The sequence below is a fragment of the Qipengyuania citrea genome, from assembly GCF_009828015.1.
GTDB lineage: Bacteria > Pseudomonadota > Alphaproteobacteria > Sphingomonadales > Sphingomonadaceae > Qipengyuania > Qipengyuania citrea.
Map to the genome: position 1 here is coordinate 571,054 of NZ_WTYG01000001.1, position 56,912 is coordinate 627,965.

Here is a 56,912-nt window from a genome sequence, read left to right on the forward strand (position 1 = left end):
TTGGAATCGGGCAGCTCCTCCCATGCCGCGGCCGAACGCGTCGTGGCAGGCACGCGAAGGACCTGCAGCGGCAGCCGAATCGGGCGCGCGGGGTGAGACCCCCACGCCCGAACCGGAGTTCCGGTCCGCTGGCGCTATTCCGCAGCCGAACGGGCGTGGGTGGCCACCGCATCGGCGATGTCGTCGACGAGTTCGACCGGGAGGTCGTGGCCCCATCCGGGAATCGTCCTGATCCGGGCACCGGGGATGGTGGCGGCCGTGTCGCGCCCGCCTTCGCACGGAACCAGCGGATCGTCTTCGCCATGCAGCACCAGCGTGGGCACTGCGATCTGCTTGAGCATTTCGCGCCGGTCGCCATCGGCGACGATCGCCGAGAGATGCCGCGTTGGCCCTTCGGGATAGAAGCTGCGCTGAACGCTGGCGCGGGTGCGCTCGCGCAAGTGGTCTTCGGCAGTGGGATAGCCCGGCGAGCCGATCGTGCGCGCGAGCATCATCCCGTGGTCGACCAATGCGTCCTCGTCGCTGCTGGCGGGCCGCGTGATCAGCGCCTTCATCGCCTCGGGCTTGGCAGCGGGCAGCTTGGGATTGCCCGTGGTCGAGAAGATCGAGGTGAGCGAGAGGCATTTGTCCGCATGGCGCGCGGCGAAATGCTGCGCGATCATCCCGCCCATGCTGGCACCGACGATATGCGCTTTGTCGATCCCCAGTGCGTCGAGCAGCCCGGCACCATCATCCGCCATGTCGGCCAGCGTGTAAGGCACTTTGGGCTTCAGGCCGATCTTCGACAGCAACGTCATCTTGACGATCCCGGGCGCTTTGACCCCGTCGAATTTCTGGCTCAGCCCGACATCGCGATTGTCGTAGCGGATGACGCGAAATCCGCGTTCGACCAAGGCATCGACCAGTTCTTCGGGCCACAGTGTCAATTGCGCGCCGAAGCCCATGATCAAAAGCATCGGCGGATTGGCCGCATCGCCCCGCTCTTCGTAGTGAATTTCGATCCCGTTCGCCGTCGCTTTAGGCAATGCCGTCTCCCCGTCCGATGGTTGCAGGGCCGACCTCACCGCATTGACCCACGCTTGTCCAGCGCAATCGGGCGGCGCGGCTAGCCGCGCGAAGGCACCGGCAATGGCGTGTGCATACAATCGGAAACCGCCGGAAAGTGGCATCCCTCCCTGCAGGCCGGGAAAGCGCGCGAGGCCGCCGGTGCAGCAGACCGTGCAGGCCTCGCGCTCGATCGGGTGCCGCGCGGGCGGCGTGAGGATGGAGGGCCTGCGGGATGAGTGAGAGGACGATGGAGCGACGCGGAGAGGATCGCAGCGGCACGCTGGACGACCTGCGCATCACCATCGGCGGCCACGGGCTGCGCTGCGCCATGCGCAATCTGTCCCCCTCCGGCTGCATGGTCGAATGCCAGGATATCGTGGCCGAAGTGGGCACCCGGGTCGAAGTCGTGCTGCTGCCCGGCCAGGTGGCGGCGGGGGAAGTCGCCTGGCAGCTGGGCGAGAGCATCGGGATCTTCTTCCTCGAACCCGTCAGCCAGCGAGTCGTGCGCCACTATGCCATGGACGACTGGATGCTGCGCAGCGACTGGTCGATGGCGACCTGGCGATCGGCGTCCGACTGACGCGGCGCGGCGCGCGCTTACGCGCCGGCCATGCGCTCTTCCCGCTTGCGGCTGTACATTTCGCGGTCGGCTTCCTTCACCGCGGCCTCGATCGCTTCCGCCGACATCGCAGATATTTCCGCATAGCCCGCGCTGAAAGTGACCGGTATCCCGTCTAGCCGGGCGATCGGGCGGCGGCGGAGCGATAGCTGGACGCGTTTCAGCACCCGCCGCGCTTCTTCGATCGACATGTCCTTGAGGAACACCACGAATTCATCGCCGCCCCAGCGGGCAGCGACATCCTGGGACCGTGTGCGGTCCTTGAGCCGATCGGCGATCGAGCGCAGCAAGCGGTCACCCTCGGCATGGCCCAACTGGTCGTTGACCTGCTTGAACCGGTCGCCGTCGAGCAGCGCGAGCGTGCCGCGCGCCGAGGGGTCCTGTTCGAGCAGTTCGGCGAAACCGCGCCGGTTGAACAGGCCTGTAAGCGGGTCGGTTACCGCCATATCCTTGAGTTCATCGAACCGCTCGCTGGTCGAGCGCAGCGCGTGCGCCACGGATTCGAGCAATTCGCCCGCCATGTCGGGCCCGCCCGCGGGAATGTCCTGCACCGGGGTTCCGTCACGCAGCGCGCGCATGCCGCGGGTCGCGACGGAAACCGGGCGAAGCAGCCCGGCCAGTCCGGCGATGGCAAAGCCGCTGCCGATCACCGTCGCAATCAGCAGCACGGTGAAGGTCGGCCAGTCCCAATGCCCCCGGATCGCTTCGAGTACGAGATAGGTGATCAGCGGGATATGCACCGCCCCGAAGCTGATGGTGAAGATACGGGCAGTGTAGTGGCGGGGGAAGATAAAGGAGGTCGCTCGGTAGAAACGCATGAAGCTTCTGGCCCTCGTGCCGTATGTTTGTCGTTGTTCCAGCACGGTAATCCGTACCGGCGAGCGCGGTTCCGTGCCGTGCCGGGATCGCGGCGCAGCGCGCGTGCTAGGGGATGAGCACGGTGTCGCGGGCCACCGGATCGGTCACGGGGTAATCGGTGATGAAATGCAGCCCGCGGCTTTCCTTCCGGCTAAGCGCGCTCTGCACGATCAGATTGGCGCATTCGAGCAGGTTGCGCAGCTCGATCAGGTCGGTGGTGACGCGGAAGTGGCCGTAATAATCCTCGACCTCCTCGCGCAGCAGGCGGATGCGGTGCGCCGCGCGCTCCAGCCGCTTGGTGGTCCGCACGATGCCGACGTAATTCCACATGAAGCGGCGGATCTCGGTCCAGTTCTGCTTGATCACCACCTCCTCGTCCGAATCGGTCACCCGGCTTTCGTCCCAGGCAAGGATTGCGGGCGGATCATCGAGCGTGTCCCAGCATTCGAGGATGTCCTTTGCCGCCGCCTCGCCGAAGACAAAGCACTCGAGCAGGCTGTTCGACGCGAGCCGGTTGGCGCCGTGCAGGCCGCTTTCGGTGCATTCGCCCGCCGCCCACAGGCCCGGCAGGTCGGTCTTCGCATCGAGCCCGATCTTGATCCCGCCGCAGGTGTAATGCTGCGCCGGGACGACCGGGATCGGGCCCTTGGTCATGTCGATGCCCAGCCCGAGCAGTTTCTCGTGGATCGTCGGGAAGTGCTGGCGCACGAATTCGGGCGGCTGGTGACTGATGTCGAGATGGACGTAATCGAGCCCGAAGCGCTTGATCTGGTCGTCATTGGCGCGTGCGACGATGTCGCGCGGCGCCAGTTCCATCCGCTCGGGATCGTATTTTTCCATATACCGCTCGCCGGTATCGGGATTGACCAGCCGACCGCCCTCGCCGCGCACCGCCTCGGTGATGAGGAAATTCTTGACCTCGAGATTGTAGAGGCAGGTCGGGTGGAACTGCATCATTTCCATGTTCGACACCCGCGCCCCCGCCCGCCAGGCCATCGCGATCCCGTCGCCCGTGGCACCGCGCGGCGCGGTGGAAAAGAGATAGACGCGCCCTGCGCCGCCCGCTGCCATGACCGTGGCGCGCGCGACATGCGCGACGACCTTGCCGCTGCCTTCGTCCAGCGCATAGGCGCCCCAGACCCGGCCCGATCCCGAATAGGCGACCTGGTTGCGGCCGGTGATCAGATCGACGCAGCTTTGCCCCGGCAGCAGCGTGATATTGGGGTTTTCCTCCGCCGCCTTGAGCAGCGCGGCCTGCACCGCCCAGCCGGTCGCATCGTTCACATGGACGATCCGGCGATGCGAATGCCCGCCTTCACGGGTGAGGTGCAGGTCATCCTCTTCGCGGTTGAACGGGACCCCCAGTTCGCACAGGCGGTCGATCGAGGCGGGGGCGCGCTCGATCACGAATTCGACCGTTTCGCGGTCGTTGAGCCCCGCGCCGGCAACCATCGTGTCGCGGATGTGGTTGTCGAACGTATCGCCCGCATCGAGCACCGCGGCGATGCCGCCCTGCGCCCATGCGGTGGAGCCACTGTCGAGCCGGCCCTTGGCGAGGACCAGGACCTTCTTGGTTTCGGCCAGCGCGAGCGCGGCGGTGAGACCGGCGGCGCCCGAACCGATCACGAGGACGTCGTGCGGGGTGTCTGTCATGCGCGCGTCATGCCGATCCAATCACTACGCGGCAAGCAAGGAACGATTCGGCGCAGCAAGCTTATTGTCGGCCGATCTTCGGCCTAGGGGGCGCGGCAACAGGGGACATACATAACGGGACTGGAGGGTCGCGACATCATGACTATGGGACGTATCGGCTGTGCCCTGGGCCGGCACAGCATCGACCGCGAGAAGATCACGCGCGTAAGCGGGCAGCAGGTCGGGCGCTGCCGCAATTGCAAGGCACCGATGGAAGAAGTCGAACCGCATTCGTGGGCGGTACAGAAGGTCCGCGATGCGGGCCTGGGCCCACGCGCGTTCATGTAATCGGGGCAATCACCCCGCGCCGGTCAGCTGGACGAAGACATCTTCCAGGTCGGCTTCGCGCGTGGTGACATCCTCGATCGCATAGCCGTGCGACTGGACGAGCGCGAGCACCTGCCCCGCGCTCGTCCGGTCGCGATCATAGGTAATCTCCAGCCGCCGCGGTTCGATCACTTCGGCCTTGGTGAAGGCGGGCTCCATGATCGGGCCGCCCAGATCCTTGTCGACGGTGATCGAGACGATCTTTTCGCGCGCCATGTCGACCAGTTCGCGGGTCGGCTTGTCGGCGATCAGTTCGCCGTGGTTGATGATCGCGATGCGGTCGCACAGCTGCTCGGCTTCCTCGAGATAATGCGTGGTCAGCACCACGGTCACGCCCTCGCGGTTGAGTTCGGTCACCAGTTCCCACAGCTGGCGGCGCAGTTCGACATCGACCCCGGCGGTCGGCTCGTCGAGCACCAGGATCGGCGGTGAATGGACCATCGCCTTGGCAATCAGCAGGCGCCGTTTCATCCCGCCCGACAGCGTGCGCGCATAGGCATCGCGCTTGTCCCACAGATGGACCGCCTTGAGCAGTTCCTCGCTGCGCCGCTCGGCCTTGGGGATGCCGTAGAACCCGGCCTGGTTCTCCAGCACTTCGAACGGGGTGAAGAACGGATCGAAGACGATTTCCTGCGGCACGATGCCGATCGAACGCTTGGCATTGCGCGGATTGTCGTCGGTATCGAATCCCCAGATCTCGGCATTGCCGCCCGTCTTGCGCACCAGCCCCGCAAGGATGTTGATCAGCGTCGACTTGCCCGCGCCATTGGGACCGAGCAGGCCGAAGATCCCGCCCTGCGGCACGTCGAAGCTCACCCCCTTGAGCGCCAGCTTTGGCGGTTCGCCCGGGCCGGGCGAGGCGTATTCCTTGACCAGATTGTCGATACGGATGGCTGGGGGTGTCTGCATGATGGGTGACCTAGGGGTGCGGCCATGGCGCGACAAGCGGCGAATGCTTGCACCAAGGCAAAGCACATATTATCGGCCTGTCGCATGACCCTGCCTCCTCCCGAAGTCTCCAAGGTCACCACGCGGCGCGTGTGGTGCGATGGCGCGACCGATATCCGCACCGGCAAGAACTATCGTTCCGCCGCGCTGGGGCATCCCAAGATCTATCTCGAAATCGACGAGCACGGCTATGTCGACTGCGGCTATTGCGATCGCCGTTTCGTGCTCGAAGGTGGCCCGGCCGACGGGGTCGACCAGTCGCAGCTGATGGACATTTCCGAAGGCGCCGACCCGGGCCACCGGTAGCTGCCATTCCAGCCGCCGCCGGAATCCACCGCGGCGGGCGCGGCGGCGCAGGCGATCCCGGCTTTCGCTGGGACGATGCAGCCCCTACATAGCAGGGCATGACGCCAGCAAACGATCCGCACGCCCTGCTCTACACCCAGCTCGATCCCGAGGAAGCCAAGGCGCTGACCACGCGGCTGCTCGCGCCCTGCGACGATGGCGAGCTCTATCTGCAATTCATGGCGAGCGAGAGTTTCGCCTTCGATGACGGGCGCTTGAAAACCGCCGATTACAGCCGCGATTCGGGGTTCGGCCTGCGCGGCGTATCGGGCGAGACCACCGGCTTTGCGCATGCCAATGAAATCAGCGCCAGGGCAATCGCGCGCGCGGGCGAAACGCTGCGCCTGCTCGATCCCGCCACGGCCGCCAAAGCCGCCCCGCCCGAGCGCACCAACCGGCATCTCTACACCGATGCCAGCCCGCTCGATCTCGTGCCCTTTGCCGAGAAGGTCGCGCTGCTGGAGAAGATCGACGCCGTGGCCCGCGCCAAGGACCCGCGCGTGGCGCAGGTCAGCGCCAGCCTGTCGGGCAGCTGGAGCGCGATCGACATCATCCGTGCCGATGGCTTCACCGCGCGCGACATCCGCCCGCTGGTGCGGCTGAACGTCAGCATCGTAGCCCAAGCCAACGGCCGCCGCGAAACCGGCAGCTTCGGCTTCGGTGGCCGCTATCTCTACGACGATCTGTTCGACGAGGGACGCTGGATGCGTGCGGTGGACGAAGCGGTCCGCCAGGCCATGGTGAACCTGGAGAGCGTCGAGGCCCCCGCGGGCGAGACGAGCGTCCTGCTCGGCCCCGGCTGGCCCGGCATCCTGCTGCACGAAGCGGTCGGGCACGGGCTCGAGGGCGATTTCAACCGCAAGGGCACCAGCGCCTTTGCGGGCCGCATCGGCGAACGCGTGGCGGCCCCCGGCGTCACCGTGATCGACGATGGCAGCATGGCCGATCGCCGCGGTTCGCTGAGCATCGACGACGAAGGCACGCCGACCCGCGAAACCGTGCTGATCGAGGACGGCATTCTCAGGGGCTACATGCAGGACCGCCTCAATGCGCGGCTGATGGGGGTCGAGGCGACCGGCAACGGTCGCCGCCAGTCCTACCAGCACGCGCCAATGCCGCGCATGACCAACACCTTCATGCGGGGCGGCAGCGACGATCCGGCGGAACTGCTAAGCCGGATGGACGACGGCATCTATGCCACCAGCTTCGGCGGGGGGCAGGTCGATATCGTCAGCGGCAAGTTCGTGTTTGCCTGTACCGAGGCCTACAAGGTCGAGAAGGGCAAGGTCGTGGCACCGATCAAGGGCGCGACGCTGATCGGGGACGGCCCGACCGTGCTGACCAAGGTGTGCGGCATCGGCAACGACATGGCGCTCGACGAGGGCGTGGGCATGTGCGGCAAGGGCGGGCAGAGCGTGCCCGCGGGAGTCGGCCAGCCGACCCTGCTGGTCGACGGGATCACGGTGGGCGGAACCGCATGACTCAGCGCAGGTTCAGCCTGCGTGATACACTGTCCCTTTTCCTGAGGAGACCTGTCATGCTCAAGCCCCTGATTTTCGCCGCTGCCGCTGCCGGCCTGATGGCCGTTCCCGCCCAGGCGGACGAAGCCGAACCCACTCGCGGCGAAGCGAAGCTCGCCAAGCTGCTCGACGGCCGCGTTGCCGGCGAACCGCAGAACTGCATCAGCACCACCGGCAGCCGCAGCCTCAAGCAGATCGACGGCACCGCGCTGACCTATCGCTCGGGCGATACGGTCTGGGTCAACTACACGCGCAACCCGCAAAGCATCGACGACAGCGACATCATGGTGATCAAGCGGTTCAGCGGATCGCGGCTGTGCCGCAGCGACCAGGTCCATCTGGTCGACCGGACCGTGGGCTTTCTGTCCGATGTGCTGATGCTGGACGATTTCGTGCCCTATACAATGCCCGACACCGAAGGCTGAACCGCAACCGGCCCCGCTGCGCGCCGGCCGCTGAATTGGGGGCTGGCCATGGCAATGCGGGCAACGCATAGTTGGGCAGAGGAGAGGACACAGCCATGCCCAGCCACCAGGAACCGGTCAATTCGCCCTTCGGATATCGCTCGACTGCCGGGGAAGTCATCGACGGGATAGACCTGTCGGGCCGCTGCGTCGTCGTAACCGGCGGCTATTCGGGGATCGGCACCGAAACCGTCCGCGCGATTGCCGCGGCCGGTGCGCAGGTCATCGTCGGCGCGCGGCGGACCGGCCAGGCGCATGACGTGCTCGACGCGCTGGACGGCGATATCGCGATCCTTCCGCTCGACTTGGCCGATCCGGCTTCGATCGATGCCTTCGCCGAAGCGGTCGCGGGCCGCACCGACACGATCGACATCCTGATCAACAATGCCGCGATCATGGCCAGCCCGCTTGGTCGCGACGCGCGCGGCTATGAAATGCAGTTCGCCACCAATCACCTGGGCCATTTCCAGCTGACCGCACGGCTGTGGCCGCTGCTGCTGACCGGCGGCGGGGCCCGCGTCGTGGCGTTGTCCTCGATCGGGCACCGGCTCCACGGGCTCGATCTCGACGATCCCAATTTCGAGCGCCGCGACTACGACAAGTGGCTTGCTTACGGACAGGCCAAGTCGGCCAACGCCCTGTTCGCGCTGCAACTCGACAAGCTCGGCGAAAGCCGGGGCGTGCGCGCCTTCGCGGTGCACCCGGGCGGTATCGCTACGCCGCTCCAGCGGCACCTGACGATGGAAGAACAGCGCGCGATGGGCTGGTACGACGAGGACGGCAACGTCCACGAGGCCTTCAAATCGACCGAGGAAGGCGCCGCGACCACCGTGTGGTGCGCGGTTTCGCCGCTGCTCGAAGGCAAGGGCGGCGTCTATTGCGAGGATTGCGAGGTGGCGGTTGCCGCGGATCCCGAGAAACCGCGCGCGGGCGGCTATTACCCGCATATCCGCGACGAGAACCTCGCCGGGAAGCTGTGGACCAAGTCCGAAGAGATGACCGGCGTCAGCTTCCCCGCGTAGCGCGGTAGAAGAGGCACAGGTTGGCCACCGGGCACCGCTCGCATTTGGGCGCGCGGGCCGTGCAGATGCGCTTGCCCAACTGGATCAGCCAGAAGTGCCCGTCGCGCAGCGCCCATCCGGGCGAGCGTTCCTCGAGCTGCGCCGCTGTCCTGTCCGCCGCCCGTGCCTGAGCGAGGCCGATGCGGTTGCACACGCGGTGGACATGGGTGTCGACTGCGATCACGTCCCGCCCGAAGGTAAAGCTCAGCACGATGTCCGCACATTTGCGCCCGATCCCCGGCAGCGCCATCAGCCCCTCGCGCGTGTCGGGCACCGCACCGCCATGCTCGGCCAGCAGCGCGGTGCAGAAGGCGCGGATATTGCGGGTCTTCATATTGTAGAGCCCGCAGGGCTTGATCGCGCGCGCGATTGTTTCATCGTCCAGCGCGAGCATCGCTTGCGGGGTCCTGGCAAGCGCGAAGAGCGCGCGCGTGGCGGCGGCGGTGTTGCGATCGCGCGACTGGGCCGACAGCATGCAGGAAACACACGACCGGAACGCGTCGGGCTGCCCCTTGGGGCCTTTCGCGCCGGGGGTGCGCCCCGGCATGGCACGGCTGAGACGGCGATAGACTTGCGCCACCTCGTCCGGGGCCAGCATTTCCTTCACCGCATCTCGCGCCGGGTGACCGCGCGCGCGGCAAACACACCGATGACGGCGAAGGCCGGCAGGATGGTCCCCGGCGCGGGCAGGCCGAACCCGAACAGCGTGCCCGCCGCGCGGGTCAGCGCGGTCAGTCCGAGCATGGTCGCCACCCCGACGACCAGCATCCCGAAAGCATTGGCGAGCAGGCCGTTGGCATGCCCGCCCAGTGCGGCCGCGTCGTTCATCGCCGCCAGCAGGAACAACGCCACCAGCGGAAGCAGTGCGCCATTGAACGCCTGCGCCGCGAGAATCGCGGGGGCCGGGCGGATGTCGGCCAGCCCGAAACCGAGCCCCACGAGCAAGATGCCCGCCCAGACCGCGCGGAAGCGCCAGCCGTCCGCCTGCCACTGCGGATCGCCGGGCACCCCGAACAGGCCGCGCGCGGTCAGCGCCGCGGCCAGCGGCGCCGTCACCGCAGAGGATACGCCCGCGGCAAGCAAGCCGATGCCCACGCCGGTCCGCGCCCACGGGCCCAGCCGGTCGGCCAGCACGTCGCCCAGCGCAGGGAAGGAGAATTCGCCCACGAGCGCCGTGCCCACGACCAGCACGGCAGCGGTGATGAGCACCCCGATCGCCACTGCGACTGCCAGGCCGAAGCGCATGTCGCCCAGCCCCTGGCCGCGCGCGAGCGCCGCGCCCAGGAACAGGTTGTAGGGGACGACAGTCGTCCCGACGAGCGCGAGCACTGCCAGCAGCGCAGCGGAGTCGTCGGCGAAACCCGGTTCCGGCACCAGGCCGCCGACCAAGGGTCCGATGGCCGGGGCCAACGACACTGCGACGAGCAGGAAACCCGCCCCCATCAGCGCCACGAATGCGGCCATCAGGCGCGCCACGAATTGCGGCGAACCCGCCAGCAGCAGCGCGCCTGCAGCGAGCGCGAGGCCCAGCGTCACCGCGCCGCGCGGCGCGTCGAGCGCCAGCATCGCCCCCGCTGCCCCGCCGAGGATATTCCCGGCTTCATAGGCCGCGCAGCCGAGCAGGATCGCGCCGCCGACCAGCGTCACCGTCGCCACCCGCGCGAAACCGGTCGGGTAGCGGCGCTGCAACACCGTCGCCAGATCGTCGCCTGTGGTCACCGCGAGCCGTCCGGCGAATTCCTGCAGCGTGAAGGTAGCAATGCCTGAGAACAGGATGGCCCACAGCAGCGCCGGACCAAGCGAGGCGCCCGTACTGGCCGCGACGGTCACCGTGCCGGGACCGATGAACGCAGCCGCGATCGCGGACCACAGGAGGATCGAGCCAAGACGTTTCATGCGCAGCGCTTGTGGCGCAAGCGGGCGCGCGCTGCAATCAGGCGCGGTGCCGCCCGGTTTCGCACAGCGCCTGCGCCGGGCATTCGGGGCAGGCGGGCGCCGCCGGGCGGCACCAGGTCTGGCCGAGCTTCTTCATCAGCAGGTGATGCTCATCATATTCCGCCCCCGACCAATCGGCCGGCATCGCCGGCATGATCGCGGCGAAAGCCCGCGCGGTGCTCGCCTTGGGCGGCACCAGCCCCATGCGCTGGAGAATGCGCGTGTGGTGTCCGTCAAGCACGATCGCGCGGCGGTCGAGCGTGCTGGCATTCATCACTCCGGCGGCGATCTTGCGGCCCACGCCGGGCAGCTGTTCGAGCCAGTCCATCGCTGCGGCAGTGCCCATCTCGGCCAGATGCGCGAGGTCGACGCCGCCGCGAAGGTCGATGAGCGCGGCCAGGCTCGCCTGCAATCGCTCCGCAGCGACATTGGGATAGGTCTGCGTCGCCAGCTCGGCCTGCACATCGGCCAGCGGCGCGGTGGCCACCGCCTCCCAGCAGCCCCAGCGGCGAAGCAAGCGATCGGTTGCGGCGTTCGAGATTTCGGACTTGGTCCGCGCCCCGATCACGCCCTGCACCAGCACCCATTCGGGCTGGCGCCATTCGGCCGCCGCGCGCTCGATATGACCGAACCGCTGGACCAGCAGCGCCTGCAGGCGGCGGATGGTTGCCGTGCGCGTATCGGGGCCGAGCGGCAGTTCCATCGCTCAGCGGCTCACCGTTTCAGCGTCAAGGCGATGCCGGACAGGATCAACGCGCCGGCCACGAGCAATTCGCGCGTGACCAGTTCGCCGAGCAGCCTCACCCCGCCCATGGCGGCGACCAGCGGTGTCGCCAGTTGGACGGTCGCCAGCGTCGCGAGCCCGAGCGAGGGCGACACGCGGTTCCACACGACATAGCCGAGACCCGAGGTGAGCGCGCCCGAGAGGACGGCCAGCAGCGCCCCGGTGGCGCTGGGCATGCTGCCGGCAAAGGCAAGCAACGGCAGCGTCAGCACTGCGCCGATGGCGAAGCTGCGCGCGGTATGGACACCCGCACCCACGGCAACCGCGCGGCCGATCATCGTATAGGCGCCCCAGGCCATGCCCGAGATCGCCATGAATACGGTCGGCAGCACCCTGCCACTTTCGACCTGCGGGACCAGCAGCACGGCTAGCCCCCCGAGCGACAGCAGCAGCCCGGCCCAGCCCAGCAGCCGCATCGGTTCGCCGCGCAGCATGCCCGCCAGTACGACGGTCGCCTGCACCACGGTGAACAGGATCAGCGCGCCGGTGGCGGTCGGCAGATCGACATAGGCGAAGGAGAACATCGCCACGTAAACGAACAGGCTGATTCCGCCCGACAGGCTCCAGCGGCCGGTGCCGCGCAGCAAGAGCGGCGCCAGCACGATCGCGCCGGCGCCCAGCCGCACGAGTGAGAAGGTTGCGGCGTCGATCCCGCCGGCGGCGAGCGCATAGCGTGCAATTACCGAATTGCCCGCAAAGGCGAGGATCGCGATGCCGGCCAGCAGCACGATCGCGCCGGGCCCGAAACGTCGCAGCTGCGCAGGCCGGGGCCCGGCCTGCAGGGAGGCTATTCCCACTCGATCGTACCGGGGGGCTTCGACGTGTAGTCGTAGACCACGCGGTTGATGCCCTGCACTTCGTTGATGATGCGCGTGGCCACCCGGCTGAGGAAGGCGCTGTCGAAGGGATAGACATCGGCCGTCATGCCATCGGTGCTGGTCACCGCGCGCAGGCCGCAGACGCTGTCATAGGTGCGGCTATCGCCCATCACGCCAACGGTCTTGACCGGCAGCAGCACGGCGAAGGCCTGCCAGATCGCGTCGTAGAGGCCCGCATTGCGGATTTCCTCGAGATAGATCGCATCGGCCTTGCGCAGGATGTCGCAGCGCTCCTTGGTGACTTCGCCGGGAATGCGGATCGCAAGGCCCGGGCCGGGGAAGGGATGCCGCCCGACGAAAATCTCGGGCAGGCCCAGTTCGCGGCCCAGTTCGCGCACCTCGTCCTTGAACAGTTCGCGCAAGGGTTCGACCAGCTTCATGTTCATGCGTTCGGGCAGGCCGCCGACATTGTGGTGGCTCTTGATCGTGACCGAGGGCCCGCCGGTGAAGCTGACGCTTTCGATGACATCGGGATAAAGCGTGCCCTGCGCGAGGAAATCGGCCCCGCCGATCTTCTTCGCTTCCGCCTCGAACAGGTCGATGAACGCGCCGCCGATGAACTTGCGCTTCTTTTCCGGATCGGTCTGGCCCGCCAGACCGCCGAGGAACCGCTCCTCCGCATTCACATGCACAAGCGGGATATTGTAATGGTCGCGGAACAGCGTCACGACCTGTTCGGCCTCGTTCATCCGCATCAGCCCGTGATCGACGAAGACGCAGGTCAGCTGGTCGCCGATGGCTTCGTGGATGAGGACCGCGGCCACTGCCGAATCGACCCCGCCCGACAGGCCGCAGATCACCTTGCCGTCGCCGACCTGTTCGCGGATTTCCGCGATCTTGGTTTTGCGGAACTCGGCCATGGTCCAGTCGCCGGCGAGCCCGCAGACATGGCGCACGAAATTGGCCAGCAGCTTGCCGCCATCGGGCGTATGCGCCACTTCGGGGTGGAACTGGGTCCCGTAATACTTGCGCTTTTCATCGGCGATCACGGCGAAGGGCGCGCCATCGCTGGTGGCGACGATCCGGAAGCCGGGCGCGAACTGGGTGACCTTGTCGCCATGGCTCATCCACACCTGGTGGCGTTCGCCGTTCTGCCACATGCCATCGAACAATGCGCATTGTTCGGTCACGGTCAGATAGGCGCGGCCGAATTCACCGCCCTCGCCGGTCTCGTGCCCGGGACGGACCTCGCCGCCAAGCTGCTGGGTCATGACCTGCTGGCCATAGCAGATGCCGAGGATCGGCAGGCCGCTGTCGAACAGCACCTGCGGGGCGCGCGGGCTGCCCTCGTCGCACACGCTGGCGGGTGAGCCCGACAGGATGATGCCCTTGGGCTTGAGCCGCTCGAACGCCTCTTCCGCCTGGGTGAAGGGCGCGATTTCGGAATAGACCCCTGCCTCGCGCACGCGGCGCGCGATGAGCTGGGTGACCTGGCTGCCGAAATCGACGATCAGGATGGAATCGGGGAGGTGTTCTGCCTGCATGGCGTTCCCGTTAAGGCCAGCGTGCGCCGCCTGTCCAGCATTCGCCTGCGGAGCATCGCAGACGGCCACCGGCCGATGCACAGGTGCATCGCTTTCAACACTATCCTGCGTATTTTGCACTTGCGAAGAGAAATGGTGCGGCGCACAACGATACACGAGAACAAACCACAGGATGTTTGAAGAGCGACAATACCTTCAACAGGAGACGCTCGTGAAAATTATCAACCTTCTCGCCGCCGGCCTCGCTGCTACCGCCCTGCTGGGTGCCCCCGCACAGGCGCTGTCGAAGCGCACCGAAGTCAGCATCGCGGTCGATTTCAATGACCTCGACCTGCGCGACCCCTCGCAGCTCGCCGAACTGCGCGACCGCGTCGATGCCGCAGCGCAAGCCGCCTGCACGCACCCCGAAGCGCTGTCCGTGAACGCTTTCTCCTACGATCGTCGCTGCAAGGCCTCGCTGGTTGCTTCGGCACAGCAGATGATCCGCCAGAAGGCCACCGCCACGCTCGCCAGCGCACGCTGAGCGAGCCGCTGGATGAAGACCCGGTGTCGCCCGCCCGGCGGCACCGGGTTTCTCATGCCCGGAAGGCAGTGCGCATCGCACTCAGGGGCCGAGCCAGTATATTTTTGCAATGAGACAGTTGGCGAATTGCGTTGCGCAATTCGCAACATGTTTCAAAGTTTTCTCACTTTCGTTCGCGGCCGCGCACGATTATTACCAGCCTCACAGCCGGACGGTGACCCCTGACACTCCCGTCCCGGACGAGTTACAGTTGCAGCGGTCCCCCAAGCAACCGCTGCTTCTGGCCTTCCTCGCCACCCGCGGCCGGCCTTCCAGGCCCCCCGCACCGGCGAGGCGATATGGCAGCGAGTAGAGACGCGGCCGCCGACATTCCTCTCCCTCCCCCCAAGAAGTCGGTGCCGCGTCTCGAAACGCTGCGCCCCGCCGCAGCAAAAGGACCGGGCGCCGCCTAGTCGGGCGCACCGCGCCGTGCGGCTTCCTCGCGCAGATCGATCTTGAGCAGTTTGCCGATATGGCTGCGGGGCATTTCGTCGATCGCATGCAGCTGCGCCAGCCGCTGGGTCTTGCCCAGCCGCGCATTGACCGCTTCGCGAATCGCCTCGCAGCCGCGCGCCTGCGGCGTCAGCGTGACGAAGCCGACCGGCGTTTCGCCCCAGCGTTCGCTCGGCATGCCGATCACCGCGGCTTCCACCACGTCGGGTTCCTTCGCCAGTTCGTCCTCGAGATCGACGGGGAAAATATTGAACCCGCCCGAAATGATCATGTCCTTCGCGCGGCCGACCAGTTCGACGAAACCGTCGGCATCGACGCGGCCGATATCGCCCATCCGCTGCCAGGTCTCGCCGGTTTCCGGGTCGGTCCAATAGCCTTCGCGCGTCTTGTCGGGCTGGTTCTTGTACCCCGCCATCATGGTCTGGCTGCGCCCGATCAGATTGCCCGCTTCGCCCGCCGCCACCGGCCTGTCGTCATCGTCGAGCACGCGGAGCTCGCTGCCCGGCGCCGGGCGTCCGACCGTATGCAACTTGTCGGGAAACTTGTGCGCTTCGAGCAGGCAGACCACGCCGCCTTCGGTCATCGAATAGATCTCGATCAACGCGCCGGGCATCCGCGCCAGAACCTCGCGCTTGAGGTCCGCCGGGAACGGCGCCGAGGTGCAGTATTTCAACTGCAGCGCGGACAGGTCGAATTCGTCGAAGCGCGGTTCCTGCATCAGCCGGCGGTATTGCACCGGCACCAGCATGGTGACGGTGGTGCGGTCGTCCTGCGCCCATTCGAGCCAGCGCAGTACGTCGAACTTGCGCATGACGCGCACCGTCCCGCCTGCCAGCAGCGCGGGCAGGAAGACTACCATCGTGGTGTTCGAATAGAGCGGCGTCGAGGCCAGCGTCCGTGCGGGCAGGCCGTTCTCGCGCCAGCTGGCCGCGGTCGCCGCGAACTGGCGCCAGCGCATCTGGTGCGAATGGACGATGCCCTTGGGCGTACCCGTCGTGCCCGAGGAATAGATGATGTTGAACGGATCGCCGGGCTGCGGATCGCAAGCGGGAGCCTGCGTGCCGGCGGGGGCCATCCACGCGTCGAGTTCTTCGTCGAGCACGATGCGGCGCATCCCGGGGAAACTGTCTTCGCCCAGTTCGGCCAGCTTGGACCGGTCGATGAAGATATGCGCCGCGCCCGAATCGCGCGCCATCCCGGCAAGTTGCGCGGCGCTTGCGCTGGTGGTCAGCGGCGCGGCCACGCCGCCGGCGCGCACCGCGGCCAGGAACACCAGCGCATAGGGAATCGAGGAATAGCCGAGGATCGCGACCGATTGCCCGCGTTCCAGCCCGTCGGCCACCAGCCGTGCGGCCAGCCGTTCGACCCGGTCCCCCAGTGCCGCCCAGCTCAGCTCGCCGGTATCGTCGCGCAAGGCGATCTGGTCGCCCAGCGCCGCGGCATTGCTGCCGATCATTTGCGCAAAGCTGCCGAAAGGCGCGGCCAGCGCGCCATCTTGTGTCTCTCCCATGCGCGGCACCCTATCGCCGCGCGCGCGGCTGTCTAGCCGCCCGTGAGGCTGCCGAGCGAAAAGGCGAGGATGACGCCCAGCGCCGTGGCGATGCCCGCCCAGTGCCGATCCTCGCGGAAGGCCTGCGGGAAGACCTCGGTCGCAAGGCTGGCGACCACCGCGCCGGCGGCGAAGCAGCGAATGACCGCGAGGGCATCCTCGCCCACGCCTGCAAGCGCCAGATTGCCGACAATCGCGGCCAGCGACAGCAGGATCGCGGTTCCCAGCCACAGCAGCATGACCTTGCCCCGCCCATGCCCGCCCGACACCATCGCGCGCGCACCGCCGGCGGCTTCGGGCAGGTTGGACAGCAGGATGGAGCCCGCCAGCGCGGCAACTTCGGCCCCGCCCACGCCGATCAGCGCGACGCCGAGCGCGAGGTTCTCGGGGATCCCGTCGAGCGTGATCGCCGCCAGCAGGCCCCCGCCATCGTCGGGCCCCCATCTCTCGTCGATCAGATAGTCGGCGAAGGCGAATACGACGGCCCCGGCGGCAACCCCGAGCATGGCATGGAACACGCTTGCCGTCTCGATCGAGGGTTCGATCAGTTCGGTGGTGACCGACAACAGCAGCGCACCACCGGCCAGCGCGACCAGAAAGCCTTCGAGCCGTTCGGGCAGCTTGCCGTAGATGCCCCAGGCGGCGCCGGCGACCAGCGCGCCCGACACCACCAGCACCACGGCCAGCAGCATCAGCATTCGATCACATTGACCGCCAGCCCGCCCTGGCTGGTTTCCTTGTACTTGCTCGACATGTCGAGCCCGGTCTGGCGCATCGTCTCGATCACTTGGTCGAGGCTGACGCGCGCATCGGTTTCGGGCCGGTGCAGTGCCAGCCGTGCGGCGTTGACCGCCTTGACCGCACCGATGGCATTGCGCTCGATGCACGGGACCTGGACCAGCCCGCCGACGGGATCGCAGGTCAGTCCGAGATTGTGCTCCATGCCGATTTCCGCCGCACTGGCGACCTGCGCGGGCGATGCGCCCCACAGCGCGGCGAGCCCGCCCGCCGCCATCGAGCACGCCACGCCGACTTCGCCCTGGCAGCCCATTTCGGCGCCCGAAATGCTCGCGCGCTGCTTGTAGAGCAGGCCGATCGCGCCCGCGGTCAGCAGGAAGGTCCGGCGGCTTTCGCCGCAGGCATCGTCTTCCGCGGTGACGCAATAGAAGCGGATCACCGCGGGGATGATCCCCGCCGCGCCATTGGTCGGCGCAGTGACGACGCGCCCGCCCGCGGCGTTTTCCTCGTTCACTGCCATGGCGTAGCAATTGAGCCAGTCGAACAATTGCTCGCGCTCGTTCGATTGCGGATTGGCCGACAGCTTGTCCCACAGATCGGGTGCCCGCCGCGCCACCTTGAGGCCGCCGGGAAGGATGCCCCGCTGGTGCAGGCCGCGATCGACGCACTGGTCCATCGCGGCAGCGATCCGGTCGAGCCCTTCGAGAGTCCGCTCGCGCGGCCGGAAGGCATCCTCATTGGCGAGGATCAGCTCGGCGATCGAAAGATCGGTCCGCGCGCATTCGGCCAACAGCTCTTCGGCCGAACCGAAATCGTGCGGCACCCGTGTGCCCGTGTTGATCCGGTCGTCCTTCGGCTTGCGGCGGAGCTGCGCTTCGGAAGCGACGAAGCCGCCGCCGGTCGAATAATAGGTCCGCCGCGACAGTGGCGCGCCGTCGGCATCGAACGCCTCCAGCTGCATGCCGTTGGGATGCAAGTCCGGAATGACATGCCCCGCGAGATCGATATCCGTAGCGGGATCGAACGCGATGTCCTGCCTGCCGCCGAGCATCAACCGGCCGTGCGTGCGTACGCGTTCCAGCGCGGCAGCGGCCTTGTCGGGGCAGGTCGTGTCGGGCGCGAAGCCGATCAGCCCCAGGATGCTGGCATCAACGGTGCCGTGCCCCACTCCGGTAAGCGCCAGCGATCCCTGCAGTTCGACCGCAATCCGGGCAGTGCGCTCCAGCTTGCCGGCCTTGGCCAGCGCCCGCACGAAAGTGCGCGCGATGCGCATCGGCCCGACCGTGTGCGAGGAGGACGGGCCGATCCCGATCCGGAAGATGTCGAGCACCGAAAGCATGGCCGCGAGATGCGCTTTCCCCGCCGGTAAATCAACCGGTTGCAGACGAAACCGGGTGCGCGGCAAACTGTGGGTAAAATCGCCCTCGAAACTTTGGCAATCTGCCCGCTACCGCCTATATGATCACTATGGATGAAACCCCTGAAATGACGGGCGCCGAAGCGCCGAAAAAACCCGGCTACGGCGCAGATTCGATCAAGGTGCTCAAGGGCCTCGACGCGGTCCGCAAGCGGCCCGGCATGTATATCGGCGATACCGACGATGGATCGGGCCTCCACCACATGGTGTTCGAGGTGTCGGACAACGCCATCGACGAAGCGCTGGCGGGGCATTGCGACCTCGTCCTGATCGAACTCAATGCCGATGGCTCGGTCTCGGTCGAAGACAATGGTCGCGGCATCCCGGTCGACATGCACAAGGGCGAAGGCGTGTCCGCGGCCGAGGTCATCATGACCCAGCTTCACGCGGGCGGTAAGTTCGAGAACACCAGTGACGACAATGCCTACAAGGTGTCGGGCGGCCTGCACGGTGTCGGCGTATCGGTGGTCAACGCGCTGTCCGAATGGCTCGAACTGACGATCTGGCGCGACGGCAAGGAACACTGGATGCGTTTCGAGCATGGCGATGCGGTCGAAAGCCTGCGTGTCATCGGCGATGCCCCCAAGGTCGAACAGAACCCCGACGAGAACGGGTTCAAGAAGGGTACGCGTGTCACCTTCAAGGCGTCGGAAGACACTTTCAAGAACGTGATCGAGTTCGATTTCGACAAGCTCGAGCACCGTTATCGCGAACTGGCCTTCCTCAATTCGGGCGTGCGGATCCTGCTGCGCGACAAGCGCCACGAGGAAATGCTCGAGCACGACCTCTATTACGAAGGCGGGATTGCGGCCTTCGTCAAATATCTCGACCGCAACAAGCAGCCGCTGGTCGCCGAACCGATCGCGGTGAGCGCGGAAAAGGACGGCATCGGCATCGATGTCTCGCTCGAGTGGAACGACAGCTATTACGAAAACGTCCTCACCTTCACCAACAACATCCCGCAGCGCGATGGCGGCACGCACCTCGCCGCGTTCCGCACCGCGCTGACGCGCACGCTCAACAATTACGCCAGCGCCAGCGGGATGCTGAAGAAAGAGAAGGTCTCGCTGTCGGGCGAAGACATGCGCGAAGGCCTGACCGCGATCGTTTCGGTCAAGCTGCCCGATCCCAAGTTCTCCTCGCAGACCAAGGACAAGCTGGTCAGTTCCGAAGTGCGTTCGCCGCTGGAAAGCCTGATGGGCGAGAAGATGAGCGAATGGCTGGAGGAAAATCCGGCCGAAGCCAAAGCGATCATCCAGAAGGTGATCGACGCCGCCGCCGCGCGCGAAGCCGCCCGCCGCGCCCGCGAGATGAGCCGCAAGGGCGCGATGAGCATCGCCTCGCTGCCGGGCAAGCTGGCCGACTGCCAGGACCGCAACCCCGCGAACTGCGAACTCTTCCTGGTCGAGGGCGACTCGGCAGGGGGCAGCGCAAAGCAGGGCCGCGACCGCAAGACGCAGGCGATCCTGCCGCTCAAGGGCAAGATCCTCAATGTCGAGCGTGCGCGCTTCGACCGGATCATTTCCTCGAAGGAAGTCGGCACGCTGATCCAGGCGATGGGCACCGGGCTGCGCGACGAATTCGATCTCGAGAAGCTGCGCTATCACAAGATCGTGATCATGACCGACGCCGATGTCGACGGCGCGCATATCCGCACCCTGCTGCTCACCTTCTTCCACCGGCAGATGCCCGAGATCGTCAAGGCCGGGCACCTCTTCATCGCGCAGCCGCCGCTGTACAAGGTCTCGCGCGGGAAGAGCGAAGTCTATCTCAAGGACCAGCCGGCCTTCGATCGCTACCTGATCGCGCAGGGCCTCGATGCGCGCGTGCTCGAAACCCAGGGCGGCGGCGCGGTGCGCAGCGGCGGCGAGCTTGAAGCGCTGGTCGCGCATGGCCTGCGCATCCGCAACCTGCTGGCTTTCGTCCCGCGCAAGTACAATACCGACCTCATCGAGGCGATGGCGCTGGCCGGCGCGCTCGATCCGTCGGGCGATCGCGGCGCCGCGCTCGACCGTGCAGCCGCGCATCTGCAGATGGGCGACCCCGAAGCGCGCTGGCGCGCCGAAACCGGGGACGACGGCAAGGTCCGCCTGTTCCGCGTGTGGCGCGGCGTGACCGATGTCCACGAAATCGATCCGGCCTTCCTCGACAGCGCCGAAGCCCGCAAGCTCAACCGCGTCGCGCAGGAATTCGCCGATGTCTACACCGCGCCCATGCGGCTCGTCCGCAGCGGTGCGGCGGAGCCGGAAGAGGCGGACAGCGACAGCGAGAGCGACAGCGAAGAGGCCGCACCGATCTTTGCCGATGACGCGATTACTCTGCCGACGCAGCTGCTCGACGCAGTGCTGGCCGCGGGGCGCAAGGGTCAGAAGATCCAGCGCTACAAGGGTCTTGGCGAAATGAACGCCGAGCAATTGTGGGAGACCACGCTCGATCCGGACAATCGCGCGCTGTTGCAGGTCAAGGTCGAGGATGCCGACGTGACCGACGAGATCTTCACCCGCCTGATGGGCGACGTGGTCGAACCGCGCCGTGAATTCATCCAGGACAATGCCCTGAACGTCGCCAATCTGGACGTCTGATCGAGATGGGCGGGGGGCGTCCGACCGGATCGCTCGAGCAGGGGGGGTTCCTGCTCTTCCTCGCGCTCGTGTCGGCCGCACTGATCGCGATCGTGCTCCCCTTTGCCCGTTCACTGCTGTGGGCGGCGCTGGCAGCGATCATGTTCCAGCCCCTCTACCGCTGGTTCCTTGCAAAGCGGCCCGACAAGGATAGCCAGGCCGCGCTGGCGAGCCTGGTGGTGATCCTGTTCGCCGTCGTCCTGCCCGCGCTGTGGATCGGCAGCGCCGTTGTCGACGAAGCGGCGGGGCTGTTCGTCGCCCTGCGCGACGGCGATATCGATGTGGCGCTCTATTTCGAAGAGGTGTTCGACGCGCTCCCGGCCAATATTCAGGCCTCGCTGGCGCGCGCCGGACTGGGCGACCTGGGCGCTGTCCAGGCACGCGCGACCGCCTTTGTCCAGGCCAGCCTCGGCATCATCGCGGCGCAGGCCCTCGCAATCGGGGGCAGCGTGTTCGGTTTCGCGATCGGTTTCGCGATCGCGCTCTATGTTGGCTTCTTCCTGCTGCGCGACGGGCGGGCGATCGGCGACACGATCCTCGCCGCGCTGCCGATGGAACGCGGCGTCGCCGACCGGCTCGCAGAACGCTTTCTCGTCATCGTGCGCGCGACGATCAAGGGATCGGTCGTCGTCGGGCTGGTCCAGGGCGCCCTCGGCGCGCTGACATTCTGGATCGTGGGGATCCCATCGGTCCTGCTGCTCGGCGTGGTTATGGCAATCGCCTCGCTGCTTCCCGCGCTCGGCCCGGCGATCGTATGGGTGCCCGCCGCGATCTACCTGCTGGCGACCGGCGCGATCTGGCAGGGCGTGGTGGTGATCGTCTCGGGGGTCGCGCTGATCGGCATGATCGACAACATCCTGCGCCCGATCCTCGTCGGACGCGACACCGGCATTCCCGACTGGTTGATCCTTGTCACCACGCTGGGCGGTATCGCGCTGATCGGCCTGTCGGGGATCGTGGTCGGGCCGCTGGTCTGCGGGCTGTTCCTCGCCGCCTGGGGGATCTTCGCCGAACAGCGCGCTGCCCGCGGCTAGCGCCCGCGCAGCAGGTCAGGCCGCGCGAATATCCTGCGTACCGCGCGCGCCGCCATCGCGGCTGTCGAGCCCGTCGAAGATCGCGCCGACGATCAGGCCCAGTTTCTCCTCGCTCAGCCGGTCGTCGACCACCGCGATGAGATAGGGCTGCAGATAGCAGCTCACCATCTGGTTGATGATCGACATGGCAGTATCGACCTCGAGCCCTTTGAGATAGCCTTCGGCCTGCGCTTCGGCGATCAGTTCGCACAGATAGTGGTCGGCCAGGTCGATATAGCTGCGGGCATAGTCGAAATAGCGTTCGCCCATCTCGACATAGAGGTTGAACGTCGCCGGGTCGTCGCGGAAATTGCGGTGCAGCAGCCGATAGCGGCGGGCGAAGAATTCATACATCTTGCGCGGCGGCGGCAGGTCGGACGCCATCACCTCGTCCATCACTGCCAGCTTGGGGGCGAACCATTCGGCGGTCACCGCTTCGAGCAGGTCGCTTTCCTCGGGGAACACCGCGTCGATCCGCGCCCGCGCCACGCTCAGCTCGGCCGCCAGCCGCGTGCGCGAAACCTCTTCGCCCTTGCGTTCCATAAGCGCCATCGCTTCGCGCGCGAAGCGGCGACGCAATTCGTCGATTTCGTTCTCGCTCATGCCGGCGCGTTCCCTACTCCGCTCATCCCGCAAATTAGGCACGGACGTGCCGGGGTTAAACCCCCCATGCGGCTAGCCGGCGGATTTCTTCGGCGGGAGCGGGAAGAAGGCCGACGTCCGCGCCTTGTAGGCCGCATAGCCCGGCCGCGATTTCTTCATCCCGCCTTCGAGCAGCGGGGCGCCCGACCAGCGGGTGAGCGTGAAGGTCAGGAACAGCGGCCCGATCACGGTCGCCGCTGCCACCCACCAGCCCGCCGAAGCGGCCGCGATCCAGATGCCCCACCAGACGCAGGCATCGCCGAAATAATTGGGGTGGCGGGTATAGCGCCACAGCCCGCGGTCCATCACCTGGCCTGCATTGGCCGGATCCGCCTTGAACCGCGCAAGCTGCCAGTCGCCGACCCATTCGAAGAGGATCCCCACCAGCCACAGCGCGGCGCCGACCAGCGCCAGCCCGCTGAGCGGCGTGAGCGAGCCGGCTTCGAGAATGCCGTATTGCGCGGGGCTGGAGACGATGAACAGCAGTACCGACTGGCCGAGGAAGACCTTGGTCAGCGCCGCCACCGCGAACCGGCCCTGTTCGCGGTCCTTCGCCAGCATGCGCCGATAGCGCTTGTCCTCGCCCTCGCGGCGCCAGCGGATCAGCAGGTGGAGCGCGAGCCGGGCGCCCCAGATCACCGCCATCGCCATCAGCAGCGTGGCCAGTGCGCCGGGTTCGTAGAGCCGCAGCCAGCTGACCAGCGCCAACAGGGCCATCCCGCCGCCCCAGAAGGCATCGACGAAACTGACATCGCCGATCTGCACCGCGACCACCCACAGGATCAGGGCCAGACCAAGCAGGATCACGAAATTCGCGAGCAGCGATTCAACTATCACGCGTTTTCTCCTTCAGCGTAAGGGCGTGGTTTTCCAGCGCGGCGAACCGGTCGCAATCGGGGCGCTTCTCGCGGTAGAAGGCCGCCAGCCGCGCGAGGTCTGCCGCATAGTCGCCGGTCGGCACGATCGCTTCGCCGATGCCGCCGCGCATGGTGGCATTGTCGACCCAGGCGGGCACGATCGGCACGCCCGCTGCCATGGCGATATGGTAGAAACCGGTTTTCCATTCGCCCCTGAAGGTCCGCGATCCCTCGGGCGCGATGACCAGCGCCAGATCGTCTGACCGCGCGAACGCCGCTGCCACCTGTTCGACGTAATTGCCGCTTTTCGAGCGTTCGACCGGGACCCCGCCCATATCGAGCATGAACCGGGTCATCGGCCATTTGAACAGGCTCGACTTGCCGATGAAATTGGGCCGTATGCCCAGCTCGTGCGTCGCGCCGAGGAAGAAGATGAAATCCCAGTTCGACGTGTGCGGCGCGCCGAGAATGATGAATTTGTCGCAGTCCGGCCGACGGCCTTCGAGCGTCCAGCCCTTCCAGCGATACAGGGCGAGCAGAATGCGCCGCACCAGACGGCTCAGCAGCGAGGGCCGGCGGTTCGGATCGGTCGGCATGGTCTCTCCCCGCTTCCGCCTAGCACAAGCCCGGCGGATTGCGAGACTACATCCGGAACACGCCGAATTGCGGTCGTTCGGGGATCGGCGCCTCGAGCGTGGCGCCAAGGGCCAGCCCCAGTACGTCGCGCGTCTGCACGGGGTCTATCACCCCGTCGTCCCACAACCGCGCGGTGGCGTAATAGGGGTTGCCCTCGTCCTCGTATTTCTGGCGGATCGGCGCCTTGAAGGCTTCGGCCTCCTCATCGCTCCAGCTGTCGGCATCGCGGTGGACCGTCGCCAGCACCGAGGCGGCCTGTTCGCCCCCCATCACGCTGATCCGCGCATTGGGCCAGGTGAACAGGAAACGCGGGCTGTAGGCGCGGCCGCACATGCCGTAATTGCCCGCCCCGAAGCTGCCGCCGATAACCACGGTGATCTTGGGCACGCTGGCGGTGGCGACTGCGGTGACCAGCTTGGCGCCATGCTTGGCAATGCCTTCGGCCTCGTACTTGCCGCCCACCATGAAGCCGCTGATGTTCTGCAGGAACAGCAAGGGGATCCGGCGCTGGCACGCCAGTTCGATGAAATGCGCACCCTTCTGCGCGCTTTCGGAAAACAGCACGCCATTGTTGGCGAGGATCGCGACCGGCATGCCCCAGATATGGGCAAAGCCGCACACCAGCGTGCTGCCGTAATGCTGCTTGAATTCGTGGAACTCGCTGCCGTCGACCAGCCGGGCGATGACCTCGTGCACGTCGTAGGGCGCGCGGACATCGTCGGGGATCAGCGCATAGAGGTCCTCGGCATCGAATTGCGGGGCGCGGGCATCGCGCCGTTCCACGCTTTGCGCGGCGGCCGGGTTCTCGCCCAGATGGCTGACGATGTCGCGCACGATGGTCAGCGCATGCTCGTCGTTCTCGGCCAGATGGTCGACCACGCCCGACTTGCGCGCATGCAGATCGCCGCCGCCCAGGTCTTCCGCGCTGATCTCCTCGCCCGTCGCGGCCTTTACCAGCGGCGGACCGGCAAGGAAGATCGTGCCCTGTTCGCGCACGATCACCGTTTCGTCGGACATGGCTGGGACGTAGGCCCCGCCCGCGGTGCAGCTGCCCATCACGCAGGCGATCTGCGGGATGCCCAGCGCAGACATGTTCGCCTGGTTGAAGAAGATACGCCCGAAATGGTCGCGGTCGGGGAAGACCTCCGCCTGGTGCGGCAGGTTCGCCCCGCCGCTGTCGACGAGGTAGATGCACGGCAGGCGGTTTTCCTGCGCGATTTCCTGTGCGCGCAAGTGCTTCTTGACCGTGATCGGGTAATAGGTGCCGCCCTTCACGGTGGCATCGTTGCACACGATCATCACCTGCCGGCCCGCAACGCGGCCGATCCCGCAGATCAGCCCCGCGCCGTTGATTTCGTCCTTGCCGTACATCCCGTTGGCTGCAAGCTGGCCGATCTCGAGGAAGGGCGAGCCGGGATCGAGCAGCCGCTCGACCCGTTCGCGCGGGAGCAGCTTGCCCCGCCCGACATGCCGCTCGCGGCTGCCTTCGGACCCGCCGAGCGCGGCTGCGGCGACGGCGGAGCGCAATTCGGCGGCGAGCGACCTGTTGTGCGCGAACCGCGCCTTGGCGTCGGGCGCTTCGCGGTCGAGCGTCGAGGTCAGGACCGGTGCGGTCATCCCGCCGCCCCGATCAGTTCGCGGCCGATCAGCATGCGGCGGATCTCGTTGGTCCCCGCGCCGATATCGAGCAGCTTGGCATCGCGCATGTAGCGTTCGACCGGCCAGTCGAGCGTATAGCCCGCCCCGCCCAGCGCCTGGACGCTTTCGGCGGCCACGCGGAAGGCGCTCTCGCTCGAATAGAGGATCACGCCGGCGGCATCGAAGCGCGTCGTCTGGTCGGCATCGCAGGCCTTGGCGACCGCATAGGTATAGGCCCGGGCGGTTTGCAGCGCGACATACATGTCGGCCACCTTGGCCTGCATCAGCTGGAAGCTGCCGATCGGCTTGCCGAACTGCTTGCGCTCGCGCAGGTAGGGAATGACCGTGTCGAGACAGGCCTGCATGATCCCCAGCTGGATGCCCGACAGGACCACGCGTTCGTAGTCCAGCCCGCTCATCAGCACGCCGACCCCGCCGTTCAGTGGCCCCATCACGCGGTCTTCGGGCACGAAGCAATCGTCGAACACCAGTTCGGCGGTGGGCGACCCGCGCATGCCGACCTTCTCGATCTTCTGGCCGATGGAAAAACCCGCATCGTCCTTCTCGATCAGGAAGGCGGTGATCCCGCGGCTGCCCGCGCTGCCATCGGTCTTGGCATAGACCACCAGCGTATCGGCATGGGGCGCATTGGTGATCCAGAACTTGGTGCCGTTGAGGCGGTAGCCGCCATCGACCGCTTCGGCCTTGAGCTTCATCGATACCACGTCCGATCCGGCGGAGGCTTCGGACATGGCCAGGCTGCCGACATGCTCGCCCGAGATCAGCGGGGGGAGATACTTGGCCTTCTGCTCGGCATTGCCCCAGCGGCGGATCTGGTTGATGCACAGGTTCGAATGCGCGCCGTAGCTGAGGCCGAGCGAGGCCGAGGCCCGGCTGACTTCCTCGACCGCGATGACGTGTTCGAGATAGCCGAGACCCAGCCCGCCATCGGCTTCATCCACAGTCAGGCCGTGCAGGCCGAGCTCGCCCATCTGGCGCCACAGTTCCTCGCGCGGGAAATAGTCCTCACGGTCGATCTTCTCGGCCTGGGGGGCGATCTGTTCGTCGGCGAAGCGGGCCACGGTGTCGCGGATCATTTCCGCGCTTTCGCCAAGCTGGAAATCGAAATCGGGGGTCGCGCGCATGCTCTCTCCTTGGGGCTGGCGAAGATTCTCTTTAGTTGCGCGGGCCGATAGCCGAGCGCGCCAGATGGGGCAAACGCAATAGGCCTGCTTTGCCCGCACCTGCGTGGAAATGCTTTACGCCATAGACGCTTGCTTCTAACCGCCTTGGCTGACCGATGTTTCGCAAGACGAGCATTCCATGGCCCGAAGGCAAACCCCCTTCGGATGCCTATTGCGACGACGAGCGCCGGCTCGCGGTGCTTGCTGCACACGGTACCGACGGGATGATCGACGATCCCGAGCTGCAGGGTATCGTCAATCTCGCCGCGAAACTGTGCGATGTGCCGATGACCATGGTGACCATGGTCGAGCAGGAACGGCAGCTGTTCCTCACCCGCACCGGGATCGATGCACGCGAGACCCCGCGCTCGACCAGCTTCTGCGCGCATGCCATGCTCGAAGCCGAACCGATGGTGGTGCCCGACGCGCGCGAGGATCCGCGTTTCGCCGAGAATCCGCTGGTTACCGGCGAACCGCATATCCGCTTCTACGCGGGCCAACCGCTGATCTCGGCCGAAGGCGCCCCGCTGGGCGCGCTGTGCGTGATCGACGACAAGCCGCGGCCCGAAGGCCTGACCGAACTGCAGCGCGAAACGCTGGCGGTGCTGGCCAGGTCGACCATGCGCGCGATCTCGCAGCGCCGGCTGGGCGAGACCGCGCAGGAAGCGGTGCACATGCGCGAGAGCTATCTCCAGCGCATGATCGACAGCGTGCCGGGGATCGCCTGGTCGGCCGATGGCGCGGGCAATTTCGATTATGTCAGCGCGCAGTGGAGCGAACTGACCGCCACCGCCCAACCGCGCCGGCTGGCCGACTGGCAGAATGCGGTGCACCCGGAAGACTGGGCGCAGGCCTCGGGCGCGTTCCAGGCCTCGCTCGAGAGCGGCAAGCCGTTCGAATACGAATGGCGGCTCAAGCTGTCCGACGGCAATTACCGCTGGATGCTGGCGCGCGCGGTGCAGACCCCCACCACCGAAGGGCAGAACCGCTGGTTCGGGACGGTCATCGACGTCGACCGGCAGCACCGCCTGTCCGAAGCACGCGACCTGCTGGCGAACGAACTGTCGCACCGGATCAAGAACATCTTCGCGGTGGTGTCGGGGCTGATCGCGATCCGCGCCCGGGGCAAGCCCGAGATCGCCGAATTCGCTGCCGAGCTAAACGATACGATCCGCTCGCTGAGCGCTGCGCACAATTACGTCCGCCCCGGACACGGGCAGCGCGCCAGCACGCTATCGGGTCTGCTGGCCGACCTGCTCGCCCCCTATGGCACGCCCGACCACGAGCGTTTCAGCGTGACCGGGCCGGGCATCAGGATCGGCGCGCGCGCGGCCACGCCGCTGGCGCTGATCTTCCACGAACTGGCCACCAACTCGGCCAAATACGGCGCATTGTCGGCCCCCGACGGGTTCGTCACGGTGACGGTCGAGGCCGATTGCGAGGGCGACGACACGGTCTGCGTCACCTGGGACGAGAACACTCGCGGCGGCGCCGTTCCCACGCCGGGATCGCCGGAAGGCTTCGGTTCGCGGTTGCTGCGCATGGCCGTCGAAGGCCAGCTGAGCGGCACGTTCGAGCGCACCTATTCGGACGACGGGCTCGACATCCGGATCGTTTTCCCGCGCGCATCGATCCAGACCTGACCCGGGCTGCGCCTTGCGTGTGGGGCGCGGCTGTGCTTTGCCAGACCTCATGCTGAGCGATGCGAAATTCCTGCCGCGGCGACTGGCGCTGGCCGGCCTTGTGCTGTCCGCGCTCGCCGCCTGCAGCCCGACCGAACAGCAAAGCGAAACGCTCACCGCGACGCAGCAGGCCATCGCCACTCCCACCGGCGAACCCGCGCCCGAGGTGTTCGCCGCGACCGCCTGGCGGGTGCTGGCGGCCGATGGCGCGCGCTACACCACCTATCTCGACCAGGACGGCACCTACCGCGACCTGCGCAACGGCGATCCGTGGCAGACCGGCAGCTGGCGGTATTCCGAGGAAGAAGGCAGCGGCAAGCGGCTGTGCCTGCGGCCCGATGACGAAAACGGCGTCGAACGCTGCTGGGAACCGGACCGGATGCGCAATGGCGTGATGCGCGCCGAAAACGATGCGGGCACGGTGATCGAACTGGAAAGCGTCACCTACGCCCTGCCGGTCGAGACCGCCGACGAAGCCGCGTGAGCGGGGACCCGCCAGCGCTGGTCGAATTCAGCAACGTGCGCAAGAGCTATGGCCCGACGCTGGCAGTAGCCGGCGTGTCGCTGGCGGTCGGCGATGGCGAATTCGTCGCGCTGGTCGGCGCCTCGGGCTCGGGCAAGTCGACGCTGCTCAAGACCGTCAACCGCCTGATCGATCCGACCGCCGGCGCAGTGCGGTTCGCGGGCGACAATGTCGAAGGCCTGCCCTTGGCGGCGCTGCGCCGCCAGATCGGTTACGTGTTCCAGTCGGTCGGGCTGTTCCCGCACATGACGGTGGGCGAAAACATCGCCATCGGCCCGCGGCTGGTCGGCGAACGGCTGGCGGGCGAACGGATTGCCCGCCTGCTCGAACTGGTCGATCTCGAACCCGAAATGGCAGACCGGCTGCCCGACGAATTGTCGGGCGGGCAGCGCCAGCGGGTCGGTGTGGCGCGCGCACTGGCCAATGAACCGCGCTTGCTGCTGATGGACGAACCCTTCGGCGCACTCGATCCGATCACGCGCGACGCGCTCGGCGACCGGGTCCGCGCCCTGCATGGCGAATTCGGCCTGACCACGGTGATGGTCACTCACGACATGGCCGAAGCGTTGCTGCTGGCTGACCGCGTGCTGGTGATGGATGCCGGGAAAGTGGTCGCGGACGAAACCCCGCACGCGCTGCTGTCGGGGGCCGGCGGCGCCATCGCGCAGGGTCTGGTCGCGGTTCCCCGCGCGCAGGCCGACCGGCTGGCGGAGCTGGCCCGGTGAGCGCGATCTGGACCACGCTGCTCGGCCTCGGCGACAAGCTGGCCGCGCATGTGCTGCTGTCCGCTGCGGCGATCGCGCTGGGGATTGCAGTGGCCTTGCCGCTGGCGGTCTGGGCCAGCCGTTCCGAACCGGTCGCGCGCGCCACGCTGGGCTTTGCCAGCCTGGTGCAGACGATCCCCGCGCTGGCGCTGCTCGCGCTGTTCTTCCCCATATTGCTGTCGCTGCGCGCGGTGTTCGGCGAGGGCCTGCCGACGCTGGGTTTCCTGCCCGCACTGCTGGCGCTGGCGCTGTATGCGCTGCTGCCGATCCTGCGCAATGCGGTGACCGCGCAGGTCAATCTCGACCCCGGCGTGATAGAGGCCGCGCACGGCGTCGGGATGACCTTCTGGCAGCGGCTGCGGCTGGTCGAGGCCCCGCTGACCGCGCCTTACATCATGGCCGGCATCCGCACTGCGGCGGTGTGGACCATCGGTGCCGCCACGCTGGCCACCACCATCGGCCAGCCAAGCCTGGGTGATCCGATCTTCGCCGGTCTGCAGACGCAGAACTGGGTGCTGGTGCTGGCGGGCTGTATTGCCAGCGCCGGTCTGGCGCTGGTCGCCGATGCGCTGCTTGGCCTGATCGAGAAAGGGCTCGCCACGCGCCGCCGGATGCTGACGTTCGGCGGACTGGCGGCGGTCCTGCTGGGAATTCTGGCCGCGCTTACCGTCCAGTTCGGCGACCGGGGGGGCGACCGCATCGTCATCGGGGCCAAGGGCTTTTCCGAGCAATACATCCTCGCCCGCCTGATCGGGCAGCAGCTGAAGGCAGCGGGGTACGGGGTCGAATACCGCGACGGGCTGGGTTCGGCGGTCGCGCATCAGGCGGTATCGACCGGGGCGATCGACGTGCTGGTCGATTACACCGGCACCATCTGGACCAACCAGATGGAACGCAGCGACAATCCCGACCGCGAAACCATGCTTGCCGAAATTGCCGCGTGGGAAACCCGCACCAGCGGCACGCATGTACTGGGCCGGCTGGGTTTCGAAAACGCCTATGGCCTCGCCATGCCGCGCGCGGCCGCCGAGGCCGGCGGCTTTGCCAGCATCGGCGATCTCGCGGGACGCGCGCAGGCCATGACCATCGGCGGCGATCCCGAATTCTTCGAGCGGCCCGAATGGATCGCGGTGCGCGAGGCCTATGGCCTGCGCTTCGCCGCACGGCGCAATTTCTCGCCCACCTTCATGTACAATGCGCTGACCTCGGGCGAGGCCGACGTGATCGGTGCCTACACCTCCGACGGGCGGATCGCGGCGGATGACCTCGTGATCCTCGACGATCCGGAAGGCGCCTTCCCCAATTACGATGCGATCATCCTGCTCGCCCCCCAAACCGGGACGGACGACGCGCTGGTCGCCGCGCTCGAGCCGCTGATCGGTGCGATCGGCGTGGAAGCAATGCGCGAAGCCAATTATTCGGTCGACCGAACCGAAGACAAGCTGTCGTTCGAACGGGCCGCGCAGCGCCTGGCCGAACGGATCGGCCTGTAGGCTAGCGCGCGCGCTGCCAGACCTGCGTCTGGCAGAAGGGGCCGATGCAGCCCTTGACCTCGAGCCGGTCGGGACCGCGGCGGCGCACTATCGAACGATAGGTCTTGCCGTTGTTGGGATCGTAGATTTCGCCGCGCCACGAATCCTCGTCTTCGGTGAACCCGGTGAGGATCGCCATGTCGAGCAGCTTGCGGCTGCGCTTGGCAGCATCGCGGTTGTTGATGTCGCGCTGGTCGGCGCCCTGCGGCGGCGTGACGAGGAATTTGGCGATCCGCCCGCAGATACTGCGTCCGCAATCGCTTATCTGCACGATGGCGTCCTTTTCCGCGGTCACCCAGCGGCCTTCGATCGGTTCGGCGGCGGACAGCGGCGTGGCGGCCAGCACAAGCGCGGCAACAGCAAGCAGGTGTTTCATGACGGGGGCGTCCTCCGCTGGCCTTCGGGAAAGCCCGCCCCGCGCGGCCAGTCGCGGGCAGACAGGGCCATGCATTTGAACAATTCGCCCATGGCCTGCGGCTGAACGAGCCGATCGTGCGCGGCCTGGATCTCTTGCGAACGCTCGGGCGCGGCAGTCGCCAATCCCTGCGCGCGTAGGCCGATTCCCATCGCGGAGAGCCAAGCACCCTGCGTGGTCAGCGAGCTCGCCACGCCTTCGCGCCGCGCAATCGTGTCGAGCGTCGCGAAATCGACATGCGCGGTGAGGTCCATTTCACCCGGTGCGGCGAAGACATCGACCTTTTCATGCGCACGGACGGCCTGCAGCGTCGCCCCGGTGCGCGGGGCGAGATGGCCGTAATCGATCAGCAGCGCCGCGCCGCCCTGGACGTCGATCCGCCGCGCCAGCGCCTCCACCAGCGCCGCGGCGGCGGGAGAGGTTTCGATGACCGTGCCGACCGGCGCACTGCGCTGCGCTTCGGGCACTGCCGCGTCGAGCGGGCTCGGCCCCGAAACGAAGGCCAGATCGCCGTCCTCGATCCCGACCATCCGTTCGCGCCAGCCGGTTTCGGTCCGAACCAATTGCCGCACCGGCAGTGCATCGAGAAACTCGTTGGCAAGCAGCAGGATGGGGCGATCGGTCGGCAGGCTGTCGAGCGAATCGTGGAACTGCGCCCCGGCCAGCGCCGCTCCCTGAACCGCGCGCAGGGCCTCGGATCCCTCGACCAGATGCACCTGCGGGCGCAGCCCCTGGCTGGCCATCGCACGCAGCGCATCCTTCGCCAGCGTCCCCCGGCCCGGCCCGAGCTCGACATAGAGCGCGTCTTCCGGGCGCCCCGCCCGGGTCCAGATATCCGCCAGCCACAGACCCGCCATTTCGCCGAACATCTGGCTGATCTCTGGCGCGGTGGTGAAATCGCCGGCCGCGCCAAGCGGATCGCGCGTGGTGTAATAGCGGGCGTTGCTTTCGCCCATGTAACGGGTGACGGGCATCGGCCCGTGCTGGGCGATCAACCGGCGGAAGCTGTCCGCCAGCGGGGTCGAAACGGCTTCGCTCATGCGGGGCGGGTCTTGCCCGCCCCGGCGCTGCCCGTGGCCGGGCGCAGCAGCGCATAGACCAGGACCACGACACCGATCAGGATCATCGGCATGCTGAGCCACTGTCCGCGCGACAGGCCGGTTTCGACCACCACATAGGCGAGGTGCGTGTCGGGTTCGCGGAAGAATTCCATCAAAAACCGCCCCAGCCCCATGCCGATGGTGAAGACCGCCACCAGCAGGCCGGGCCGGTACCGGGCACGGGTCTGCCAGAACAATGCCAGCAGCAGCAGTCCCAGCAGCAGCCCCTCGAAACCTGCCTGGTACAGCTGGCTGGGATGGCGCGGGAGCTGGTCGGGATCGGTCGGGAAGACCATCGCCAGCGGGAAGTCGCTGGCAACCGCGCGCCCGTAGAGTTCGCCGTTGACGAAATTCGCCAGCCGCCCGAGCATGTAGGCCAGCGGCACGTTGACCGCGATATAGTCGCAGATGCGCAGCCAGTTGAGCCCGCCGCGCCAGGCGACCCAGCTGATCGCGATCAGCACGCCGATGACCCCGCCGTGGAAGCTCATCCCGCCTTCCCACAGCTTGAACACGTCCGCGCTGGCGAACAGTTCGGGTTTGTAGAACGCCGCATAGCCGATCCGCCCGCCAAGGATGACGCCGAGCGTGCAATAGAAGAACAGGTCGTCGGCATGGCGCTGCGCCATCGGCGCGCCGGGGGCCTTGATCATTTTCGACAGGTGCCAATAGGCGAACAGGATGCCGAGCAGGTAGGCGAGCGAGTAGAACCGCAGCTGGAACCCGCCGACCTCGAACAGATAGGGCCGCAGCCCCAGATTTTCCCAGTAGATCGGCTCTGCCGCGCCCGATGCAGCCAGTAGTGACAGCAAGTGGTTATCCCCTTAGAGGTGAGTCGAAGGCCGCAACCGGCGACCCATCGGGGCGGCTTTTGGCATAGCAGGGGTTTTGGGGAAAGCCTGCGTCGAGCCGCAATTACTGCGCGAGCCTCGATCACGGGGCCGCGCGCCGATTTGGAGAGGACACTACACCACCCATGCCGACACAACTCGACAAGGATATCAGCCGGATCACCCAGGCGGTTACCGCACCGGGACAGATGTTCGAACTGACCGAAACGACGCGCCGCGGCGTCACCATGCCGGCGTTCAAGAACGCGCCGCCCAGCCTGGCGCATTTCTTCGCGCATTTCTGCAACGAGAAGAAGGACGAGCTGTTCATCGTCGATGGCGACATGCGGCTGACCTTCGGCGAAGTCTGGCATGCCGCCAGCCATGTGGCGCATAGCCTGGCAAGCCAGCACGGGATCGAAAAGGGCGACCGCGTGGGTATCGCCGCGCGCAATTCGGCCAATTGGATCATCGCCTATATGGGCGTGATCATGGCGGGCGGCTGCGCGACGCTGCTCAACGGCTGGTGGACCGGCGAGGAAATGGCCTACGGAATCGGCCTGTGCGATTGCAAGCTGGTGCTGGCCGATGCGCAGCGCGCCGAGCGGCTCGAAGGCGTCGAACACGGCGCGAAGGTCGTCGTGTTCGAGCACGGCGTCCCGTCGGAAGGCCTCGCTCCCGTATGGGCGGCGGGCGACACCGCCATGACCATGCTGGGGCAGATCGGCCCCGACGATCTCGCCACCATTCTCTATACCTCGGGTTCGACCGGCCACCCCAAGGGGGCCTATTCGGATCATCTCGGCGTCGTTTCGGGCACGATGAACTACGTCTGCCAGACCGCGATGATGCTGCAGCTGCTGACCGAGCGCGGCGAAGCCCCGACCGTCCAGCCCAGCGCGCTGGTGGCGGTGCCGCTGTTCCACGTCACGGGCGAGGTCCCGCTGTTCCTGCAGAGCTTCGCCATGGGCCGCAAGCTGGTGCTGATGCCCAAGTGGGATGCGACCAATGCGCTCGAACTGCTCGACCGGGAACAGATCACCTATTTCGTCGGCGTGCCGCTGATGAGCTACGAGATCGCGGTTCACCCGGAACGCGAGAAATACGATCTGTCGCAGTGCAAGACCTTTGCCGGCGGCGGTGCCGCGCGCCCGATCGAACACGTCAAGAAGATCAAGGATGCCTTCAAGGACGGCTTCCCCGCGCTGGGGTATGGCCTGACCGAGACCAACGGCGTCGGCGCGGGCAATCTCAACGAGAACTATCTCGCCAAGCCCAACAGCACCGGCATGCCTTCGTTGCCGCTGGTCGACATGGCGATTCTCGACGACGATGGAAAGCCGCTGCCGCAGGGCCAGATCGGCGAGGTCTCGATCCGCTCGGTGTGCAACTTCCTCGGCTATTGGAAGAACGAGGATGCCACCAAGGCGGCCTATTCCGACGATGCCTATTTCCGCACTGGTGACCTCGGATACCTCGATGAAGACAATTATCTCTTCATCGTCGACCGCAAGAAGGACATCATCATCCGCGGCGGCGAGAACATCAGCTGCATCGAGGTGGAGGAAGCGATCTACGCGCATCCGAAGGTTGCCGAATGCTCGGTCTTCGGCCTGCCCGACGAACGCTTCGGCGAAATCCCGGCCGCAGTCTATTACCCGCATCCGGGACAGACGCTGTCGGTCGAGGAATTGCAGGACTTCCTGCGCGAGCACATTGCCCCCTTCAAGATCCCCTCGGTGATGTGGCAGAGCGAGGAACAACTGCCCCGCCTCGGCACGCAGAAGGTCGACAAGCGGACGGTCAAGGCCACCTACGCCAAGGAGCATCTTCCGGCTTGAGCACGACCCAGGTTCCCCGCCAGCGCGCGATCATCGACAGGCGCAGGCTTGCCTCCGAAATCGGCTCGCTGGTGGAGGAGCATGGCGAGCAGGCGCGTGGGCCGGTCGTGCAGCTGCTCAAGACCGCGCTCGACAAGGGGCGCGCCGAACTCGAGAGCCGGCTGGAGGCCAAGCCTTCGGCCGGCCACGAGAATGCGGGCGGTTTCGCCTTCCTGATCGACCAGTTGATCCGGGTGATCCACGATCACGCGACCACCCATCTCTACCCCAGCGCCAACCGTTCGCAGGCCGAACGGCTCACGGTGATAGCGGTGGGCGGCTATGGCCGCGCGGAAATGTCGCCGCATTCGGATGTCGATGTCGCCTTCCTCGTCGGCGGGAAGAAAACCGCCTGGTGCGAACAGGTGGTCGAGGCGATGCTCTACCTGTTGTGGGACCTCGGGCTGAAGGTCGGCCATTCGACCCGCACGCTGGACGAGGCGATGCGGCTGTCGAAGAACGATCTGACCATCCGCACCGCGCTGCTCGAAGGACGTTACGTCTGGGGCGACCAGGAGCTGTTCGAGGAAGGTTCGCGGCGGTTCACCGCCGAGGTCGTGCAGGGCAACCAGCGCAATTTCGTCACCGAGAAACTGGCCGAGCGCAACGCCCGCCACAAGCGCATGGGTGACAGCCGCTACGTCGTCGAACCCAATGTGAAGGACGGCAAGGGCGGGCTGCGCGACCTCCACACGCTCTACTGGATCGGCAAGTTCATCCACCGGGTACGCACCGCCTCCGAACTGGTCGATGTCGGCCTGTTCACCCCGGCCGAGTATCGCAGCTTCCGGCGCGCGGAAAACTTCCTGCTGGCGGTGCGCAGCCACATGCATGTGATCACCGGCCGCGCCGAGGACCGGCTGACCTTCGATCTGCAGCGGCGCATTGCCGAACGCATGAATTTCGCCGAGCGGCCGGGCAAGAGTTCGGTCGAACGGTTCATGCAGTTCTATTTCCTGCAGGCGAAACGCGTCGGTTCGCTGACCGGCGTGTTCCTCGCGCATATCGACGACCAGTTCGAAGCCAAGACCGCGCGGCGCGGCTTCTTCGCCGGCTGGAAGCAGAAAGCCCGCCAGCTCAAGGGCTATCGCGTGTTCGGGGGCAAGATCGCTGCGCCTTCGGACGACTGGTTCAAGAAGGACCCGGTCCGGCTGATCGAGATCTTCCAGCTGGCCGAGGCCGAAGAGCTGGAGATCCATCCCGAAACCATGCGGCAGGCCGACCGCGACAGCGGAGCGATCGACAATGCGGTGCGCGAGGATCCGCGCGCCAACACGCTGTTCCTCGACCTGCTGTGCGGCCGCAACGATCCCGAAATGGTGCTGCGCTGGATGAACGAGACAGGCGTGTTCGGCAAGTTCGTGCCCGATTTCGGCAAGGTCAACGCGCAGATGCAGTTCGACATGTACCACCATTATACGGTGGACGAGCACACCATCCGCGCGATCGGCCTGCTCAACCAGATCGAGAAGGGCGAACTGGCGGACGACCATCCGCGCGCCACGCGGCTGATCCACAAGGTCGGTTCGCGCCGCACGGCCTATGTCGCGGCGCTGTTGCACGATATCGCCAAGGGCCGCGGGGGGGATCATTCGGTGCTCGGCGCCGAAGTCGCCGAGGACCTGTGCCCGCGGTTCGGCCTCAGCCCCAGCGAGACCGAAATGGTCGCCTGGCTGGTGCGCAACCACCTGCTGATGAGCCACACCGCACAGAAGCGCGATCTGACCGACCCCAAGACGATCGAGGATTTCGTCGCGCTGGTGCAAAGTCAGGAACGGCTGCGCCATCTGGCCATCCTGACCGCGGTCGATATCCGCGCGGTCGGGCCCGGTACGTGGAACAGCTGGAAGGGGCAGTTGCTGGGCGAGCTGTACGATGTCTCAAGCGAACGGCTGCGGCTTGGCCACATGCGCCACGGGCGCGAACAGAAAATGGCCTACAAGCAGCAGGAAGTCGCCAAATTGCTGGGCGAGGACGCCGCGCTGGTCGATGAACTCGCCAAGACCATGGGCGATGCCTACTGGATCGCCGAGCCGACCGATATCATCGCGCTCAACCTGGTGCATTATGCCGCCGCCCGCGCGGCCGAACACGAGCTGTCGATCCACTGCGAATATTACGAAGCACGCGGGGCGACGCTGGTGACCGTGATCGCCGCCGACCATCCGGGGCTGTTCTACCGCATTGCAGGCGGCATCCACCTGGCGGGCGGAAACATCATCGACGCGCGCATCCACACCACGCGCAAGGGCTGGGCGCTGGACAATTTCCTCGTCCAGGACCCGCATGGCGAACCCTTCGCCGAGGCCGGCCAGCTCGACCGGCTGAAGAAAAGCATTGCCGATGCGCTGGCCAACAAGGTCGACCTCGCCCCGCGGCTGGCGCAGCGCCCGCTGCCGCACAGCCGGGCCCGCGCCTTCGACGTCGCCCCGCGGGTGTTGTTCGACAACAAGGCGTCGAACAAGTTCACCGTCATCGAAGTCAATGCGCGCGACCGGTCCGCGCTGCTCAACCGGCTGGCCCGCGCGCTGTTCGAAAGCCGGCTGGTGGTCCATTCCGCGCATGTCACCAATTACGGCGAACGCGCGGCGGATACCTTCTACGTGACCGATCTCACGGGCGGGAAACTGCAGCCGGGCGACCGGATGAACCGGATCGAAGCGCGGCTGATGGAAGCGGCCAGCGATGCCACGCAGGACCGGCTAGAGAACGCCTAGCCCTGCACCCTCCGCCTTGCCGTTCGAGGACGGTCGAGCAGCTACCCCGCAGCAGGACGGGCGCCGAACAGGGCGGTGCCCACGCGCACATGCGTCGCACCCAGCTTGATCGCGGTTTCGTAATCCCCGCTCATTCCCATGCTGCGCCCTTCCAGCCCGTGATCACGCGCCAGCTTGTCGAGAAAAGCGAAGAACGGAGCTGGCTCGATGTCCTGCGGGGGCAGGCACATCAGGCCCGCCAGCGGAATGTCCGCCTGCCGCGCCTGTTCGATCAGCGCGGGCAATTCCGCCACCGGGCAGCCTCCCTTCTGGTCCTCTTCACCGACATCGACCTGGACGAAGCACGGCACGCGCCGGCCCGATTTGTCCATCGCCTTGCCCAGCGCCTTCACCAGGCTGGGGCGATCGAGCGAGTGGATCGCGTCGAACAGGGCGACCGCGTCCTCCGCCTTGTTAGATTGCAACTGCCCGATCAGGTGCAATTGCACCGCCGGATAGGCTTCGCGCAGCGCGGGCCATTTGCCCTGCGCCTCCTGCACGCGGTTCTCGCCGAAGTGGCGCTGTCCTTCGCGCAGCAGCGGTTCGATCGCCTCTGCGGGATGCATCTTGCTGACCGCGATCAGCGTCACTTCTTCCGGTTCGCGGCGGGCGATCCGGCAGGCGGCGGCAATATTGGCCTGCACGTGTTGAAGCGGGGTCTCTGCCTTTTCCATCGCAGCGCGCTATAGCGACAATATGCGCGATAAACAGTCCCTGCCGCTGATCTGGTTGCTGAGCGATGCCCGCAACGATGCGCAGCTGGAACAGGCGCTCGCCGACCTGCCGCGAGGATCGGGTTTCGTCTTTCGCCACTACCACCTGCCCCCCGATGCGCGGCGCGCGCGATTCGATACGCTCGCCGCGTGCGCTCGCCGGCGCGGGCATGCAGTGGTCCTTGCGGGGACGCAGGACTGGGGCGCCGATGGCCGCTATGGTGCGCCCGAGCGGCTGGGGCCGGGCCTGCGCCTCGCGACTGCGCATGACCGCGCCGAGATCGAAGCCGCGCTGGCCGCGCGCGCCGACGGTATCTTCCTGTCGCCGGTGTTTCCCACCGCGTCGCATCCCGGGGCAAGCACACTGGGCAGCGCCGGGTTTCACGCGCTAGCACGCCTGTCGAGCGTACCGGTGATCGCGTTGGGGGGCATGACCGCGGCGCGCGCGCGCGACCTTGGCTGGCCGCGCTGGGGGGCGATCGACGGACTCGCTTCGACGAAGGCCGCTTGACGGGCGACTCCCCGAAGATTCATACTGCACGCTTTCTACGGATCAGGGGAACACCGATGGCCTCGCGCGCAGGCGCAGCACCCGACTGGCGCGCGGCATTTCGCCGCAGCTTCCGCCGCGCCACGCACATGGCGGGCGCAGGACTGCTGTTCGTGCTGCTGGTTTTCCTGACGCTGGCGCTGGCCAGCTACACCCAGACCGATCCCAGCCCATCGACTGCCGCGAGCGATGCCAACATCGGCAATTGGATGGGCGCCAGCGGGGCCTGGGCCAGCGAACGCGCGCTCAATTTCCTCGGCCTGCCCGCCGTCCTGCTGCTGCCATTGCTCTATATCGCAGCGCGCCGGCTGTGGAGCGGCGTCGAGCGCGACGACGAGGACGAGACGCCCGGTCGCTGGTGGCGACCGCTGGCCATGCTGCTGGCCGCAATCGCCTTGCTCGGCACGGTGCTGGCCCTGGTGTTCGAACCGGGTAGCGGCAGCCTGCCCGCAGGACCCGGCGGTCTGTTCGGGCAATTGGGCGGCCTCGGGATCGAAGCGGTTGCCGAACGCTTCGGCGGCAGTTTTGCCGGCTGGATCGTGCTGGCGCTGGCGCTGGCTGCGCTGGGCGGCGGCATCGCGCTGGTCACCCGGGTGTTCGCGCTCGACTGGGCGCAGTTCCTGACACTGCCCGAATTCGTCAAGCGCAAGGCGCAGCTCCCCGAATTCGACCTGCCGCTGGCGCCCAAGAAACAGAAGCGCGCCGCCCCCGCCGCAAACGCACCCGAAGACGCCGACCTGCCGGTTCGCGAACCGCGCCGCGCGCCTGAAATCGCCGACCCGGCGCCCACCCCCGCCCAGCCCAAGCCGGCCACGGCGAAGCAGCGCGACATGTTCGCCAATTACCAGCTGCCGAGTCAGGACCTGCTCGACGACGCGCCCGACAACACCGCGCCCAAGCTCGACAAGATGGCGCTCGAACGCAATGCGCGGCTGCTCGAGAACGTGCTCGACGACTTCAACGTGAAGGGCGAGATCACTGCGGTCCGCGCCGGTCCGGTGGTAACCATGTACGAGCTCGAGCCGGCGCCGGGCATCAAGGCCAGCCGCGTGGTCGGCCTGGCCGAGGATATCGCGCGCAACATGAGCGCGATCAGCGCGCGCGTTTCGCCCATCCCGGGACGCACGGTGATCGGCATCGAACTGCCCAATGCCGACCGCCAGATGGTCAGTTACAAGCAGCTGTCCAATTCGGCCGCCTTCGTCGACCACAAGGGCAGCCTGCCGATGATCCTGGGCAAGGACATCGCCGGCGAACCGATCGTCGCCGATCTTGCCGCCATGCCGCATCTGCTGGTCGCGGGCACCACCGGTTCGGGCAAGTCGGTCGGATTGAACGCGATCCTGCTGTCGCTGCTCTATCGCTTCACGCCCGACGAATGCCGGTTGATCCTGATCGACCCCAAGGTGCTGGAACTCAAGAGCTACGACGATATCCCGCATCTCCTCAGCCCGGTCGTCACCGAACCGCACAAGAGCGTGCGCGCGCTCAAATGGGCGGTCGAGGAAATGGAGAAACGCTATCGGATGATGTCGTCGGTCAACTCGCGCAATATCGCCGGCTTCAACGAAAAGATCCGCAAGGCAGCGGAAAAGGGCAAGCCGCTCGGCCGCCGCGTGCAGACCGGCTTTGACCCCGAAACGGGCGAGGAACTCTACGAGGAAGAGCAGCTCGATTACCAGCCGCTGCCGCTGATCGTGCTGATCGTCGACGAGCTGGCCGACCTCATGGTCACGGTGGGCAAGGAAATCGAGGTCCTGATCCAGCGCCTGTCGCAGAAAAGCCGCGCCGCCGGCATCCATCTGATCATGGCGACGCAGCGCCCCTCGGTCGACGTCATCACCGGCGTCATCAAGGCCAACCTGCCCACCCGGATCAGCTTCAAGGTCACCAGCCGCATCGACAGCCGCACGATCCTGGGCGAACAGGGCGCCGAGCAGCTGCTGGGCAAGGGTGACATGCTCTACAAGCCCAATACCGGCGCGATGATCCGCGTCCACGGTCCCTTCGTCTCCGACGAGGAGGTCGAGCGGGTGGCCGATCACTGGCGCGGACAGGGCAAGCCCGACTATGTCGATGCGGTCACCGAGGAGCCCGAGGACGGCGGCTTCAATTTCGAGGACGAGTTCACCGCCAGCGACAATCCCGACGAGCGCAAGTATCGCCAGGCCTGCCAGATCGTGATCGAGAACCAGAAGGCATCGGGTTCGTGGCTGCAGCGCCAGATGGGCGTGGGCTACAACACCGCGGCCAAGTGGATCGAGCGGATGGAAAGCGAAGGCCTGGTCGGCCCCGCCAACCATGTCGGGCGGCGCGAGATCTTCCGCGATCAGGACGGCAACCCGCTGTAGCCATGCCCCGCACCGGCCCCACCGGGCAAATTAGGCGCGACGCGAGCAGATCAACGGGTTAGATCGTCTGGCGATGAGTATTGCGAGCGAAACGACCGGACAGGTCGCCCGGGAAGAGAAGGCCGACAAGGCAGATGGCACTGCCCGCCGGCCGATCAGCCGCTGGACGATCCTGCGCGCCTTGGCCGAAATCCGTATCTGGTGGCGCGACGGCGTGGTCGCCGATCTCGATCATGTCGCCACGGTCGAACGGGTTCGCGGCGAATCGCTGCTGACCAGCCGCTATATCTTCATGACGGCGATGAGCGCGGGCATCGCCATCCTCGGCCTGCTGCTGTCCTCGCCAGCCGTGGTGATCGGCGCCATGCTGCTATCGCCGCTGATGAACCCGATCATCGGTACCGGCTTCTCGCTCGCCACCGGTGATGCGGGCTGGTTGCGCCGCTGCGGCAAGGCGCTGATCGCCGGGTCGATCTTCGCCATATTATTCTGCGCGCTGATCGTGTTCCTTTCGCCGCTGCAAACCGTGACCGAGGAAATCGCCGCGCGCACCCGGCCCAACCTGTTCGACCTGCTGGTCGCGCTGTTTTCCGCGCTGGCAGGTTCCTATGCGGTAATTCGCGGGCGCGAGGGCACGATCGTGGGCGTTGCCATTGCCACCGCCTTGATGCCGCCGCTGGCGGTGGTCGGCTTTGGCCTCGCGACGTTCAACTGGACGGTCTTCGGCGGCGCGCTGGGGCTCTACGTCACCAACCTCGTGACCATCGGGCTGACCGCGGCCGTGATGGCGCGGCTGTACGGCTTCCAGTCGGACCTCACGCACCGCCAGAGCCGGGTGCAGTCGATTGGCATCATGGCGATTTTCATCGCGCTGGCGGTGCCGCTTGCCTTCTCGCTGCGCACCATTGCCTGGGAAGCCAATGGCCAGCGGATCGTCAATCAGGAAGTGGCGGAAGCCTTTACCGACCGCGCGCGGGTGGAACAGCCGATCGTCAACTGGGCCGCCAAACCGGTGACCGTCTCGGCCAGCGTCTTCACCCCCGAGTTCAACCCGTCGGCCGACACCGATGTGGCCGAGCGCTTGGCCGAACGGCTGGGCCGGCCGGTGGTCGTCACGATCGACCAGTTCCAGGTCGGCACCGATCCGCGCGCGGCCGAACAGGCGGCGCTGGCGCAGGCGCGCGCACGCGAGGCCGCCGAAGCAAGCGAGCGCCAGATTGCCGCGCTGGGCCGCAGCCTCGCGCTGATTGCAGGGGTCGAGCGCAAGGATGTGCTGCTCGACCGGGAGAACCGCCGCGCGCGGGCCGACGCGCGGCCGCTCGAGGGGCTCACGCTCGCCGGCTACCGCGAGCTCGAACAGCGGCTTGAAAACTCCACCCCGGGCTGGGCGGTCGAACTGCGCCCGCCGCTGTCGGCATTGCCCGAGATCAGCGTTGCCGAAGACGGTCTCGACAGCGCGAATGCGGGCCGGGTCGCCCTGATCGCATGGGCGGCGCAGCGTTCGGGCGTCAGGGTATCGCTGTCGGGGAGCGAAGCCGCGTTGCAGGCGGTCACCGGCGCGCTTGGCGATGACACCCGCCTGTTCGACACGCGAACCGAAGGCGAAGGCAATACGGTCGTGGCCGACTGGAGTGTGGCGACCGAATAGCGGCGCGGGAGCAGGCCGAAACGAGCGGCACGGGCCCCGGGGGCAAGGCGAAGCGGACGGGCCGGGCTTGCCGCATCTTGGTTGCAGTTGTAACGGACGCGCGCAATCAAGGAGTCCCCCCATGCGCATCGGCAGCCCCAAGGAAATCAAGAACCACGAATACCGCGTCGGCCTGACGCCCGAGAGCGCGAAAGAGCTCGTCATGCAGGGCCACGAGGTGTGGATCGAGACCCAGGCGGGTGCCGGCATCGACGCCAATGACGACCAATATGTCGCAGCAGGGGCGAAAATCGTCGACGGTCCCGATCCGATCTTCGCCGAATGCGAAATGGTGGTGAAGGTCAAGGAACCGCAGTCAGTCGAGCGCAAGAAGCTGCGCGAGGGCCAGATCCTCTACACTTACCTGCACCTGGCACCCGATGCGGACCAGACGAAGGAACTGCTCGACAGCGGCGTCACCGCGATCGCCTATGAGACCGTGACCGGTCCGCGCGGCCAGCTGCCGCTGCTCAAGCCGATGAGCCAGGTTGCCGGACGGATGAGCGTGCAGGCCGGCGCCAGTGCGCTGGAAAAGGCGCATGGCGGACGCGGCGTGCTGCTTGGCGGTGTCCCAGGCGTAATGCCGGGCAAGGTCGTGGTGATCGGCGGCGGCGTGGTCGGCTTCAATGCCGCGCAGATGGCGGTCGGTCTCGGTGCCGACGTGACCATTCTCGACCGCGATCCCGAAGTGCTCGAAAAGGTCGGCACGCATTTCGAGGCGCGCGCCAGCACGCGCTTTTCCAACGCGGCCAATCTCTACGACGCAGTGACCAATGCCGATCTGGTGATCGGGGCAGTGCTGATCCCCGGCGCCGCGGCACCCAAGCTGGTAACGCGCGACACGCTGCGCGACATGCAGAAGGGCGCGGTGCTGGTCGACGTCGCGATCGACCAGGGCGGCTGTTTCGAAACCAGCAAGCCCACCACCCATGCCGATCCGACCTATGTCATCGACGATGTCGTCCATTACTGCGTGGCCAACATGCCCGGCGCAGTGGCGCGCACGAGCACCTATGCGCTCAACAACGTGACGCTGCCGCATGCGCTGCGCATCGCGCGGATGGGCTGGAAGGATGCGCTCGCCGCCGATCCGCATCTCGCCGAAGGGCTCAACGTCCACCGCGGCGAAGTGACCTATGAAGCGGTCGCCACCGAACTCGGCTACGACTATCGCCCGACGGCGGAACTGCTGCGCTAGGTCAGACGAACGGCGCGATCACTTCGGGGCGCACCCGCGCGGGGCGCCCCGAAGTGCGATCGAGCATGGCCCAGGTGGTCGCCGCGCTGACGATCACCCGGCCCGCAGAATCGCGAAAATCGACGCGGCGCAGCGACTTGGCTCCGCGGGCCCCGCCTTCGATCCAGGTCGTGCCTTCGACGCTCTGCCCCAGGTCGATATTGCCGCGGTAGTCGATCTCGTGGCGGACCACGAGCCAGACATATTGCTCGCGGTCCTCGGGCCGCGCCGCGGCGTCCCAATGCGCGGTCGCCATGTCCTGTATCCACTGCACCCACACCGCATTGTTGACGTGCCCCATCTCGTCGATGTGGCGCGCCTCCGCGATGAAGCTGCGGGTGAAGCTGGGTATCACTCGGCCTCGCCCATCTGCCACAGGATGAAGGCGACCTCCTCGGCGGTTTCGTAGATCGACTGGAAGCGGCCCGACTTGCCGCCGTGGCCCGCGCCCATATTGGTCTTGAGCAGCAGCTCGCTGTCGCCGGTCTTCACCTCGCGCAGCTTGGCCACCCACTTGGCGGGTTCCCAATAGGTCACGCGCGGGTCGTTGAGGCCGGCGGTCACCAGCATCGGCGGGTAATCCTGCGCCGTCACCTGGTCATAGGGGCTGTAGCTGAGGATGTAGGCGAAGGCCTGCTTGCTCAGGATCGGGTTGCCCCATTCCGGCCATTCGCCCGGCGTCAGCGGCAATTCTTCGTCGAGCATGGTCGACAGCACATCGACGAAGGGTACATGCGCCACCACCGCGCCCCACAGCTCGGGATCGGTGTTGACCACCGCGCCCATCAGCTCGCCGCCCGCCGAACCGCCCGAAATGCTGATCCGGCCTTTCTCGGTATAGCCCTTGGCGACCAGCCCCTTCGCCACGTCAACGAAGTCGTTGAAGGTGTTGGTGCGTTCGTTGAGCTTGCCCTGCAGGTACCACTTGCGGCCCAGATCGTCGCCGCCGCGGATATGCGCGATGGCATAGGCATAGCCGCGATCGACCAGGCTCAGCCGCGAGGTCGAGAAGCCCGGCGGCACCGCATAGCCATAGGCGCCGTAGGCATAGAGGTGCAGCGGCCCGGTCTTCGGCCGGTCCTTGCGCATGATGATGCTGACCGGAACCATCGTGCCGTCGCGCGCGGCGATCTCGACTCGCTCGGTGGTGTAGAGCGCGGGGTCGTAACCGCTGGGGATTTCCTGCTGCTTGAGCAGTTCGAGCTCGCCCGTGGCGACGTGGTAGTCATAGACCGAATCGGGCGTGACCATGCTCTCGTAGGCCAGCCGCAGGGTGTCCTGATCGTATTCGGGATTGTTGCTCAGCCCTGCGCTGAAGCTGGCCTCGGCAAAGGCGATCGGCTTGACCAGATTGGCATCCTTGTAGGACCGCAGCTGGATCTGGTCGAGCCCGCGCAGTCGCCCTTCGGTGACATAGAAGTCCTTGAACAGTTCGAAACCGGTCAGGTAAAACTCGTCCGATCCGGAAATCAGCGTGGTCCAGTCGCCCGGCGTCTCGAGCTTGGCGGTCGCCAGCCGGAAATTGACGTGATCGTCATTGGTATGGACCCACACCATCCCGTCGCGCACATCGACATCGTATTCGACGCCCTTCTGGCGCGGCTTGACCAGCACCTGCTCCGCCGTCGGATCGCTGGCGGGCACCAAGCGGACTTCGCTGGTCTCGTTATCGCCGGTCGAGATGATCAGCCAGTCTTCCTGTGCCGACAGGCCGGTGCCGACGCGAAAACCCTCGTCCATGGTTTCGCGGTAGAGTTCGACGTCTTCGCTGACCGGCGTTCCGAGGACATGCATGGTCGCATCGTGGACGCGCCAATTGTCGTCCGCAGTGCCATAGACCAGCGCCGTGTCGTTCTTCACCCAGACGAGGTCCGACAGCGTGCCGGGAATCTCGTCGGGGAGCAGCTCGCCCGTTTCCAGGTCCTTGATCCGCGCGGTGAAGCGTTCGGAGCCGTTGGTATCGGCCGAATAGGCGAGGTAGCGGCCGTTCTGCGACACCGAAAACGCGCCCAGGCGGAAATATTCGACCCCTTCGGCCAGCGCGTTCTCGTCGAGGATCAGGACGTCGTCGCCCCCGGCAACCGGCTTGCGGTAATATTTGCGGTATTCCGCGCCTTCCTCGAACTCCGACCAGTAGAGATAATCCCCGCGGCGCTGCGGCACGGTGGAATCGTCTTCCTTGATGCGCGCCTTCATCTCCGCGAACAATTCGTCGACCAGCGGCTGCTGCGGCTTCATCCGCGCTTCGAACCACGCGTTTTCGGCCTTCAGATGGTCGAGCACGTCCTCGTCGTCGATCGTCGGATAGGACTGGTCGCGCAGCCAGTGGTAGGGGTCGGAAATCGTGATCCCGTGATGCGAATAGCTGTGGTCGCGTTTTTCGGCAGTCGGCGGCGAAGTCGGCTGTGGCACTGTGGTCCCTTCGGAGTTCTGGGCGTGGAGCGGCGCGCTGAGCGCCAGCGATGCGGCAGATAGGAACGCGGCGTATCGCATGAAAGGCATAGGTGGTCCTCCCCCGGGCGGCGCAAAACTGGAAAGGAGCGCCGCGGATGACTATGACGGGGGAGTGATTATGCGGCTGCGCCACGCGCCGCAAGCACCGAGTCGCTCCCCAGCGCGACCGGCGCGAAGGAAAGGATTTCTCGATGCTGATGCAGACCCATGAAGCCCGTCTCGACGGATTGCGCAAGGAACTGGCCCGCCGCGGCCTCGACGGCTTCGTCATTCCCATCTCGGACGAGCACATGAGCGAATATGTCGGCTCCTATGCCCAGCGGCTCAACTGGCTGACCGGTTTCGGCGGCAGCGCCGGAAGTGCCGCCGTGCTGCAGGACCGCGCAGCGATGTTCACCGACGGGCGCTATACCGTCCAGGTGCGCGAGCAGGTCAGCGGGGCGCTGTACGATTACGAGGATGTGCCTGCCACATCGCCCGCCAAATGGATCGCCGAGCACGCGCCCGAGGGGGCGAAGATCGGCTATGACGCATGGCTGCACGGGATCGGCTGGGCCGAGGAAGCCGAAGCCGCGTTCGCCCGCAAGGGCATCGAACTGGTCCCGGTGGACGGCAATCCGATCGATGCGATCTGGGACGACCGTCCGCAGGCCTCGCTGGCCGCAGCGGTGCCGCATGGCGACGCGCATGCCGGACGGTCGAGCGCCGACAAGCGTTCCGAAGTGGCCGACTGGCTCAAGCAGGAAGGGTATGACGCGACCGTCGTCAGCGCGCTCGATTCGGTCGCGTGGCTGCTGAACATGCGCGGCAGCGATGTCGACAACACGCCGGTCGCGCTGTCCTATGTCCTGGCGCATGCCGATGGCACTGCCGAACTGTTCATCGCGCCCGACAAGGTCACGCCCGAACTCACCCAGCATCTCGGCAATGCGGTGACGGTGCGCGACCGCGCGGAATTCGTACCCGCGCTCGAGGCGCTGGACGGCAAGCGGGTCGCGGTCGATCCGAACCACGCGGTGGCGGGCATCTTCCACGCGCTGGAACAGGGCGGCGCCAGCGTGGTGCGCACTGACGATCCGACTGTACTGCCCAAGGCGATCAAGAACCCGGCCGAACAGCAGGGCCACCGCGATGCCCAGTCGCGCGATGGTGCCGCCGTGGCGCGGTTCCTGCGCTGGCTCGGCATCGAAGCGCCCAAGGGCGGCGTCGACGAGCTCGCCGCGGCGGCCAAGCTGCTCGAATTCCGCGAAGCGGGCGGCCTGCTCAAGGATGCGAGCTTCGACACGATCAGTGCCGCAGCGGGCCATGCCGCGCTGCCGCATTACAAGGTCGATGAAGACAGCAATATCCCGATCCCGCCGTCGTCGATCTACCTCGTCGATTCGGGCGGCCAGTATCTCGACGGCACCACCGACATCACCCGTACCGTGTGGATCGGCCCGGGCGAGCCCAGCGCCGAGATGGTCGAGCGCAACACGCGCGTGCTCAAGGGCCATATCCAGCTCGACATGCAGAAATTCCCCGATCGCACCACTGGCGGCGCGCTCGATGCGCTGGCCCGGATGCATTTGTGGAACGGCGGGGTCGATTACGGCCACGGCACCGGGCATGGCGTCGGCAGCTTCCTTTCGGTCCACGAGGGGCCGCAGCGGATCAGCAAGCCGGGCGGCGCCTTCCCCGGCACCGAAACCCCGCTGCGCGAGGGGATGATCCTGTCAAACGAGCCCGGTTACTACAAGCCCGGCGAATACGGCATCCGGATCGAGAACCTCGTGCTGGTGGTCGATGCGGGTCTTGCGGACAGCGAGGGCAAGTATCTCGGCTTCGAAACGCTGACGATGGTTCCGCTCGACCGGACGCTGGTCGACCGCGCGCTGCTCAGCGAGGCCGAGATCGGCTGGTGGAACGACTATCACACCGCGGTCTACGCCACGCTTGCCCCGCAGCTCGAGGGCGATGATCTCGCCTGGCTCGAGGAGCAGTGCGCGCCCTTGTAGGCCAGATCATGTTCCCCTAATGTTCCGCCGGTCGCGAGTCGTTTTCGACAAGGAGAGTGCAGATGATCGGATATGTGACAGTGGGGACCAACGATCTCGAGCGGGCGGCTCGGTTCTACGATCCCATCGCGGCCGAACTGGGCGTGGGGCGGATGATGGATTTCGACAGCTTCATTGCTTGGGGCAATATGGACGGCGCGGCGGGTATCGCGGCGACCAAGCCGTTCGATGGCGAAGCGGCGACCGTCGGCAATGGCACCATGGTGGCCCTGCAGGCGCAGGATCGCGATCAGGTGCAGCGGCTGTACGACATCGCGCTGGCCAACGGCGGCACCAGCGAGGGCGAACCCGGACCGCGCGGCGAGCCCGATGCCAATGGCATGGTGTTTTATGCCGCCTATTTCCGCGACCCGGATGGCAACAAGCTCAACGCCTTCCTGATGGACAAGGCGGCCTGACGGGGCAATCGCGCCGACGCGCTTGCTGCGCGATGAACGCGGCCGGCGGCGTGATACCTTCCGTTACAATTCAGGCCAGGTTCGGGATATTGCTGCGACATTGTCGGCCTAGAACAGGGACACGAGCTGCGGCGGGCCAGACCTCCCTCCCCTCAGACCCCGGTCCGTCGCAGCTCTCCAGACCTTTGGAGATATCCTATGAACAAGACCATCCTTGCCCTTTCCGCCGCCGCACTGGCGCTGACCGGTACCACCGCGATCGCGCAGCACCGCGGGGCGCATAATCCCGATACCGATGGCAACGGCAGTGTCACGCTGACCGAAATGCAGGCCGCGAGCGCCGAACGTTTCGCCCGCATGGATGCCAATGGCGACGGCGTGATCGACGCTGCCGACCGCCAGGCGCGCGGTGCCCAGATGTTCGCCCGCGCCGATGCCAATGGTGACGGCGAGCTCACCGCAGCCGAAATGCAGGCCGCCCGCGAGGCGCGCAAGGCCGATCGTCCCGAGCGCGGCGAACGCAGCGAACGGCGGGCCAAGCGCGGCGGTGACCGGACCGAACGGATGGCCCAGCGTTTCGCGCAGGCCGATACCGACAATTCGGGCGGCCTCTCGCAAGCCGAACTCGCCGCAATGCACGAAGCGCGCGGCGAACGCGGCAAGCGGGGCAACCGCGGCGGGAAGCGCGGCGGCATGTTCCTGAGCGCCGATGCCAATGGCGACCAGGCGATCAGCCGCGCCGAATTCGATGCCGCGGTGCAGGCACGTTTCGCCAAGCTCGACAGCGATGGCAATGGCGCGATCTCGGCCGAGGAGCGCGAAGCCCACAAGGCGGAACGCCGGGCCGAACGGCAGGCCAAGCGCGGCGAGCGCCGCGGCCAGTAACGCTTGATCGCATGGACCGCTGGACGGTAGGCGCGCAAGTGCAAGACCTATGACCGAACCCGCGCCCACCTCCATCCTGCTCGTCGATGACGAGCCCAGCCTGCGCGAACCCCTGGCGGAGTATCTCTCCCGCCAGGGGTTCGTCGTGCGCGAGGCGGACAGCGCCGCGCAGGCGCGCACGCTGATCGCGCAGGAATTGCCCGATCTCGCCCTGCTCGACATCATGATGCCGGGCGAGGACGGCTTGTCGCTGTGCCGCCACCTCGTCGAAAGCCGCGGCCTGCCCACGATCCTGCTGACCGCCAAGGGCGAAGCGATGGACCGGATCATCGGATTGGAAATCGGCGCCGACGATTACGTCACCAAGCCGTTCGAACCGCGCGAGCTGGTGGCGCGCATCCGTTCGGTGCTGCGCCGTGCCGAACGGCCGGCCGCTGAGGCAACGGACGAGGAGCTGCTCTACCATTTCGAGGGCTGGCAGCTCGATCCGCTCAAGCACCGGCTGACCGATCCGACCGGCGCGCTCGTACCGCTGTCGACTGCCGAGTTCCGCATGCTCCGGGCGTTTTGCGATCATCCGCGCCAGGTGCTCGATCGCGACCGCCTGCTCGATATGGTGCAGGGGCGCGAAGCCCAATTGTTCGACCGCGCGGTCGACAACCAGATCAGCCGGCTGAGACGCAAGATCGAAACCGACAGCCGCAATCCCCATTTCATCCAGACCGTGCGCGGCGGCGGCTATCGCTTCGGCGCCGAAGTGACGCGCGTCGCGCGCGGCGAGACGGCATGACGCGGTTGCTGCCGCGCAGCCTGCTGGGCCAGGTCATGCTGGCACTGGCCGCGGCGCTGCTGATCGCACAGGCGATTTCGGCAGTCATGCTGTACCGGGCCGCATCCGAACGGCGCGAGTTCGCACTGGCCAGTGCCGCCAGTTTCCAATTGCTGGCCGGCCAGCGGCGCGATCTGCGCGGCGAGCGGCGTGCCTCCGGCCCGCCCCGTCCAGTCACTCGCCGCATCCCCGGTGCCGAGCGCGGCCTGCGCCTTCCCCGCCGAATCCGCTTTACCGAGACGGCTGCCGTTCCGCTGCTTCCCGGCGAGAGCCGCAACCCCGCGCGCGAAGCCACCATAACCCAGCAGCTCGAACGGCAGGGGCTGGCCGTGGCCGAAGTGGTCGCGACCGAGCGCGCCGTATCGGCCGATCCGCTGATCGCGCAGTCCGCGGCCGATTCCCCCGAATGGCGCGAGCGGCTGCCCGCAAACCGCGAGACATTGCTGGTCGTGGGGCTGAGGCAGGCGGGCAGCGACGACTGGCAGGTCGCGCGCCTTGCCGTGCCACCGCCCGATCGCGGACCCGTGCGCTCGCTGGTGCTGCAGACGGTGATCCTGTTCCTCGTGCTGGTCGGCCTGCTCTATTTCGTCCTGCGGCGGATCACCCGCCCGCTGGCCACGCTGGCCGAGCGCACGCGGCGTTTCGGCAGCGGCGCGGTCCCCGGCGAGCCGCTCAGCCCGAGCGGCCCCGACGATGTCCGCCGGTTGATCCACGCGCATAATGCGATGGAGGCGCGGATCGGTTCGATGCTCGACGAGAAGGACGTCATGCTCGGGGCGATCGGCCACGACCTCAAGACCCCTCTGGCGGCGCTGCGCGTGCGCATCGAAAGCGTCGAGGACGAAGCCGCGCGGGCAAAGATGGCGGCCACGATCGAGGACATCACCCGCACGCTCGACGAGATCCTTTCGCTCGCGCGGATCGGGCGCAGCGACGCCCCGCCCGAGATGACCGAACTGGGCGCGCTGGCCGCTTCGGTGATCGAGGAATTCGAGGACATGGGCCAGCCGGTCACGCTTGCCAGCGGGAGCCGCATCGCCGCGGCGGTCCATCTCACCTGGCTCAAGCGCGGGCTGCGCAACCTGGTCACCAATGCGCTGCGCTATGCCGGCACGGCGCACGTCAGCGTGCTGCGCGAGAACGGCATGGCGGTGCTGCGGGTGGAAGATGACGGCCCCGGCATCCCCGAAGAGCGCATCCACGACATGCTCGAACCCTTCACGCGCGGCGAGGCCAGCCGCAATCGCGAAACGGGCGGGTCGGGGCTGGGGCTGACGCTAGCGCGTGCGGTGGCGGAACAGCACGGCGGCACGCTGTCGCTCGCCAATCGCGCGCAGGGCGGCCTGCGCGCCGAGATCCGCCTGCCGCTCTAGCGCATCAGGCCGCCGACCAGATTGCGGACGAAGCGGCCCGCGATGCTGCCGCCGAATTCGGTGGCGATCGTCCCCGCCGCAGAGGTTGCCGCAGTGCGCACCGGATTGGCGCTGCTGGTCCGGCCCATCACCTTGGCCGCGATGATCGAGGCCGCGCTGCTGGCGGCGGCCCCTGCCGCGGCCTTGCCTGCACGCTCCCACAGCGAAGTGGTCTTGCGGCTGCGCTTGCGCACTTCCTTCTCGCCCTTCTCGGCGACTTCCTCGGCAGTGGCGGCGGCGTCCGCGGCCTTGGCGGCAAGCACTTCCTCGGCGCTTTCACGATCGACCGCGACGTCGTATTTGCCATCGACCGCGCTCACTGAATTGACGATCGCGCGTTCCTTCTCGGTCACCGGGCCAAGACGCGATTGCGGAGGCTTGATCAGCGTCCGCTGCACCACGGTGGGCGCGCCGTCCCCGTCGAGCGTCGAGACCAGCGCCTCGCCCACCTTGAGTTCGGTGATCGCCTGCTCGACATCGAGTTCGGGATTGATGCGGAAGGTCTCCGCTGCCGCCTTGATGGCCCGCTGGTCGCGCGGGGTGAAGGCGCGCAGCGCATGCTGGACGCGGTTGCCCAGCTGGCCGGCGATCTTCTCGGGAATGTCCACCGGGTTCTGCGTGACGAAATAGACCCCGACGCCTTTCGAGCGGATCAGGCGGACGACCTGTTCGACCTTGTCTTCGAGGGCTTCGGGCGCATCATCGAAGAGAAGGTGCGCTTCATCGAAGAAGAACACCAGTTTCGGCTTGTCCGGGTCGCCCACTTCGGGGAGGCTCTCGAACAGTTCGGCGAGCAGCCACAGCAGGAAGGTGGCATAGAGCTTGGGCGCGCGCATCAGCTTGCTCGCGGCGAGCACGTTGATGACGCCGCGACCCTGCGCATCGCATGCGAGAAAATCGTCGATTTCCAGCGCAGGCTCGCCGAAGAACCTGTCGGCGCCCTGGCTCTCGAAGCTGAGCAGCTGGCGCTGGATCGCGCCGACGCTCTGTTTGGCCACATTGCCATATTTGCCCGACAGGTCTTTCGCATTGTCGTAGGCATAGGCCAGCATCGACTGCAGATCGCCCAGGTCGAGCAGCAGCAACCCGTTGTCGTCGGCATAGCGGAAGACGATGTTGAGCACGCCTTCCTGCGTCTCGTTCAGGTCGAGCAGCCGTGCGAGCAGCATCGGCCCCATTTCCGAGATGGTGGTGCGGATCGGGAAGCCCTGTTCGCCGTACAGGTCCCAGAACACCGCGGCGTTGTCGGCATAGGCGTAATCGTCCATGCCCAGTTCCTGTGCGCGCGCCTCGAGCTTGTCGGCATGCTTGAATTGCGGCGATCCCGCCAGCGAGACCCCGGCGAGGTCACCCTTCACATCGGCGACGAACACCGGCACCCCCTGCGCCGAAAAGCTTTCGGCAAGGCCCTGCAGTGTCACCGTTTTCCCGGTCCCGGTGGCGCCCGCGATCAACCCGTGCCGATTGGCCTGGTCGAGCCGCAGGTGCTGGCGCTGGCCATTCGCGCCCAGTCCCAGAAAAATCTCGCTCATGCACTCAATCCCCATTCCGCAGGCCCGCCGATGCCGGCCATCTGACGCAGCCTTGTGGGTGCGGTCAAGCAATCCCTCGACAGGCGCTGCGCTTGCGGTAAAGGCTGGCACCGATGGCGGAACGGCAGCCCTTTGTCCTGCTCGACGATGCGCGTGAAACGGGCGCAGCCGATGCCTTGCTGTTCGAAAACCCGCGCCGGGTCTTCGTCGCCCACCGTCCCGAACAGGTCGCCCGGGCGCTTGCCGATGCCGATGACGCGCGCCGCGAAGGCGGCGAGCTGGCGGGCTATATCGCCTATGAGGCCGGGCTCGCGCTCGAAGACCGGTTGGCCGACCGCGCGGCGGTGCGCAGCGGCGGTGCGGGTCCGCTGGTGTGGCTGGGCCTGTTCGGCGAACCGGTCCGGATCCCCGCTGACGAAATGCCGCACTGGCTGGCGGCGCGCGCACCGGGTGGCGGCAGCGTCGGCCCGCTGGAACCGCAGCTTTCGCCCGGCGGCTATGCGCAGGCCTTCGCGCAGTTGCAGGAGGCGATCCGCGCGGGCGATATCTACCAGGCCAATCTGACTTTCCCGTTGGCGGGCGGTTTCTCGGGCGATCCGCTGGGCCTCTATGCCGCGCTCAGGCCCGCGGCGCAGGCCGGTTACGGCGGCGTGGTCTTCGACGGCGCGCACTGGCTGCTCAGCCTCAGCCCCGAACTGTTCGTGTCGCTCAAGGACGGCGAGGCCAAGGCCAAGCCGATGAAGGGCACGCGCCCCCGCGGCGAAGATAGCGCCGCGGACGAAGCGCTGGCGGGCGAGCTGACCGCTTCGGTCAAGGACAAGGCCGAAAACCTGATGATCGTCGACCTGATGCGCAACGACCTGTCGCGCGTCGCGGAAGCGGGCAGCGTGCGCGTCGACAATCCGTTCGCGGTCGAGAGCTACCCGACGGTGCACCAGATGGTCAGCGTGGTGCGCGCGCGGCTCAAGCCGGAATGCGGCGCAGCCGATCTCGTGCGTGCACTGTTCCCCTGCGGATCGATTACCGGCGCCCCCAAGATCCGCGCGATGGAATTGATCGACGCCGCCGAACGCGACCCGCGCGGGCCCTATTGCGGCGCGATCGGGCGGATCGGCGCGGGGGGCGACGCCGCCTTCAACGTCGCGATCCGGACGCTGCGGCTGACCGAGATAGAAAACGCCCGCGGCAAGGCCGTGCTGGGTGTCGGCGGGGCGATCGTCGCCGACAGCGAGCCGCGCACCGAATGGCGCGAAGCGCTGCTCAAGGGCGCTTTCGCGCGCACGTCCTCGCCCGCGCACCAGGCCGCGCAATTCGACCTGATCGAAACCATGCGCTTCGTCCCCGAAACCGGGATCGCCATGCTCGAGACCCATCTCGAACGGCTGAAGGCGAGCGCTGGAGAACTGGGCTTCTCCTTCGACCGGCACGATGCCCGCAACCAGCTGCACGCGCTGTGTTTCGTGCTGGAGAAGCCAAGCCGCGTGCGCCTGCTTGCTGCGCGTTCGGGTGCGATCGCGCTCGAGGCGCAGGACATGCCCGCGCCCTGGGGCGACCCGGCCCGCTGCATAATCCTGCCGCTGCCCGTCGATCCCGGCGACTGGCGGCTGCGCCACAAGTCCAGCGACCGCGGGTTCTACGACGAAGCGCGCCGCGTGGCGCAGGCACATGACGCCGACGAGGCGCTGTTCGTACGCGAGGACGGCCTGCTCACCGAAGGCAGCGTGACCAACATCTTCGTCCCCAGCCCCGACGGAGTGCTGCTGACCCCGCCCGCCCGGCTGGGCCTGCTGCCCGGTGTCTTCCGCCGGACACTGATCGAGGAAGGCCGCGCGCGCGAAACGGAAGTGCGAATCGAGGACCTCGCGGGCGGCTTCATGCTCGGCAATGCGCTGCGGCTGATGATGGATGCGCGGCTGGTCGGCGAATGACGCCCGCACGCCTGCCGCTTGTCGCGCGGCAGGTTTTTCTCCAAGGACGGCGCATCCCTCCCCCT

General features: G+C 66.8%; 49 protein-coding genes. 25 read left to right on the top strand and 24 right to left on the bottom strand.

Features of this window, described 5'->3' with window-relative positions; all coding sequences use genetic code 11:
* Positions 1-134 precede the first annotated feature (134 nt).
* Positions 135-1,025 (bottom strand): alpha/beta fold hydrolase, encoded by an 891-nt coding sequence (locus GRI55_RS02605; RefSeq protein ID WP_237452380.1) that lies wholly within the window; start codon positions 1,023-1,025, stop codon positions 135-137.
* Positions 1,026-1,279: 254 nt separating this feature from the next.
* On the opposite strand from GRI55_RS02605, the gene GRI55_RS02610 reads away from it, so the two are divergent.
* Complete coding sequence (locus GRI55_RS02610; RefSeq protein WP_160766102.1) at positions 1,280-1,627, top strand: PilZ domain-containing protein; 348 nt, start codon at positions 1,280-1,282, stop codon at positions 1,625-1,627.
* A gap of 17 nt (positions 1,628-1,644) precedes the next feature.
* Here GRI55_RS02610 and GRI55_RS02615 read toward each other — a convergent pair whose 3' ends face one another.
* Positions 1,645-2,484 (bottom strand): GGDEF domain-containing protein, encoded by an 840-nt coding sequence (locus tag GRI55_RS02615; RefSeq protein ID WP_160766103.1) that lies wholly within the window; start codon positions 2,482-2,484, stop codon positions 1,645-1,647.
* A gap of 106 nt (positions 2,485-2,590) precedes the next feature.
* Positions 2,591-4,177 (bottom strand): L-aspartate oxidase, encoded by a 1,587-nt coding sequence (gene nadB / locus GRI55_RS02620; RefSeq protein ID WP_160766104.1) that lies wholly within the window; start codon positions 4,175-4,177, stop codon positions 2,591-2,593.
* A 138-nt stretch (positions 4,178-4,315) separates the two neighbouring features.
* Here nadB and GRI55_RS02625 point away from each other — a divergent pair, with 138 nt between their 5' ends.
* A complete protein-coding gene (locus GRI55_RS02625) occupies positions 4,316-4,504 on the top strand; it encodes a hypothetical protein (RefSeq protein ID WP_156488705.1) in 189 nt (62 codons plus the stop codon).
* Positions 4,505-4,513: 9 nt separating this feature from the next.
* On the opposite strand, the gene GRI55_RS02630 is transcribed toward GRI55_RS02625, so the two are convergent.
* Positions 4,514-5,452 carry an ABC transporter ATP-binding protein gene (locus GRI55_RS02630; RefSeq protein ID WP_050601681.1) on the bottom strand — a complete coding sequence of 313 codons (939 nt, stop codon included), beginning with the start codon at positions 5,450-5,452 and terminating at the stop codon, positions 4,514-4,516.
* A gap of 84 nt (positions 5,453-5,536) precedes the next feature.
* On the opposite strand from GRI55_RS02630, the gene GRI55_RS02635 reads away from it, so the two are divergent.
* The 4 genes from GRI55_RS02635 (at position 5,537) to GRI55_RS02650 (ending at position 8,842) form a co-directional block, all read left to right on the top strand.
* Positions 5,537-5,797: a zinc-finger domain-containing protein gene (locus tag GRI55_RS02635; RefSeq protein WP_160766105.1), complete on the top strand. Its 261-nt coding sequence runs from the start codon at positions 5,537-5,539 to the stop codon at positions 5,795-5,797.
* Between the two features lie 98 nt (positions 5,798-5,895).
* Positions 5,896-7,317, top strand: coding sequence for a metalloprotease TldD (gene tldD / locus GRI55_RS02640; RefSeq protein WP_160766106.1), 1,422 nt, complete (start codon positions 5,896-5,898; stop codon positions 7,315-7,317).
* A 56-nt stretch (positions 7,318-7,373) separates the two neighbouring features.
* Positions 7,374-7,781 carry a hypothetical protein gene (locus tag GRI55_RS02645; protein ID WP_063505435.1) on the top strand — a complete coding sequence of 136 codons (408 nt, stop codon included), beginning with the start codon at positions 7,374-7,376 and terminating at the stop codon, positions 7,779-7,781.
* A 95-nt stretch (positions 7,782-7,876) separates the two neighbouring features.
* Positions 7,877-8,842 carry an oxidoreductase gene (locus GRI55_RS02650; RefSeq protein ID WP_160766107.1) on the top strand — a complete coding sequence of 322 codons (966 nt, stop codon included), beginning with the start codon at positions 7,877-7,879 and terminating at the stop codon, positions 8,840-8,842.
* On the opposite strand, the gene GRI55_RS02655 is transcribed toward GRI55_RS02650, so the two are convergent.
* The 5 genes from GRI55_RS02655 to guaA are packed head-to-tail and all read right to left on the bottom strand — an operon-like array spanning position 8,826 to position 13,962.
* On the bottom strand, positions 8,826-9,479 hold the full coding sequence (locus GRI55_RS02655) for an endonuclease III domain-containing protein (protein ID WP_160766108.1): 654 nt from the start codon (positions 9,477-9,479) through the stop codon (positions 8,826-8,828). The genes GRI55_RS02650 and GRI55_RS02655 overlap by 17 nt on opposite strands.
* Before the next feature lie 5 nt (positions 9,480-9,484).
* Positions 9,485-10,777 carry an NRAMP family divalent metal transporter gene (locus GRI55_RS02660; protein WP_160766109.1) on the bottom strand — a complete coding sequence of 431 codons (1,293 nt, stop codon included), beginning with the start codon at positions 10,775-10,777 and terminating at the stop codon, positions 9,485-9,487.
* 37 nt (positions 10,778-10,814) lie between these two features.
* Positions 10,815-11,519, bottom strand: a complete 705-nt coding sequence (locus GRI55_RS02665) for an endonuclease III domain-containing protein (RefSeq protein ID WP_160766110.1) — start codon at positions 11,517-11,519, stop codon at positions 10,815-10,817.
* Between the two features lie 11 nt (positions 11,520-11,530).
* Positions 11,531-12,397, bottom strand: a complete 867-nt coding sequence (locus GRI55_RS02670; protein WP_160766111.1) for an EamA family transporter — start codon at positions 12,395-12,397, stop codon at positions 11,531-11,533.
* A complete protein-coding gene (gene guaA / locus GRI55_RS02675; protein ID WP_050601835.1) occupies positions 12,388-13,962 on the bottom strand; it encodes a glutamine-hydrolyzing GMP synthase in 1,575 nt (524 codons plus the stop codon). Before guaA ends, GRI55_RS02670 begins: the two co-directional genes overlap by 10 nt.
* A 211-nt stretch (positions 13,963-14,173) precedes the next feature.
* Here guaA and GRI55_RS02680 point away from each other — a divergent pair, with 211 nt between their 5' ends.
* On the top strand, positions 14,174-14,485 hold the full coding sequence (locus tag GRI55_RS02680; protein WP_050601673.1) for a UrcA family protein: 312 nt from the start codon (positions 14,174-14,176) through the stop codon (positions 14,483-14,485).
* 448 nt (positions 14,486-14,933) lie between these two features.
* On the opposite strand, the gene GRI55_RS02685 is transcribed toward GRI55_RS02680, so the two are convergent.
* The 3 genes from GRI55_RS02685 to GRI55_RS02695 are packed head-to-tail and all read right to left on the bottom strand — an operon-like array spanning position 14,934 to position 18,603.
* Entirely contained in the window at positions 14,934-16,487 is a 1,554-nt protein-coding gene (locus GRI55_RS02685; RefSeq protein ID WP_160766112.1) for a class I adenylate-forming enzyme family protein, read from the bottom strand.
* 32 nt (positions 16,488-16,519) lie between these two features.
* Positions 16,520-17,218 carry a ZIP family metal transporter gene (locus tag GRI55_RS02690; protein ID WP_237452381.1) on the bottom strand — a complete coding sequence of 233 codons (699 nt, stop codon included), beginning with the start codon at positions 17,216-17,218 and terminating at the stop codon, positions 16,520-16,522.
* Entirely contained in the window at positions 17,218-18,603 is a 1,386-nt protein-coding gene (locus GRI55_RS02695) for an L-serine ammonia-lyase (RefSeq protein ID WP_160766113.1), read from the bottom strand. Before GRI55_RS02695 ends, GRI55_RS02690 begins: the two co-directional genes overlap by 1 nt.
* A 119-nt stretch (positions 18,604-18,722) precedes the next feature.
* Between GRI55_RS02695 and gyrB the strand changes: the two genes are divergently transcribed.
* Together gyrB and GRI55_RS02705 are read left to right on the top strand one after the other, a co-directional pair.
* Positions 18,723-21,263, top strand: coding sequence for a DNA topoisomerase (ATP-hydrolyzing) subunit B (gene gyrB / locus GRI55_RS02700; RefSeq protein ID WP_370873263.1), 2,541 nt, complete (start codon positions 18,723-18,725; stop codon positions 21,261-21,263).
* Positions 21,264-21,268: 5 nt separating this feature from the next.
* A complete protein-coding gene (locus GRI55_RS02705; protein WP_160766115.1) occupies positions 21,269-22,336 on the top strand; it encodes an AI-2E family transporter in 1,068 nt (355 codons plus the stop codon).
* A 15-nt stretch (positions 22,337-22,351) separates the two neighbouring features.
* On the opposite strand, the gene GRI55_RS02710 is transcribed toward GRI55_RS02705, so the two are convergent.
* From GRI55_RS02710 to GRI55_RS02730, 5 genes are all read right to left on the bottom strand, one after another.
* Positions 22,352-22,978 (bottom strand): hypothetical protein, encoded by a 627-nt coding sequence (locus GRI55_RS02710; protein WP_050601668.1) that lies wholly within the window; start codon positions 22,976-22,978, stop codon positions 22,352-22,354.
* 72 nt (positions 22,979-23,050) lie between these two features.
* On the bottom strand, positions 23,051-23,854 hold the full coding sequence (locus tag GRI55_RS02715) for a DUF1295 domain-containing protein (protein WP_307019842.1): 804 nt from the start codon (positions 23,852-23,854) through the stop codon (positions 23,051-23,053).
* A complete protein-coding gene (locus GRI55_RS02720; protein WP_063506235.1) occupies positions 23,844-24,470 on the bottom strand; it encodes a lysophospholipid acyltransferase family protein in 627 nt (208 codons plus the stop codon). The genes GRI55_RS02715 and GRI55_RS02720 overlap by 11 nt, the downstream gene beginning before the upstream one ends.
* A 46-nt stretch (positions 24,471-24,516) precedes the next feature.
* A complete protein-coding gene (locus tag GRI55_RS02725; protein ID WP_160766116.1) occupies positions 24,517-26,127 on the bottom strand; it encodes a carboxyl transferase domain-containing protein in 1,611 nt (536 codons plus the stop codon).
* Entirely contained in the window at positions 26,124-27,293 is a 1,170-nt protein-coding gene (locus GRI55_RS02730; RefSeq protein WP_063506237.1) for an isovaleryl-CoA dehydrogenase, read from the bottom strand. Before GRI55_RS02730 ends, GRI55_RS02725 begins: the two co-directional genes overlap by 4 nt.
* Before the next feature lie 155 nt (positions 27,294-27,448).
* Between GRI55_RS02730 and GRI55_RS02735 the strand changes: the two genes are divergently transcribed.
* From GRI55_RS02735 to GRI55_RS02750, 4 genes are read left to right on the top strand one after another with little or no spacing between them, the layout of a single operon-like run.
* Positions 27,449-28,975 (top strand): sensor histidine kinase, encoded by a 1,527-nt coding sequence (locus tag GRI55_RS02735; protein WP_160766117.1) that lies wholly within the window; start codon positions 27,449-27,451, stop codon positions 28,973-28,975.
* Positions 28,976-29,012: 37 nt separating this feature from the next.
* Positions 29,013-29,498, top strand: a complete 486-nt coding sequence (locus tag GRI55_RS02740) for a hypothetical protein (protein ID WP_160766118.1) — start codon at positions 29,013-29,015, stop codon at positions 29,496-29,498.
* Positions 29,495-30,262, top strand: a complete 768-nt coding sequence (locus tag GRI55_RS02745) for an ATP-binding cassette domain-containing protein (protein ID WP_050601662.1) — start codon at positions 29,495-29,497, stop codon at positions 30,260-30,262. Before GRI55_RS02740 ends, GRI55_RS02745 begins: the two co-directional genes overlap by 4 nt.
* Entirely contained in the window at positions 30,259-31,794 is a 1,536-nt protein-coding gene (locus GRI55_RS02750) for an ABC transporter permease/substrate-binding protein (protein ID WP_160766119.1), read from the top strand. Before GRI55_RS02745 ends, GRI55_RS02750 begins: the two co-directional genes overlap by 4 nt.
* Before the next feature lies 1 nt (position 31,795).
* On the opposite strand, the gene GRI55_RS02755 is transcribed toward GRI55_RS02750, so the two are convergent.
* Genes GRI55_RS02755 through lgt form a run of 3 tightly spaced genes read right to left on the bottom strand, consistent with a single transcriptional unit; the run spans position 31,796 to position 34,160 of the window.
* A complete protein-coding gene (locus GRI55_RS02755) occupies positions 31,796-32,209 on the bottom strand; it encodes a DUF2147 domain-containing protein (RefSeq protein WP_160766120.1) in 414 nt (137 codons plus the stop codon).
* A complete protein-coding gene (locus GRI55_RS02760; protein WP_237452383.1) occupies positions 32,206-33,288 on the bottom strand; it encodes a class I SAM-dependent methyltransferase in 1,083 nt (360 codons plus the stop codon). The genes GRI55_RS02755 and GRI55_RS02760 overlap by 4 nt, the downstream gene beginning before the upstream one ends.
* Entirely contained in the window at positions 33,285-34,160 is an 876-nt protein-coding gene (gene lgt / locus GRI55_RS02765) for a prolipoprotein diacylglyceryl transferase (protein WP_160766121.1), read from the bottom strand. The genes GRI55_RS02760 and lgt overlap by 4 nt, the downstream gene beginning before the upstream one ends.
* 164 nt (positions 34,161-34,324) lie before the next feature.
* On the opposite strand from lgt, the gene GRI55_RS02770 reads away from it, so the two are divergent.
* Entirely contained in the window at positions 34,325-36,019 is a 1,695-nt protein-coding gene (locus GRI55_RS02770; RefSeq protein WP_160766122.1) for a class I adenylate-forming enzyme family protein, read from the top strand.
* The gene (locus tag GRI55_RS02775) at positions 36,016-38,775 is read left to right on the top strand and encodes a [protein-PII] uridylyltransferase (RefSeq protein WP_160766123.1); all 2,760 of its coding nucleotides are present in this window, start codon (positions 36,016-36,018) and stop codon (positions 38,773-38,775) included. Before GRI55_RS02770 ends, GRI55_RS02775 begins: the two co-directional genes overlap by 4 nt.
* A gap of 41 nt (positions 38,776-38,816) precedes the next feature.
* Here GRI55_RS02775 and GRI55_RS02780 read toward each other — a convergent pair whose 3' ends face one another.
* On the bottom strand, positions 38,817-39,488 hold the full coding sequence (locus tag GRI55_RS02780; RefSeq protein ID WP_063505636.1) for a YggS family pyridoxal phosphate-dependent enzyme: 672 nt from the start codon (positions 39,486-39,488) through the stop codon (positions 38,817-38,819).
* 22 nt (positions 39,489-39,510) lie between these two features.
* Between GRI55_RS02780 and GRI55_RS02785 the strand changes: the two genes are divergently transcribed.
* The 4 genes from GRI55_RS02785 to ald all read left to right on the top strand — a co-directional run bounded on the left by GRI55_RS02785 (position 39,511) and on the right by ald (position 45,313).
* Positions 39,511-40,038: a thiamine phosphate synthase gene (locus GRI55_RS02785; RefSeq protein WP_160766124.1), complete on the top strand. Its 528-nt coding sequence runs from the start codon at positions 39,511-39,513 to the stop codon at positions 40,036-40,038.
* A 56-nt stretch (positions 40,039-40,094) separates the two neighbouring features.
* Positions 40,095-42,428: a DNA translocase FtsK gene (locus GRI55_RS02790; protein WP_050601653.1), complete on the top strand. Its 2,334-nt coding sequence runs from the start codon at positions 40,095-40,097 to the stop codon at positions 42,426-42,428.
* 73 nt (positions 42,429-42,501) lie between these two features.
* The gene (locus GRI55_RS02795) at positions 42,502-44,076 is read left to right on the top strand and encodes a DUF389 domain-containing protein (protein WP_063506465.1); all 1,575 of its coding nucleotides are present in this window, start codon (positions 42,502-42,504) and stop codon (positions 44,074-44,076) included.
* A 121-nt stretch (positions 44,077-44,197) separates the two neighbouring features.
* On the top strand, positions 44,198-45,313 hold the full coding sequence (gene ald, locus GRI55_RS02800; protein ID WP_160766125.1) for an alanine dehydrogenase: 1,116 nt from the start codon (positions 44,198-44,200) through the stop codon (positions 45,311-45,313).
* 1 nt (position 45,314) lies between these two features.
* Here ald and GRI55_RS02805 read toward each other — a convergent pair whose 3' ends face one another.
* Positions 45,315-45,707 carry an acyl-CoA thioesterase gene (locus GRI55_RS02805; RefSeq protein WP_156488783.1) on the bottom strand — a complete coding sequence of 131 codons (393 nt, stop codon included), beginning with the start codon at positions 45,705-45,707 and terminating at the stop codon, positions 45,315-45,317.
* Positions 45,704-47,845 (bottom strand): S9 family peptidase, encoded by a 2,142-nt coding sequence (locus GRI55_RS02810; protein ID WP_160766456.1) that lies wholly within the window; start codon positions 47,843-47,845, stop codon positions 45,704-45,706. The genes GRI55_RS02805 and GRI55_RS02810 overlap by 4 nt, the downstream gene beginning before the upstream one ends.
* A 152-nt stretch (positions 47,846-47,997) precedes the next feature.
* Here GRI55_RS02810 and GRI55_RS02815 point away from each other — a divergent pair, with 152 nt between their 5' ends.
* From GRI55_RS02815 to GRI55_RS02835, 5 genes are all read left to right on the top strand, one after another.
* A complete protein-coding gene (locus GRI55_RS02815; protein WP_160766126.1) occupies positions 47,998-49,803 on the top strand; it encodes an aminopeptidase P family protein in 1,806 nt (601 codons plus the stop codon).
* A gap of 62 nt (positions 49,804-49,865) precedes the next feature.
* A complete protein-coding gene (locus GRI55_RS02820) occupies positions 49,866-50,261 on the top strand; it encodes a VOC family protein (protein WP_160766127.1) in 396 nt (131 codons plus the stop codon).
* Positions 50,262-50,459: 198 nt separating this feature from the next.
* Positions 50,460-51,146, top strand: a complete 687-nt coding sequence (locus tag GRI55_RS02825; protein WP_050601648.1) for a hypothetical protein — start codon at positions 50,460-50,462, stop codon at positions 51,144-51,146.
* Positions 51,147-51,195: 49 nt separating this feature from the next.
* Positions 51,196-51,936, top strand: coding sequence for a response regulator (locus tag GRI55_RS02830; RefSeq protein ID WP_160766128.1), 741 nt, complete (start codon positions 51,196-51,198; stop codon positions 51,934-51,936).
* Positions 51,933-53,348 carry an ATP-binding protein gene (locus tag GRI55_RS02835; RefSeq protein ID WP_160766129.1) on the top strand — a complete coding sequence of 472 codons (1,416 nt, stop codon included), beginning with the start codon at positions 51,933-51,935 and terminating at the stop codon, positions 53,346-53,348. The genes GRI55_RS02830 and GRI55_RS02835 overlap by 4 nt, the downstream gene beginning before the upstream one ends.
* Here GRI55_RS02835 and GRI55_RS02840 read toward each other — a convergent pair.
* Positions 53,345-54,919, bottom strand: a complete 1,575-nt coding sequence (locus GRI55_RS02840; protein ID WP_160766130.1) for a helicase HerA-like domain-containing protein — start codon at positions 54,917-54,919, stop codon at positions 53,345-53,347. The genes GRI55_RS02835 and GRI55_RS02840 overlap by 4 nt on opposite strands.
* A 113-nt stretch (positions 54,920-55,032) precedes the next feature.
* Here GRI55_RS02840 and pabB point away from each other — a divergent pair, with 113 nt between their 5' ends.
* Positions 55,033-56,847, top strand: a complete 1,815-nt coding sequence (pabB, locus tag GRI55_RS02845) for an aminodeoxychorismate synthase component I (RefSeq protein WP_160766131.1) — start codon at positions 55,033-55,035, stop codon at positions 56,845-56,847.
* Positions 56,848-56,912: the final 65 nt, after the last annotated feature.

Excerpts from the sequence above, each read along its gene's own strand:
- GRI55_RS02610 (WP_160766102.1), top strand. The coding sequence starts at position 1,280 with ATGAGTGAGAGGACGATGGAGCGACGCGGAGAGGATCGCAGCGGCACG.
- GRI55_RS02615 (WP_160766103.1), bottom strand. The coding sequence starts at position 2,484 with ATGCGTTTCTACCGAGCGACCTCCTTTATCTTCCCCCGCCACTACACT.
- nadB (WP_160766104.1), bottom strand. The coding sequence starts at position 4,177 with ATGACAGACACCCCGCACGACGTCCTCGTGATCGGTTCGGGCGCCGCC.
- GRI55_RS02625 (WP_156488705.1), top strand. The coding sequence starts at position 4,316 with ATGACTATGGGACGTATCGGCTGTGCCCTGGGCCGGCACAGCATCGAC.
- GRI55_RS02630 (WP_050601681.1), bottom strand. The coding sequence starts at position 5,452 with ATGCAGACACCCCCAGCCATCCGTATCGACAATCTGGTCAAGGAATAC.
- GRI55_RS02635 (WP_160766105.1), top strand. The coding sequence starts at position 5,537 with ATGACCCTGCCTCCTCCCGAAGTCTCCAAGGTCACCACGCGGCGCGTG.
- tldD (WP_160766106.1), top strand. The coding sequence starts at position 5,896 with ATGACGCCAGCAAACGATCCGCACGCCCTGCTCTACACCCAGCTCGAT.
- GRI55_RS02645 (WP_063505435.1), top strand. The coding sequence starts at position 7,374 with ATGCTCAAGCCCCTGATTTTCGCCGCTGCCGCTGCCGGCCTGATGGCC.
- GRI55_RS02650 (WP_160766107.1), top strand. The coding sequence starts at position 7,877 with ATGCCCAGCCACCAGGAACCGGTCAATTCGCCCTTCGGATATCGCTCG.
- GRI55_RS02655 (WP_160766108.1), bottom strand. The coding sequence starts at position 9,479 with ATGCTGGCCCCGGACGAGGTGGCGCAAGTCTATCGCCGTCTCAGCCGT.
- GRI55_RS02660 (WP_160766109.1), bottom strand. The coding sequence starts at position 10,777 with ATGAAACGTCTTGGCTCGATCCTCCTGTGGTCCGCGATCGCGGCTGCG.
- GRI55_RS02665 (WP_160766110.1), bottom strand. The coding sequence starts at position 11,519 with ATGGAACTGCCGCTCGGCCCCGATACGCGCACGGCAACCATCCGCCGC.
- guaA (WP_050601835.1), bottom strand. The coding sequence starts at position 13,962 with ATGCAGGCAGAACACCTCCCCGATTCCATCCTGATCGTCGATTTCGGC.
- GRI55_RS02685 (WP_160766112.1), bottom strand. The coding sequence starts at position 16,487 with ATGGGAGAGACACAAGATGGCGCGCTGGCCGCGCCTTTCGGCAGCTTT.
- GRI55_RS02690 (WP_237452381.1), bottom strand. The coding sequence starts at position 17,218 with ATGCTGCTGGCCGTGGTGCTGGTGGTGTCGGGCGCGCTGGTCGCCGGC.
- GRI55_RS02695 (WP_160766113.1), bottom strand. The coding sequence starts at position 18,603 with ATGCTTTCGGTGCTCGACATCTTCCGGATCGGGATCGGCCCGTCCTCC.
- gyrB (WP_370873263.1), top strand. The coding sequence starts at position 18,723 with ATGATCACTATGGATGAAACCCCTGAAATGACGGGCGCCGAAGCGCCG.
- GRI55_RS02705 (WP_160766115.1), top strand. The coding sequence starts at position 21,269 with ATGGGCGGGGGGCGTCCGACCGGATCGCTCGAGCAGGGGGGGTTCCTG.
- GRI55_RS02710 (WP_050601668.1), bottom strand. The coding sequence starts at position 22,978 with ATGAGCGAGAACGAAATCGACGAATTGCGTCGCCGCTTCGCGCGCGAA.
- GRI55_RS02720 (WP_063506235.1), bottom strand. The coding sequence starts at position 24,470 with ATGCCGACCGATCCGAACCGCCGGCCCTCGCTGCTGAGCCGTCTGGTG.
- GRI55_RS02725 (WP_160766116.1), bottom strand. The coding sequence starts at position 26,127 with ATGACCGCACCGGTCCTGACCTCGACGCTCGACCGCGAAGCGCCCGAC.
- GRI55_RS02730 (WP_063506237.1), bottom strand. The coding sequence starts at position 27,293 with ATGCGCGCGACCCCCGATTTCGATTTCCAGCTTGGCGAAAGCGCGGAA.
- GRI55_RS02735 (WP_160766117.1), top strand. The coding sequence starts at position 27,449 with ATGTTTCGCAAGACGAGCATTCCATGGCCCGAAGGCAAACCCCCTTCG.
- GRI55_RS02755 (WP_160766120.1), bottom strand. The coding sequence starts at position 32,209 with ATGAAACACCTGCTTGCTGTTGCCGCGCTTGTGCTGGCCGCCACGCCG.
- GRI55_RS02760 (WP_237452383.1), bottom strand. The coding sequence starts at position 33,288 with ATGAGCGAAGCCGTTTCGACCCCGCTGGCGGACAGCTTCCGCCGGTTG.
- GRI55_RS02770 (WP_160766122.1), top strand. The coding sequence starts at position 34,325 with ATGCCGACACAACTCGACAAGGATATCAGCCGGATCACCCAGGCGGTT.
- GRI55_RS02780 (WP_063505636.1), bottom strand. The coding sequence starts at position 39,488 with ATGGAAAAGGCAGAGACCCCGCTTCAACACGTGCAGGCCAATATTGCC.
- GRI55_RS02785 (WP_160766124.1), top strand. The coding sequence starts at position 39,511 with ATGCGCGATAAACAGTCCCTGCCGCTGATCTGGTTGCTGAGCGATGCC.
- GRI55_RS02790 (WP_050601653.1), top strand. The coding sequence starts at position 40,095 with ATGGCCTCGCGCGCAGGCGCAGCACCCGACTGGCGCGCGGCATTTCGC.
- GRI55_RS02795 (WP_063506465.1), top strand. The coding sequence starts at position 42,502 with ATGAGTATTGCGAGCGAAACGACCGGACAGGTCGCCCGGGAAGAGAAG.
- ald (WP_160766125.1), top strand. The coding sequence starts at position 44,198 with ATGCGCATCGGCAGCCCCAAGGAAATCAAGAACCACGAATACCGCGTC.
- GRI55_RS02810 (WP_160766456.1), bottom strand. The coding sequence starts at position 47,845 with ATGCGATACGCCGCGTTCCTATCTGCCGCATCGCTGGCGCTCAGCGCG.
- GRI55_RS02815 (WP_160766126.1), top strand. The coding sequence starts at position 47,998 with ATGCTGATGCAGACCCATGAAGCCCGTCTCGACGGATTGCGCAAGGAA.
- GRI55_RS02820 (WP_160766127.1), top strand. The coding sequence starts at position 49,866 with ATGATCGGATATGTGACAGTGGGGACCAACGATCTCGAGCGGGCGGCT.
- GRI55_RS02825 (WP_050601648.1), top strand. The coding sequence starts at position 50,460 with ATGAACAAGACCATCCTTGCCCTTTCCGCCGCCGCACTGGCGCTGACC.
- GRI55_RS02830 (WP_160766128.1), top strand. The coding sequence starts at position 51,196 with ATGACCGAACCCGCGCCCACCTCCATCCTGCTCGTCGATGACGAGCCC.
- GRI55_RS02835 (WP_160766129.1), top strand. The coding sequence starts at position 51,933 with ATGACGCGGTTGCTGCCGCGCAGCCTGCTGGGCCAGGTCATGCTGGCA.
- GRI55_RS02840 (WP_160766130.1), bottom strand. The coding sequence starts at position 54,919 with ATGAGCGAGATTTTTCTGGGACTGGGCGCGAATGGCCAGCGCCAGCAC.
- pabB (WP_160766131.1), top strand. The coding sequence starts at position 55,033 with ATGGCGGAACGGCAGCCCTTTGTCCTGCTCGACGATGCGCGTGAAACG.